Below are 52,759 nucleotides of genomic sequence, written 5' to 3'. Positions count from 1 at the left end.
GGCGACGACGATCGGGATCTCGTTACCGTTCGACCTGATGGTCTTCGCGCTGATCTACACGATGGTCAAGGGACGGGTCCGATTCACGACACCGTTCCTCTTCAGCCTCGGCGCACTCGTCCTGTTTATCCTGGGCGGGATCACCGGGGTGTTCCTGGGTGCCGTCGTGCTCGACTACGAGTTCCGTGGTACCTACTGGGTCGTCGCTCACTTCCACTACGTGATGGTCTCCGGGGTTACTGCCCTGATCGGCGGCCTCTACTACTGGTGGCCGAAAATCACCGGGAAGATGTACTCCGAGGCGCTGGGTAAGCTCAGCTTCGCGGTGTACTTCCTCGGCTTCAACCTGCTGTACTTCCCGATGTTCCTCGCCTGGGAGACGCCGCGACGCGTCTTCCACTTCGCCGAGGGCGTCGAGATCTACCACCAGGTCGCAACCGTCGGTGCGTTCGTCCTCGGCGCGGGTGTGTTGCTCGTCCTCGGGACGCTCGCACACAGCTTCGTCGCCGGTCCACGAGCGCCCGAGAACCCCTGGGAGTTCTCCCGCACGGCCGAGTGGGCTATCCCCTCGCCCCCGCCGCTCGAGAACTGGGATGGCCGTCCCAGCTACGCCTCGGGATCCCTCGAGTTCGTCGAGGACTCGAAGGCCGTCCCCGACGGCGGCGCCGAATACGGAGAGGGTACGGTCGCCAAGACCGAGGGAACCCACGAGGAAGAACACGCCGACCACGCCAGCATCTGGCCGCTGGGCATCGGTGTCGGTCTGTTCACGTTCTTCCTCGGTCTCTCGGGTCTGACGCCGTACATGGTCGAGTTCGCCGAGGGAACCGCCGCTCCGCCCGAGGGTCTCACCGGAACGGCAGCCGAGCCGAACATCATGTATCCCGTGATCACGGCGCTCGGGCTGGCGATCATGGCGTACACGCTGTTCAAGTTCGGCGTCGAACGGTTCGAGGCCCCCGAGATGCAGATCGCCGAGCGCTGGCCGTTCGAGGGCGTCGGTAACACGAAGTTCGGCGTCTGGGTGTTCCTGGCGTCCGACGTCGTCGTCTTCGGTGCCGCGATCGGGGCGTTCATCTTCATGCGCCTTCACACCGGCTGGGGCGACTGGGAGACGATTCCGTTCGCCTCCTGGCCCGGCCTGCTGAACACCTACGTCCTGCTGACCTCGAGCTTCACGGTCATCCTCGCGCTAGTGATGGCCGAACGCAAGAACAAGCGGGGCCTGCTCGCGACGCTGGGGGCAACCCTCGCGCTCGGACTCACGTTCATGGGCGTGAAGGCATACGAGTACGCCTACAAGTTCCAGATCGACGAGTACTGGTGGACCAGCATCGAGCACTCCATCTATTTCGTCACGACCGGGCTGCACGCCCTGCACGTGATCCTTGGACTGCTGATCGCCATCTTCATGATCTACCGCATCTGGTCGATCGACGCCTACCTCGAGGATCACCGTCCGGTGGAGTTCTTCGGGCTCTACTGGCACTTCGTCGACATCGTCTGGGTCATCCTCTTCCCGCTGTTCTACCTGATGTAGCGGTTCGCCGCTACATCGGCCCGTTCGAGAACACGATTCTCTTTTAATCGCTCACCACCCGCGTGAGCTCCGCGATCGCCGGTCGCCTCGTCCACGGACGCTGCTGGGCGATACGTTCGTTCGAGCTCTGCGATACCGGCCGCGGACGCTTCGCTCGAGTCGCCGACTACTTGCGGTGTGGGCCGATCTCAGTTCTCAGACCGGCCGCTATTTTCGATGCAGCATCTTCGGAGAACGGCGTCGCTACAACGGGCTTTCCGGTTCGGCCGTCGAGCCGGGGTAGAACTCGAGATAGCGATCCCTTGGGGTGTCCCACCCCGACTCGTCGGCGTCGACGACTCCGGAGGGAGAAGGTCCCTTGTCAGACCTCATTACCCTCGCGGTGCTTCACGGGCGGAATCGAAGCGCTCACCGTCTCGTTCGTCTCCGACCCGAGATGGACGAATCGGCCGAACGTGATCGCCTCGCTCGCTTCGAGTTCGTCCTCCACCGCCCGCATGAGGAAGGTATAAGTGGTCCACACACTCATTGCTCACCAATGGCCGACGTTCGTACGTACACCCTCATTTACGTCGTACTGCTGGTGTTGGGTACCGGAAAGTTCGTCTTCTTTCAGTTCCCAGAAATATTCCCGGAGGCCGCCGCGATCGGCGGAACGATCATCTTGGCCGTAATCAAGGTGTTGTTGATCGCCGCCTACTACCAGCACCTGATCGAGGAGCCCCGCGCGATCACCTACATGATGGGAATCGCCGTGTTCATGGTCTTCCTGCTGACCATCGCCGCGGGTTACTCGATCCAGTAAGCGATTTCCAAACTTCTCTCTCGACGCTACGCTCGGCCAGCGTCGGCTCCCTCGAACTCGACCGACACCGCCGCGCGGACGGTTCTTGCCGGATCGCCGATCTCTGCCCTGTGTGGTCGTCACAAGCCATCGCACTCCTGCTCGAGTGTGAGCGGCGCGGAACTCGTTTCGATGCCTTTGATAGATCGGCAGTCCGACGAGCAGCCACTCGAGACGCGATTGCTCCTCCAGCTCCGCCCGTGCCGACCTCGAGGGGCAGCTGAGTCTGTACGCTGAACCGCTCCGAGGCCGAGTGAGTCGAGGTGTCGGCAGCGCGCCGTCACCGAGCGAGACCGAGGGGTTCGTGGATCGGCGTCCCATTCAGGTCACGGAAGACCGGGGGTGTCCGAACGACTCGACGCACCCGGCCAGCCTCCGCCTGTAGACGGCGAGGGTCGCGCCTCGTCGCCGTTCGATACGCTCGAGCGTTGGACCTGTTGCTCGGACTGACGTGGCTCACGCGCCCGTCTCGGTGCGACAGCAACTTCTCGCCGAGAAGCGACCGATCCGTCCTTGATCCCGCTTGATGGAGGTGGTGATCCCCTCGAGAGCTCGCAGCCCGGCTCGAGTCACGGCTGTCCCTATATCGTTCCGATCGGAAGACGCTCTCTCGTCGCCTCACTGCAACCGACGGCGGTCGCGTCTCCGACGGAGCCGTCGCTCCCAGATCACGCTCGAGTGTCCGTGAGCGCGCTCTCACGAGTGCTCCGCACCCTGCAACTGATACCGACAGAGCGGAGCCCGACTCCGTACAGGTCTACACGTGAGCCCAAGAGGCGCGTCCGGAGAACGCAACACGTCTCGAGCGATGAGTGTGTCCCGTACTCGAGCGCAGCAAAAAGAACGGAGCTGCTAGTCTTCGCGGCCGAACATCTGGCGCATCATCGGATGCATCTCCATCATCTGCTCCTCGGCGATCTCCTCGTACAGCTTGTACGTGATCGAGACCGCGAGCAGCAGCCCCGTCCCGGTGACGGCGCCGATGGTGCCCAGCATGTTCGCCCAGACGGCGAGCAGTCCGACCAGGGCGCCGCCGATGACGGTCACCTGCGGGATGTACCGCTCCATGACCTTCTCGATGACGCCGACGTTCTGTCGGAACCCGGGGATCTGCATCCCGGAGTTCTGGATCTGTCGGGCCGTCGCGTCGGGGCCCATGTTCGTCGTTTCGACCCAGAAGATGGCGAAGATCGCCCCGCCGATGACCATGAACGTCAGGTCGACGGAGATCCGGATCAACACCATCCACGTCTCTTGGGCCACCTCGCCAGTCCACCACATCCAGTCTTCCGGCGAGTAGATCGGCGCGGTGTAGTAGAAGAACCCGCTGACGGGCTCTCCCTGTGCGTTGTACTGACCGAGGACGGCGGGCATACCGGCCCACGTTCGGTCGAGGATCTGACCCATGAACTGGATGTTCGCCTGCAGCGCCCGAACGAGGATCATTGGCAGGACGCTCGCGTAGATGAGCTTCACGGGGAAGCGACCGCGGGCACCCTTCACACGGGCGTGACTGAGCGGGATCTCGACCCGAACGGACTCGGCGTAGACGACGATCGCGAAGATCAGAATCGTCGTCAGGAGGGCGATGATCTGGCCCTCACCGAGCAACAGCGTGTTCAGCGTGTCCCCGGCGAGATCGACGTCGCCGAAGATGATCTGATACCAGTCGTAGAAGAATCCGCCCTCCGCGGGCTGGATAAATCCGGTGACCAGTCGCTGGCTCACGCCGGCGATGATGAACAGGCCGATCCCGCTGCCGACGCCCCACTTGCTGACGACCTCGTCCATGTACAGGATGAGCACCCCGCCCATGAAGATCTGGAGGAACATCAGCACCTGGAGCTGCGTACTGTCGAACGTGAGCCCGCCGAGCGACAGCGACTGCTGGACCGGGAGGAAGCCGCCGGCGAACACCATCGGCAGCGCGGTTAGCGCCGTCATGATGATGACCAGAAGCTTCTGGAGCCCCTGGTAGAGAACCTGATCCCGCGGGTCGTCGGTATCAAGACCAAGGAGGTTCGCTCCGCCCAGTAACTGCATCACGATGCTCGCCGTGACGATCGGGCCGATACCGACCTGGAGCAGCGAGCCGTGCTCACCCGCAAGGATCGCACGGAACTCCCCGAAGAGGTCAGTCGCGCCCTCGGCCTGCATCCCAAGCAGGGCGATGTTCGTCAGGAAAAAGTACAACACGAGGATGCCGGCCGTCCACGCCAGCTTTCGCTTGAAGGGGACGTGCCCCTCCGGGCGTCGGACCGTCGGCATCCGTGTCAGAACCGGTTCAGCGGCTTCCTTCCATCCCATGCGTTAGTCCTCGACCTGTTCTGACTCGTCGTCGGTGTCGTCCTCGGCCTCAGCTTCGGCCTCGGCTTCCTCCTGGGCTCGCTCGGAGAGCACCGCCTTCCCGCCGGCGTCCTCGAGCTTTGCCTGAGCGGCCGCCGAGAAGGCGTCCGCCGTGACCTCGAGTGTGTTCCGGACCTGGCCGGAGCCAAGTACCTTCACGATATCGACGTCGTGGCCGCTGTCGACGACGTCGCGCGCGTCGAGTCGGTAGCCGTCGTCGGTCTCTTCGGCCTCACCCTCGGCGGCGTAGAGGACCGCGTCCTCGTCGAGCTTCTGGACGTCGATCTCGGCGACGTCGGCCTGAAGCTCGTCCGGTCGGTTGAAGCCGTGTTTGCCCTTCGGTTCGTAGTTGTGGAACTCGTGTTTGCTGCGGCCGGCACGTCCGCGTCCGCCGCGATGGCCGGCTCCTCGGCGGTTCTTGTGGGAGCCGCCGCTGTGCGTCCGGGATCCGCGCTGGCGTCGTTTTTTACTCGTCATGGTTTATCGCATCGATTCTAACAGTTGATTAATCTCCTCGGTTGTATGTTTTCCGAGTTGGCCGCCCTCCGCGGTCGGCTTCTTGATCCCCTCGTGACCGCCACGCGGGGGGTGGAGACGCAGCGTCGGGGAGAGCCCCTCCTCGCGAAGGGTCGTCTCCTCGGCGAGCAGCGCCTCGGCGAGCGCACCGAAGTCGTCGTATGCGGTGTTCTCGGCGAGCCACTCCTCGTCGACGTCTGCCTGTCGTCCCTCGAGCGGTTCCGCCCGCTTGGCGAGTACGGTCTCGAGGACGTCCTGATCGGGTTCGCCGATCGCGACGTAGTCGTTGACCTTGGCGACCATCCCGTCGTACGTGTCCGTCTCGGGGACGAGCGCGCAGTGGTTGACGCTGTGGATATTGAGCATCTCCAGGGTGTCCTGGATGTCGGTCTTGCGGTTGACCTCGCCGCGTACCTGTACGACTGCTCTCATTGGTCAGCCACCTCCGCTTCCTCCTGACCCCGGGAACTCGGGTAGCGCGACTGGGAAGCGTTCTCGAGCGCGTTGAACGTCGCCTTCGCGAGGTTGACCGTCGTTCGCGTGTTGCCGTGGCTCTTCGTCCAGGCGTTCTCGATGCCGGCCAGTTCGAGGACGGCGCGAACCGTGTCGCTGGCGGCCAGCCCCAGCCCCTCGGGGGCGGGGATGAGCTCGACCTCGACGGAGCCGGCCTTGCCGGTCGTCTGTCGGGTCAGCGAGTGTGGGCGGTCCGAGCGGTCCTCCCAGGAGCCCGATCCGCGGGGCACTTTGATGATGTTCAACTTCGCGATACCGATCGCCTTCTGGATGGCGGACCCGACCTGGTCGTCGCGGCCTTCCGCGTAGCCGACGAAACCGTTGCGGTCGCCGACTGCACAGACACAGCGGAACTTCACGCGCCGTCCGGAGTCGGTCATCCGCTGGACCATGTTGATGTCCAGCACTTCGTCGTCCAGTCCGGGGAGGAGCTGGTCGACGATCTCGGGCTCCTTCAGCGGGAGGCCCGAGTTGAGAGCGTCTTCCATCGTGTCGATTTCGCCCTCCTGGACCATTCGGCCGAGACGGGTGACGGGCTCCCATCCACCGTCGTTGTAGTTGTTTCCACTCATTCGAGAATCGCCTCTCGTACCTCGTCGAAGTGTTCTGGTAGCTCTGTCGCGTCGAACTCGCCGCCGTACAGCGGCTCGTCCAGCTGTTCGGCGTACTCGGCGATATGCTCGCCGCGGGTACGCGACCAGTCCGCGAGCACGCTATCGTTGTGCGGGATCTCGAGGCCGGCGTCGATCGCCCCCTCCTGGACGGCGAACACCTTGTTGCCCGGCGTCGCCTTGTTGAGGCCGATGTCGAGGACCGCTTCCTCGAGGCCGGCGTCGACGGCTCGCTTCCCGGCCAGCAGGCCGGTCAGATAGGCCGCGGAAATGTTACTCGTGGGTGCTTCCCAACCGTACTCCTCGAGATCGCTCGAGTGTGCGCTCGCAAGCGTTTCGTCGCCCTGTGGGCCGGGAACGATCAGCTGCGCCGTAGTGTGCTTGTTGCTCTTCCGAGCAACGAGGCGTGGCTTATCCGATTTCAGCAGGCGCAACCTCTGATGGTAGTCCGTCCGGACCTCACGGCGACGGCGCATTGGAACGTTGTATCGTGGTCCTGTCGCCATTACTGGTCACCGTAGTTTTCGTCGATGTAGTTCAACAGATACCGGACGCTACGGAACTCGCCACCGCCAGCCTTCTTGTAGAGCTCGCGGTACTGCGTGGGCGTGATCTCGCCCTTGTCGCGGAGTTCGCGCAGCTTCCGTCGCTGTGCACGAATCTTGTCCTGCCATTCGTCCTTCTCGCTCTGACGGGCGCCCTTCTTGCCCTTGCGCTTGCCCTGGCCCTTGCGGTGGCCGTAGGCGCGTTTCGCGTTGCGCTCGCGGGCGCGGCCTCGGGAGTTGCCGCGGGCGTTTTTGGCCTGAATGCGGCCGTCCTCGACGAGTTCGCGGATCTCGTCGCGGGTGATTGCCTCGGCGATGTCTCCCTGGGCGTCCGGGTCGATCCAGACGCGGTTCTTGCCGACGTCGAGGACGTCGGCTGCCAGTCGCTTCTGTGCGGAGAGATCAGTCATTGGATTCCACCTCGACTTCCTCGTAGGTCGGGTTCAGGACGCGAACGCCCTGCTCCTCGGCCTGCTCCTCGATGCGCTCGCGCTTGCGTGCGCCGACCGAGGAGGAGATGCGGACCGCCTCCGTGTCGCCGTCGACACCCTCGAGGTCGTCCGTGTTCTCGACGTAGACCTCGTCGAATCCGCTCGGGTGTTTGCCACGAACCGCTTCGGGGGTTCGGTAGCCGGCCTGGACCTTCGGGCCCTTGCCTTTGATGCCGCGGCGCTGCTTCGAGAGCTGGCCGCGGGGACGGCGCCAGGATTCGGGCGTCCGCTTTTTCTTGTGGTAGTCCTGTCGATTGAACTGCGGTTTGCCCGCCTGCTTGCGTCGGGTGAGCAGACGCTGCTCGTCCTCGGAGAGCTCGGGCGTCTTCTCGGTTAGCCCGCGGGGCTGCAGTTCGGTCTCGACGTCCGATTCCGGCTCTGTTTCTTCCTCGGCGCCCTCGTCTTCGATCTCGGCCTCGGTCTCCTCGGTTACCTCGAGGTCGCCGACGTCGGCTTTGATTCGGGCGGCGAGTGCGTTCCCGACGCCGTCGGCTTCCGCCAGGTCCTCCTGGTCGGCCTCCTTGACGTCGTCGATCGTCTCGAAGCCGGCGTCGCGGAGCGCGTCGGCTTTGCTCGCGCCGACACCGCTGATGTCCTCGAGATCCTGTGGACCCTCTTCGGCTTCGGCCGTGGCGTCCTCGGTCTCGGTTTCTGGTTCGTCGTCAGCCATCTATCAGGCACCTCCTTTCGCGGGCTTCTCGGTGATGTAAACCCCGTCCTGGAAGACGCGGGTGTCCTTGCCGCTGACTCGGGTCAGCTGCTCGATGTCCGCCGCCGTCTGGCCGACGTCCTCCTTGTTCGGGCCGGAGAGGACGAGCCGTTCGTCGTCGACGGAGACGTCGGTCTCACCGTGGATGGTCGTGCGTCGCGGTGCCTTCTCGCCGAGGAAGTTCTCGATGACGACCTCGTCGCCCTCCACGCGGACCTGCATCGGGAAGTGAGAGTAGAAGACCTCCATCTTGTACTCCCAGCCCTCGGTTACGCCGTGGAAGGCGTTGTTCAGATGGCTCTCGAAGGTGCCGACGGTCGCGTTCGTCTTCGCGTCCTCGGCTGCACTTTCGATGACCACCTGGTCGTCTTCGGCTTCGACGGTCACGTCGGGGTACCAGAGACGCCGGGTCACGGCGCCCTCGGGTCCGTCGACGGTCACGTCGAGATGATCTACCTCGACAGTTACGTTTTCGGGAATTTCCAGTTCGACTCGCATTGTTAGTAGACGTATGCGATCACCTGGCCGCCGATCCCCTGCTCACGAGCCTCGTAATGGCTCATGATGCCGCTGCTCGTCGTGACGACGAGCGCACCGAAGTCTCGAGCCGGGAGGTATCGCTTCTCCCACTTCTCGAAGTCTTCGGCACCGGCGGCGTAGCGGGGCTTGACGGGGCCACACTCGTTGATCGCTCCTTTCAGTTCGACATCGAACTGACCGGCCTTACCGTCGTCGACGAACTCGAAGCCGTCGATGTACCCGCGGTCGTAGAAGACCTCGAGCACGCTGCCGATCTCGTTCGAAGCGGGCGTTACCTCGTGGCTCAGTTTCCCGACGCTCTCGGCGTTGTCGATGCCCGAGAGCGCGTTGCTGAGTGGGTCGTTTCCGGTCATGTTATCGGTACTTCCTGAATCCCATGTTGCGGGCGATCTCTCGGAAACACTGTCGACAGAGGTTGATGTCGTACTTGCCGACGAGTCCCTGTTTGCGGCCACAGCGCTGGCACTCCTCGATCTGGCCGGTGCGCTTTGCCGCGTGCTCGCCCGTCTGGTCGTTTTCTACGTCGCTTTCACTCATCCGTGGACTCCTCTACGTTGACGTCGAAGTTCGCCTCGAGGTACCGAATCGCGTCCTCGGGGGTAAGTCGGTGCTTCGACGGGATCGATCGGGTCACCTTGTCGCGCTTGGCGATGCGATAGCCCGGGCGGACGAGGTTGACGGTCACGTCCATCCCGTAGATCCCGACGTTCGGGTCGTACTCCTGGCTCGGGAACTCGGTGTGTTCCTCGACCCCGAAGCTGAAGTTCCCAGTGTTGTCGAACTGGTTCTCGGCCAGCGTCGCCAGCGGCAGAGCGGTCTCGAGGAACTCGGCCGCGTCCTCGCCGCGAAGGGTAACCTTCGTGCCGATCGGGTCGCCCTGTCGGATGCCGAAGTCGGGTTCGGTCCGCTTAGCCTGGGTCCGGACGCTCTGCTGGTCCGTGACCTCCTCGATGATGTCTTCGGCTTTGCCGAGTTCGCGGCCACCGCGGCCGACGCCCATGTGGACGACGACCTTCTCGACGCGGGGCTCGCGCATCTCGTGGAACTCGCCCTCGGCTTCGCTACTCATCATCATCACCGTCCTCGTTGGTGAAGTTCTCGTCGATCACGACGACGTACTCCTCGACGGTTTCGAACTCGCCGTCGTCAGCGTCGACGGTGACGATGTTCGATCCGCTACCGGGGGTGACGTCGATCTCGGTGACTTCGCCGATCTTTCCGCCGTGGTTGCCGCTAATGGCCGTGACGAGTGCACCCTCCTCGTAGGGGAAGTGTGCGACGACCGACTTGTCGTCGTTGTCGACGACGACCGAGTCGTTCGTGCTGTACTCGCTCTCCTCGGCGAGGATGTTCGTTCCGTCGTGCAGCGTAAGCTGGGTGTCGCCACCCGGAACCTGACGCTTGCCCTCGATCTTGCCAAGGCGGCTGTCGGCGGCGTCGGCGTCGATCTCGGTCAGCGCGAGTCGGCCGCCCTCGTCGGGGAAGACCCGGTAGTACTCCTCGCGACCGGGGAACGCAACGATGTCGAACATGCCGATCGGGCGCTGTTCGTCGTTGATCGGTTCCCCGTTGACGAGGATCGAGTCCTGCGAGAGGGCGTACCGCGCTTCCTTCTTCGAGTCGACGTAGCCGAGCACGTCCCGAAGCAGGACGACGAGCGGAACGCCGTCCTCACCGTGCGGGCCGGAGTCGGCCTTGACCGTGAAGACGTTCGTCTTTCGCTCGACTGGCCAGGACTTCGGCACGGACAGTCGTTTCTGATGTTTCGTCATTCGCTATCACCTTCGGTGCCGTCTTCGTTCGTGTCGCCCTCGAGGCGCGCCTCGCGGCGCTCGTCCTCGAGGTCGAGATCCGTGACTCGGACGTTCGATGGGTCGAGCGGCCGCGGGACCTCCTCGCCGTCGGCCGTCTCGATGGTCACGTCCTCGACGTGGATCGTGCCGTCCTCGAGGATCGCGCGAAGGACCTCGCCGGTCTCGCCGGCGTGGTCGCCGCGCATGACTTCGACGGTGTCGCCCGCGTTGACGCGGGTCCGTCGCGTGTCGTACTCCTCGCGGAGGTCATCCGAGAGCGTCGCGTGAAGCTGCTTCTGTCGCTTGTGCAGCGGTGCACGCTCCGTCTGCGTTCGCTGTTTGTGTGGTTGTTTGCTCATACTCAGACGATCATCGTTGCGGTCGAGGCGATCGCGCCGAAGCGTTCGGCGACTTCGCGAGCGATCGGGCCCTTGATCTCCGTTCCGCGGGGCTCTTCGTTCTCGTCGATGATGACCGCCGCGTTGTCCTCGAACTTCACGCGCGTCCCGTCGGGCCGGCGGATCGACTTCCGCTGGCGGACGATGACGGCTTCGAGGACCTGGCGGCGCATCTCGGGGGTACCCTTCGTGACCGAAACGGTCACCTTGTCACCGAGTCCCGCCTTCGGCTGGCGGTTCTTGGTGCCCTGGTAGCCCGAGACGCTGATGACCTTCAGCTCGCGTGCGCCGGTGTTGTCGGCACACGTGACCAGCGACCCCTTCTTGAGTCCCTGGGTGACGTCGGCTTTCATCGCCTCCATCACTGATCACCCTCGACGGCTTCCTCCTCGGTACCCTCGGTGACGTCGCCGGTCGAAAGCTCACGGTCAGGCTCGGCCTGACGGGTGAGCGCGGCGATGTCCTCCGCGGTTGCCTCTTCGGTTACTTCGACGACCACGTGCGATTTCGTCTTCGACAGTGGTCGGGTCTCTGCGATCTTGACCGTGTCACCGACCGAGAGCGGCTCGAGCACGCCCGGTACGTGGGCCGGGATGCGCGAGCGACGCTTCATCTGGCGGTCGTACTTCGGAACCGCCACGTCGTACTCTCGTTCGACGACCACGGTCTTGTCCATGTCCGTCGAGATGACGGTCCCCTCGAGGATCTGACCTCGAACGGAGAGCTCGCCGTAGAACGGACACTTCTCGTAGTCGTATTCCTCCGGGTTTTCCGGTTCCGGAGGGGTTTCAACGTCTAATCCTATTGCCATGGTGAGTCACCATTCGTTTCCGTGCGTCGGGCGGGTTGTGAGAGCAGTCGCGAGCCATCGACCGTAACGTAGGCCACGTCCTCGCCGGCAGCGTGGCGGCGATTCCGTAAAGAATCGTCGCCACGACAGTCGGCGGCATCGCCGCCGACTCGGTCTGCGAGGACGGACGAATCGTCCGCCCCTGCAGGTTGAGTGTCGGCCAGTTTGGACGCGGTCCCCGACGCCTTCGCGGCGTCGGCGGCGTCATCTGTGATCGCGAACTCGAACGTCGAGCCCGACTTCGGCACCATCACGACCCGAGACGCGCCCTGCTCTCGAACTTCTATCGAGAGGGTGTTGGTCGTCTCGATGACGACCCGTCCCTCGAGGCCGACCCGCGAGGCGTCGTCGCTCTCGACGACGCGGACGGGCAGGCCGTTGAGTTCGTGTCGGGGCAGCGTTTCGGGTGTCAGTGCCATCGTTTGTCTGTTATTCGTCGTCTTCGTCCAAGTCGCCTTCCTCTCGCTGGATCGTCTTGATCCGGGCGATAGTGCGACCCAGTTCGCCGATTCGACCCGGGTTCTCCGGGGCACCACCGGCGGCGAGGACGGACTTCTGGTTGAGCAGCTCGGTCTCGAGCTCCTCGAGTTCGGCCTCGCGTTCGGCGGCGGTCATGTCGCGGATCTCTTCGACGTGGAGGATCGCCATCAGGCGTCACCTCCCTCGTCTTCGTCTTCCTCGTCCATCTCGGCCATCAGCTCCTCAGCCTCGGCCTCGACGTCCTCCTCGAGCTCGTCTAAGTCCTCCTCGATCGGAGCCTCGTCGGGGATGTCGACGTCGTCCTCGGCGGCGTCGACCTCCGCTTCGATGACCTCTTCGATGTCCTCTTCCTCGGGTTCGGGCTCGACGGCGTCCTCGGCGGGGGCTTCGGCGCCTTCCTCGGCGGCCTCGGCCACCTCGGGCTCGCCCTCGAGCAGCTCCTCGACGCCCTCGGCCTCGTTGGCCTCGACGGCATCGGGGACGACCTCTTCGGGGTCCATCTCGTCGTGGACCTGGAAGTCGTCGGGGAGCTCGGCACCCGGCGGGATGATCTTCACGTCGACGCCGATCGTGCCGAGTTTCATGACCGCGACGCCCTGGCCGTGGTCGACGACCTCCTCGGCGGGCTCGCCGTTGTGCTTGATGTAGCCGCGGTTGAACTTCTCGACACGCGAGCGAGCGCCCGTGACCTTTCCGGAGAGGACGATCTCTGCGCCGAGCGCGCCCGAATCCATGATCCGGTCGATCGTCGTGTGTCCGGCCTTCCGGAAGTACCAGCCGCGCTCGAGTGCGTTGGCCAGTCGGTCCGCGACGATCCGTGCGTTGAGGTCGGGTTCGTCGACCTCCTGGACGTCGATCTGGGGGTCCTCGAGGTTGAACTTCTCCTCGAGAGCCGTCGTGACCTTCCGGATGTTCTCGCCGCCCTTGCCGATGACCATCCCTGGCTTCTCGGCCTTGAGAACGATCTGGGTACCCATCGGCGTCTTGGCGACGTCCATACCGCCGTAGCCTGCGCGGCCGAGCTCTTCTTCGAAGAACTCGTCGATCTGAGACCGCTGCAGGCCGTTTTCGATGAACTGGTGTTCGTCAGCCATTAGTTCTCATCCTCCTCGTTCTCGTCGGCTTCCTCGACGACGATCTCAACGTCGACCTCCGGCGTGTTCCAGGCGGTCGCACGCCCCATTGCGCGGGGCTTGCGGCCGACGGACTCGCCGACCTTGTGGGCGGCGACGTGAACGATCTCCATCGAGGCGCCGTCGAAACCCTGGTGATCGGCGTTGGATTCGACGTTCTCGAGCAGATCGAGGAACTCGCCCGAGACCTTCTCGGGGTACTTACCGGCGTCCCAGCCCTCGACGTCCGAGCGGTGACCCGCACCGGAGTTGTGGGACTTAAAGGGTACCGACTGCTCCTCGTCGATTACGTCCTGAAGGTACGCCTGGGCGTCCGCGACGGTTCGGCCCTTGATCTCGCGGGCGACCTCCTTGCTGTGCTTGTGGCTCATGTGACGCTCCCGGAGCATCGCTTTCGCGGTGGAGTCCGGATCCGCGTCGACTGAGTAGTTGATTCCCATACGGTGATCACTTCAGTGGGACGAACTTCGACGATCGAGTTGCGCCGATACCCGCCTGTCCGTGTTCGACGGAGGTGCGGGTCAGCTGGAACTCGCCGAGATAGTGTCCGATCATCTCGGGTTCGACGCGAACGCGCTCGAAGGACTGTCCGTTGTACACGGAGAAGGTCAGTCCGACGAACTCCGGCAGCACCGGCATGTCGCGCAGGTGCGTTCGGATCGGCGCGTTGGCGGTCTCTTCCTCGCCTTTCTCGCGGGCCTTCTCGAGCAGCTTCTCCTGCTCGACGGAAAGTCCGCGCGTGATACTTCGCCGCTTGCGTGCGGGCAGCAGTTCCGCAACCTCGTCGAGCTCCATCTCCTGCAGCTCCTCGAGCGTGTGACCGCGGTAGGTGAACTCACCTTCGCGGCCGGTTCTGTACTCCTGACTCATTTGTTTCCACCTCGGCCGGTACGGCGCGAGGAGATGTCACCGACCTTCCGTCCCGGCGGGGCATCCCGCGAGACGGACTTCGGTTTGCCGGGGTGCTGTCGGCCACCGCCACCGAACGGGTGGTCGATCGCGTTCATTGCAACACCGCGGACGCGGGGCCACTTGGTACCCCGGGCTTTCATCTTGTGATACTTGTTTCCGGCTTTGACCATCGGCTTCTCCGTGCGTCCGCCACCGGCGACGACGCCGATGGTGGCACGACACTGCGGATCGAGGCGCTTGACCTCGCCGCTGGGAAGCTGGATGACCGCGGCGTTTCGGTCGTGGGTGATCAGGTCCGCGTTGACACCCGAGGCGCGGGCGAATCGACCGCCGTCGCCGGGGTTGGCCTCGATGTTGCAGACCGGAACTCCCTCCGGAATCTCGGCCAGCGGCATCGTGTTGCCGGGCTTGATTTCTGCACTGACGCCGACCTGGATCTCCTCGCCGACAGTGATCCCTTCGGGCGCCAGCACGAGGCGCTGGTCGCCGTCCTCGAACTCGATGGCCGCGACGGGCGCCGAGCGAGCGGGGTCGTGTTCGATGTCCACGACGGTCCCGCGGATCACGTCGTCGTCTTCCTCTTTCTTGTGGTCGAGCTTCGCCTTGTATCGGTGCGACGGGGCACGGAACGTCGGGGTCCCGCGACCGCGTCGTTGTCCCTGAATTCGTCGTCCCATTCTCAGAACACCCCGATACGCGAGGCGACTTCCTGGGCGTCGTCGTCCTCGGACAGTTTGACGGTTGCTTTCTTCTTCCCGTTCATCGTCATCTGTGTGTTGACGCTATCGACCGAGACCTCGAAGCGTCGCTCGACTTCCTCTCGGATCTCGGGTTTGGTGGCGTCGGGGTTGGCGACGAACTGGAGCTTGTTCTCGAAGTCCATGTCGTTCATCGCCTTCTCCGTCACGAGCGGGTGGTCGATCGCGCCGCTCATCGGTCGGCCACCTCCTCGAGTGCGCTCTCGGTCCAAACGGTCAGTCGACCGGGCTGGGTGCCCGGTGCGAGATCCTCCGCGTTGACCTCAGCGGCCGTCGTGACGTCCGCGCCGGCGAGGTTCCGGGCCGCACGGGACGGGCCGGACTCACTGGAGGTGACGAAGAGGATCGACTTGGGCTGTTTGTACTTGCGTCCGCGGGTCTTTCCGCGACCCGAGCGCACGCTGCGACCCTCGTCGGCTCGCTCGACGTCGTCGGCGAGACCGGCGGCCTCGAGGAACTCGACGACCTCCTTCGTCTTCTGGAGGTCCTCGAACTCGTCGCTGACGACGATCGGTGCCTCGACGTCCGCGTCGAACTCGTGACCGCGGTCGGCGACGAGCTCGGCGTCGGTCGTCGCGGCGATGGCGCTGCGGACGGCCAGCTTCTTCTCTTTCGTGTTGATCGATTCGGTCCAGTCCTTCTCGGCTTTCGGCGGGTGTCCCTTTCGTCCCTTGACGGTCTGGGGAACGCGTCGGGCGCGTCCGTTCTGTCGGGGGACGTGGGCCATCCCGCGGCCGCTACCGAACGATTCGGCCGGCGTTCGCATGCCGGCGAACTCGTCGGCGCCGTAGTCCTGTTTTCGGTTGGCCTGGGCGGCACGAACGGCACGAGCGATCAGGTCCGGGCGGTACTGGGTTTCGAAGACCGCCGGGAGCTCGATCGTGTCCGCGTCCGAGCCGTCCAGGTTGCGTACTGTTGCGTCCATGTGTTATCCCTGGTTGGATGCGGTGGAGACAAACCGGACCTCGGGATCGAGGCGCGGCTGGTCTCCGGGTCGGATCGCCGGGCGGAAGCGTACGAGACGCTTGTTCGGCCCGGGGAGCGAGCCCTTGATCAACGCGTGCGGTCCGTCGACCTCGCCGTAGTTGACGAAGCCGCCGTCGACCGTCGCGTCGGCGCCGTCGCCGATGTCGACGAGGCGCTTGTTCAGTTCCGTCCGCTGGTGGTAGCCGGTCTGGCCCTGCTGGGGGACCGTCGAGCGGACGCGGGAGGGGTTCCAGGGGCCGAGGTTGCCGATGCGACGGCGCCAGCCCTGCCGGGCGTGTTTGCCCTTGCGTTTCTGGACGCCCCATCGCTTGACGGGACCCTGGGTCCCTTTCCCTTTCGTGACGCCGCTCGCGTCGACGTACTCGCCAGCGCGGAACGTGTCGTTCATGACGTGTTCCCCGCCGTCGGCGATCAGCTCGAGTGCGAAGTCGACGCGCTCGTCGACCGAGCCGCCGCCGACGCGCGTTTCCATCACGTCCGGTTTCTTCTTCGGTACCGATGGTACCGCCGAAGGCACCGTGTGCGTGATGACGCGAACGTCGTCGACGCGGCCATCCTCGAGCAGCTCTCGAAGCTCGTCTTCAGCCGCGTCGGCGTCGTAGTCGTCACCGGGAAGGTCCAGAACGCGGTCGAGTTCGGGAACGAACTCGTCGGTCCAGACCTCGGTGATCGGTTTCTTTCCGTACGGTGTGTCCTCGTACGCACGCAGGGCGACCGCGCGCATCGGCGGCGTCTCCACGATCGTGACGGGGACGGTCTCCTCCATCCCCTCGGTCGGCGAGTTCGCTTCGTCGTCGACCATCACGACGTGGGTCATGCCGGCCTTGTAGCCCGCGAAACCCTGGAGCGTCGGCTGTCCGTCGTCGTCCGGCCACGAGTTAAAGCGCGGAACCTCCGAGGAGGCGCGCTGTCGTGGGCCGAACCCGAGTGAGCCTTTGCGTGGTGAATTTGGTTGTGGCATTCTATCACTCTCTGAGAGTGAGGGAGGCGAGCGTTGCGAACAGAGCCTCTTCCGTTCGCACCACGTCGCTTCCCTGGTCCGGAACCGTATTCAGCCAGAGGTCGAACCCCGGATCGATGGGTTCGACTCCGTCACCGTCGACGCCGTCCCAACGGGACAGCGCGTCGACGGCCTCCTCGTCCATTCCGAGGATGTCCGGCAGCCCTCTCTCGGGTGCCCCGAAGACGACGGTCATCCCGTCGCGCTCGCGGCGTCCGGCCAGCGTCCTCAGCCGCCCGACGGTGAGTTCTGCACCGAATCGAGAGGCTGCAATGCGGACGCCGGCGTCCTCACGGCCGAGTGCTGCCTGGAGGTCCGTCCGCTCGACGTCGAGCCCCGGGAGGGGTTCGTCCTCGAGTTTCGCCCGGACCGGTCGTCGCGAAGAGATCCTGACGGTCACGCGCTCCCCCTCCTCGACCTCCATACCGGGAGGCACGTTGAGGGAGATCGGGTGTTGCAAGCCGCAATTGACCCGCACGCGTTGATCAGGTCCGACCTCGGTCACGATTCCTTGTCTTGACGACCCCGAACCGTTCGATTCGGAGCCGGTCTGTGACACGGCGCGGAGCGGGGGCAGGATGCCCGCGTACTCGAGTTCGTCGCGCATCCCCCAGGCCTCGTTTCGGAGGTAGGGGGGCGTCGTCGCGTACCGCAAGACGGTGTCGACGAACTCGCCGCCGAATCGCCCGCGTTCGCCCTCCCGGTCGGGGAAGACGACGAGCCGATCCGCCCGGAATACGGTCGCCGCGCGGGCGACGTATCCGAGCTTGCGAGTTGCCTCGCGTTTGTCCTCGGCTTCGCGGGTGAGCGACGACGGCACGAGCACGCTGACGGTCATGCCCACGCTTCGGCGCCGCGTCACTAGACTGTAGCGATGTCTTGCCGACAAAGTCTTAAAAGGGTAGCGGATTCGATTCCGGCTGTGAACGGCTCACAGGTGGGAAATCGGCGCATACGGGTCTTCGGGGCACACTGTCACGAGTGACGACCCGTTTTTCGCGCTGGCGCGCCCTTGAGACCGTGAGACGGCCACTACGGGACGGTGAGCGGTCGACGAATGGTACGCCTGGACGAGTCACACATCCCTCGATTCGCAATCCTTATACAGCTACCAGAGATAGGTGAGAGTGCAACAGGGCGCTGGTAGTGTAGTGGTATCACGTGACCTTGCCATGGTCACAACCTGGGTTCAAATCCCAGCCAGCGCATTTCTCCGACTACCACACCGCGAGCACTGCGTAGCAGTGCGAGTATCCGTAGTCGGAGAAATCAGATCTGGATTTGAAGCATACCGAGGTTCTGCGAGCGAAGCGAGCAGGTTCTCGGGAGCGGTTCAAATCCCAGCCAGCGCATTTCTGTCGCGAACAAACCCGTGAGCGACAGAAATCGGACCTGGATCTGAACAAGAGAAGTCGCAGCGCCGAGCGAAGCGAGGTGACCGTCTTCGCGTCGTTCAAATCCCAGCCACCGCACGACACCGACGAACGCCTCGAGTCGCTCGAGCAACTCGAGTGCCTACCAAAGCGATCCAGGTCGCTGTCGATTACCGGGACGGGATCGGGAGGTCCGATCCGGGCTCGAGTCGAGCGATTCGTAACCCTTATCAATTCACTCGAGAGACGTAAAACTGTAACAGAGCGCTGGTAGTGTAGTGGTATCACGTGACCTTGCCATGGTCACAACCTGGGTTCAAATCCCAGCCAGCGCATTTCTCCGACTACAACACCGCGAGCACTGCGTAGCAGTGCGAGTATCCGTAGTCCGAAAAATCGGATCTGGATTTGAATCAGGCCAGTCGCGCGCAGCGCAGCGAGCACGTCTGGCCGTGGTTCAAATCCCAGCCAGCATACCGCTTCCAGAAACGTTTCGAGGACCCCGAGACCTCCTCGAGAACTCCCTGCTTTCACGACCGAGTCTTCCGTTCCGAGCTCCTGGAAACCGTTCGCCCTCGAGTCGCACGGTTCGACGGCGAGTTGCCAACCGTCGATTGGCGCGGGTAACTCGAGATGAACCGCGGTCGCACTCGACGCCGACGTGAAACCACTGGTGGGCTTTAAGTCGGTTCGTGGCGGCATCGAACCCGGGATGATCGGACCAGACGACGAGCGAACGAGAGAGCTGGGTGTCGAGTTCGGACCGCTCGCTCACGAACTCGAGGAGCATCAGTATCCGGCGACGAGCGACGAACTGGTCGAGCGTTACGGCGACGCGGTACTGGGACTCCCGAACGGCGAGCAGACGCTGCGCGAGCTGTTCGAGCTGGTCCCCGACGAGCGCTTCGAGTCCGCGGCGGACGCGCGGGTCGCGATCTTCAACACCGTCGGCGATCGGGCGATCGGACGGAAGGGGTACAGCGACCGAACCCCGCCGGCACTGGGCGAGCGCGAGGAGTGGCCCCACGAGTCGTTCTGACCCGAACTCAGGGCGAGACAAGCGTGGTCGTCGCACGAATCCAACCGCGACGTATCGACGCCGCTCGCCGGAGCGATCAACGCCCACGACTGTCGGTTCCGAGAAGCGTTTCCGACTGCGAGTAGCTTTTATACTCCGGGACGATACCCACCAGCGAACAGCCGAACGAACAGGTTCCCATGCAAACTGAGTCCACATCAAGAGACGAGAGCGGCGAACTCCAGTACGAACAGGGCGACGACCGCTACGTCTTCCACTACGACGACGACGATACGGCGACGCTGACCGCAACGATCGTCCACGCGCTCGCGTCGATCGCGGACACGGACGTCTCCCAGGGGGAGTTCTCGCTGTACGACAGCATCGATCCCGATGCCCTCGATCGGATCTTCCGGCCGAAAGCCGACGGCACCGAGCGCACCGGCGGCCACATCGCCTTCACGGCCCTCGAGCACGAGGTGTACGTCTACGCCAACGGCGACATCGTCATCTACCCGCCCGCCGAAACCCGTCGGCCGGAACCACGTCGATAACCTCTCCTCGAGTTCGTCTGCTGCTTTTCTCGAGCCCGAGAGTGCGTCGGGCGTCGTCTGCAGGGATCGAATTTACGGGCCGCAGTGCGGACAGTGTCGAATATGACTGTCGTCGCACTACTCAGCGTCGCACCGGTAACCGAACAGAGCATGGCAGACGAAGTGGCGAAGGCCGTCGAGGCCCTCGAGGAGTACGACGTCGGCTACGAGACGAACCCGATGGGGACGGTGATCGAGGCCGACTCGACCGACGAGCTGTTCGCGGCCGCCCAGGCGGCCCACGAGGCCGTCGACGGCGATCGGGTGAGCACCGTGTTGAAGATCGATGACAAGCGAATCCGGGACACCGCCGCCTCGGAGAAGGTGGAGGCCGTCGAGGAGGCCCTCGGCCGTTCGGCCTCGAGTGACCGGTAGCCGATCAGGTCGGGGCGACCGTCACCGGGCGCTCCGTCTCGAGTAGCACCGACTGGGCGACGCTCCCGAATACCGCCTTGCCGACGGGCGATCGACGGCGAGCGCCGAGGACGAGGAGGTCCGCACCGAATCGCTCGGCCGCGTCGAGGATTGTCGGCTCGGGACGGCCGGTCGCCGCGTGGACGTCGGTCTCGGTCCCCGCCTCCCGCAATGCCGTAGCGATTCTCGAGACCGTCTCCGGGAGTCCCTCGAGGCAGTTAGCTCCTCCTCGAGCGTACCGACGGCGACATCGTCGATGTCCTCGGCCGAGAAGTCGAGTTCTTCCCGCGCGTGGAGTACGTCGACGGCGATCGATTCGTTCCCGCGGCCAGCTCGCGGACGGCCTCGAGCTGTGCGTCGATCCGGTCGTCGTCGCCGTCGACCGGAACCAGAACCGTGTACATGCTCGAACCGACTGCCGGGACGCATGTCAAACCACGAGTCGGTCTCTGGCACCCAGCCGACCGATGCGGAAGACCGAACTGTCCCGAGTCGCGACCGGGAGTATGGAACAGACGACCATCGACGTACGCGGGATGTCCTGTGTCGGCTGTGAGGAGAACGTCACCGACGCGGTCGAGGCGCTCGAGGGTGTGTCGTCGGCCACCGCGAACCACGAGACCGACGAGGTACGCGTCGAACACGACGAGGGGACGCCCGTCGACGCGATCGGGAGCGCGATCGAGGACGCGGGGTACGAGGCTGACGCCTGAGACGGTCGAGGAAGCGAACTGACAAACTGTTTTACGCCAGACGCTAGAGGGAAGGTATGGAGAGTCTCAACCGGATGGCGATCGAGCTGGTCGACGAAGCCCTCGACTACGCCGAGGAGTTGAACATCGGCGGGTTCGACCTCGAGAACGAGGCGACCGTGCTCGACTTCGGCGTCGAGTTCGACGGCGGGGTCGAGGCGGGACTGCTATTGACGGAGATCCAGACCGCGGGGATGGCGACGCCGAGCCACCTGCTGGGCGAGGTCGACGGCACCTCGATCCCCTACGTCGAGCTGACGACCGACCAGCCCGCGCTCTCGTTGCTGTGTTCACAGAAGGCCGGCTGGGAACTCGCCACCGAGGACTTCGAGGGGCTCGGCAGCGGACCCGCACGCGCGCTCGTCGCGCGCGAAGAGGAGTTTCGACGGGTCGGCTACACCGACGCGTTCGATCTGACCGCGCTGGCCGTCGAGAGCGACGAGCTGCCGCCGGCGTCGGCCGCCGAACAGGTCGCCGAACTCGCGGAGGTCGAACCCAGCAGCGTCTTTCTGCTCGCCTACCGAACGGCGAGTCTGGCGGGAAGCATCACGTCGGCCGCGCGCGCGGCCGAGCTCGCGACCTATCGGTTGACGGAGCTCGGGTACGACCCGAACGATATCGTCTCCGCGACGGGTCGGGCGCCGGTCGCGCCGATCGCGGGCGACGAACAGACCGCGATCGCCCGGACGAACGACGCGCTGGCCTACGGCGGCCGGGCCCACCTGACGGTCCGGAAGGACGACGACGTCTTCGACTCGATTCCCTCGACCGCTGCGGACGCACACGGGCGTCCGTTCGCAGAGGTGTTCGACGATCTCGACTGGCAGTTCGAAGAGGTTCCCGCGGATCTGTTCGCGCCTGCGGCGGTCACCGTCGACGTACTCGGCGGACCGACCTACAGCCACGGCGAAACCGATGAAAAACTCCTCGCGGAGTCGTTCGGCCTGTAAGCCGATCCGAGGGTCACCGGCGATCGACCGCTTTTTCGTCCGATCGCGCCTTCCGACGATCGATGAGCGATTCGATTGACACCGTTCTTTTCGATCTCGACGACACCCTCTGTCGGTATCGCCGCGGCGCTGACGAGGTGCTCGAGGTCGCGTTCGAGCGCTCGGGCGTCGGTCCCGTCTTCGAACCGGCGACCTACTACGCCCGGTACCGAGAGTACCTGGAGCGGGCCGACGGCTTCGCCGACTTCCACGAGCGGTGTTTCGGCGATCTGGCCGTCGAGGCGGGCCACGATCGCGCGGACGGCGTCGCGGTCGCCCGCGAGTTCCGCGAGGAACGCGACCAGCGCAACGTCGAGGTACTACCGGGAGCGGCGACGACGCTGGAGGCGCTGGCCGACGAGTACGCGCTGGGGCTGATCACGAACGGGATGTCAGCGATGCAACAACAGAAACTCGAGGCGACCGGGCTCGAGCGCGCGTTCGAGACGACCGTGTTCGCGGGGGAAGACACCGCGCCGAAGCCCGATCCCGAACCGTTCTCGGTCGCCCTCGACGAACTCGGCTCGAGGCCGGGGCGGGCGGTGTACGTCGGGAACTCCCTCTCATCGGATGTCGCCGGCGCTCGAGCCGCAGGACTCGATTCGGTGTGGGTTCCTCGAGGAACGGAAACGACGAATCCGGACCCACGGCCGAGCTACGTCCTCGAGTCGCTGGCCGAACTACAATCCCCGCCCTGGCGGTAACGCTGGTTGCGACCGGCGTGAGGCCGGCTAATTGGCCGGACGGACATCGGTGACGGTGCCGACGCCCTTGCTTCGGCCCTCTCGGAAGACGAACTTCTGGCCCTCCTCGATCAGGTACGGACGGAACTTGAATCGGACCGTGGTTTCGCCGGTGTCGCCCGGCAGCAGCCGCCCGTTCTCGGGCGAGAAGGAGGCAGCCTCGCCGATCGTCTCGAGGTGGACGACCGGCTCGTAGCCGTCGCCGATCCTGGTGGGGTGGTTTAACACCATCACTTCGGCCTCGAACTCGCGAACCGGATCGGGATCGGCCTCGCGGGGGAGCAACACCATTCCGCGCTCGATCGCGCTCTCTTTGACGCCCTTGAGCGCGATCCCGACGATCCGGCCGGCGCTGGCCTGGTCGACCCGGTGGTAGTGCATCTCGATCGAGCGAACCTCCACCTCCTGGAAGCGCCCGTCGGGCATCGGCCCAAGCAGGAGTTCGTCGCCGGCCTCGACCTCGCCGGACATGACGGTGCCCGACGCCACGGCGCCGACGCCGGTAACGGAGTAGCTCCGGTCGACGTACATCCGGAACTCCCCGGCGTCCTGGGAGGTCTTCGGCAGTCGATCGAATAGCTCGTCGAGCGTGTCGAGCCCGTCCATCGTGATCGCGCTGGTCGTCACGATCGGGACGACGCGCTCGCTGATCTCTTCCACGGCGGCGTCGACGCCGTGGCGCGCGACCCGCAGCGGCGACTTGTCGACATCCCGGAGGAGGCGTTCGACCTCGCGTTCGACCTCCTCGCACCGCTCGTCGGAGACGGCGTCGGTCTTCGTGATCGCGACGATCGTCGGGAGTTCCGTCGCCAGCAGGACGCCGAGGTGTTCGCGGGTCGTCTGGGTCGGTCCGTCGTCCGCGGCGACGACGAGCAGCCCGTAGTCGAGTTTCTGGCCGACGAGCCCGCGGATCGTCGTTCGCAGCCAGGGCTCGTGCCCAACGGTGTCGACGAACGAGACGAGTCGATCGGCCTCCTCGACGACCTTCGCGCGGTCGGCCTTGCGATCGGGATTCCGAACGTGGACGGGACCGTTGTCGTCGAAGCCATAGACGGCGTAGGAGAGATCCGCCGAGAGCCCGCGTTCGACCTCGTGGGGCTGGACGTCGAGGTACGCGCGGGTCGCGCCGTCGCCGTCGTCGGCGGTGCCGGTGACGAGCGATCCGACCAGCGTGCTCTTGCCGTGGTCGACGTGGCCGGCCGTTCCGACGACAAGGTGTTCGTCGTCGGTCTCGAGGATCGATCCGTCCCGGACCTGCGCGACGCCGACGAGCCCATCCTCGACGCCCCAGGTCTGGACGTCATCGATGTGGGCGTCGGCCTCTTCGGCGAGCAGGGAGAGGACGTCCATCGATTCGGAGAAGGTGTCGTGGTCGATGCCGGCGAGCCCGCCGTCGTCGGTGACGCCGACGACGTACGTCGCCTCGCCGTCACCCGACAGCAGGCGATGTCGAAGTTGTGCGGCCAGACTCTCCCGGCGTCCGCCCTCGAGGTGGACGTCCCGGAGGAGCCGTTCCTTGAACTCGACGCTTCCGCCGTCCTGTTCGCCACGGTCCAGGGCCCGTTCGAGGAGGACCCGGTCACGGCTCATGGGTGGGGGTAACTGGCGAGCCGATAAAAACTTCCCGGCGGAGAGACGTGTTAGCACGGCACTCTGTCGGTCGACGGGGAGCGTAGCCGACGGCGAGCCCGTTTCGTCGGTCACAATAGCTGATTAACTCCGCCTGCGAGTCGGTAACAGGTGTCTACTCTCGATCGAGCGTGCGACCCGTTCGGAACAACGACTATCGATCCGGGCGTAGTTAACCGAATAATAGGTATTGCTCGTGAAGCGGTATCGTTCGACACGATGCCCTCAAACAACGACATGTTACGGACGTTCCTCGCGGAGCATCCACGACTGATCGGCGCCCTGTTCGCGACCTGCCTCCTGCTCTCGCAGGTCGGAACGGCCGCGGCGGACGTCGGGATCGCCGGCAACGGCGGCGGCACCTGGTAAGCCGTCCTTACCAGACGAACCGATCGTCCGTCGACCAGTACCATTCTTCCCCCCAGCGGACCGGAATCTCCGCCAGCCTGAGGAACCGCGAGAGTGCTCCGCCGGAGACGTCGATTGGCGGGAGTTCGGTGCCCGCGAGGAAGTGCCGATCGACGCCGTCGATGTAGGGGACGTACTGGGCGCCGGGTCCGCTATCGACGTGGTGAAGCTCAAGTCGCAGCCGGCGCTCGCCGTCGCCGATCGGTTCGATCCGGGCGGTGTTCGGGACTCCGCTACCGGCCTGGCCGACAGTAATGCTTCCGTCTCCGACGACGGTGTACTGGTTGCCGACGAGGCGCTGACTGCGGGCGATCGAGGTCGCGTCCCGGATCGAGAACCCGTTGTTCAACAGCCGTGCGACGAGGCGGCCGACGGCGATCGCGTCCCGGTTACCGACATCGCTGAGCGTGACGACGCCGCCGACGCCGCCCCGTTCGATCACACGAACGCCGACGTCGTACGATCGACAGCCGTTGATCAGAAACGCGTCGACGCCGACGTCGGCCAGCGCTCGCGCCTCGAGCACTCCATTCGAGCAAACGAAGGCGCTGTTCTCGACGTGGCCGACGTAGTGGAGGAAGTCGAGGTCGGCCGCGAACAGCTCCCGGAGCTCCTCGGCGGAGACGGATCTGTGTACCGTCACCTCGAACGGGAGCTTCTCGCGCTCCCCGTAGAGGGTGCCGTCGGTCGTATCGAACTCCGCGGCCATCTCGGGGTCGTTGCAGACGATCGCTACCTCGACGGCGTCGCCCGAGGATGAGCGCTCGAGTCCGTTCTCGAAGGCGCTTCGCAGGAGCTTGGTCGCGCCGATCGGGACGCCCTCGCCCAGCCATGCCTGGCCGAAGGCGTCGGTCGGCGGCGGGGAGACGTACGAAAACTCCGCCCCCCGGTCGACTCCCGCGCGAGAACGCGTGAACTCGTCTATCGCGAGCGCGGTGGGCGGGGTCGGGTCGGTCCCGGACCGATCTTCGGGTGCCGGTCGTACGATCGACAGCTCGTCGGCGAGGTAGGGAAGCACGGTCGCGTTCTCCGGTTCGGCTGTCGCGTGCGTAACGAGGTTCCACCGCGGCAGGAGGTCCGCGATCGAGTCGTACGGAATCGAGAGGACGGGTTCGAGCCGGTCGGCGAGCTCGGCCTCGTACAGGTCGTCGAGCGCGAGATCGAATCGCTCCTCGAACCGATCACGCTCGTGGAGATCGACCCGGTAGAGCCCCTCCGTCCGGGCCACGCAGTCGACGAAGAACACCTGCTCGAGCACGCGTTCGATCGATCTGACGACGGCGTTGGTCGTGTCTCCGAGCGAATGGACGAATCCGTCCTCGGTTTCGATCCGCGGGTCCGGCCCGGTCTCGACCGTCGCCGCGAGGTAGTACGCAAGCGGGCTAGCGGCGTAGATCGCCGACCGGTCCGGGGGGACGACGAGGCGGACGCCCGAGTCGGGCGTTTCGACTGCCGACGGAATTCGAACCGCCGACCCCAGCTCCAGTCGGGGCGGGTGGCCCCGAAGCGACGGTAGCGAGCGATCACAGCTGTGGGTCTTCAACGCCGAGCCGAACGTCGAGACGGCACGTGCCAGGTCCGCCGGCTCGGCCGTCGTCGTAACCATGGCGGCGGGGCGTTCGTGTCGCGACCGCGCCCCGAGACCCACCGTCGTCGACTCGCCGAAGTCGAACGCCAGCCGGTCGTCGGCCGACGCGATCGTCACCGGGCTCCGAACGCGAACGTAGAGCTGGATCGGGGCCATCAGCTCGAGGACGTACTCTCCCTCGGGGAGCCGTTCGTAGGCACAGGAGTCGGTCTCGAGCAACATCTCGCCGGTCGGGTCGCGGACGTACACGGGGACGACGTACGGAAAGACCAGTTCGGAAGCCGTCAGCTCGACGGCGCCGTCGACGGGGCGGGAGAATCCAGAGGGTTCGATCGACCGGGGCGAGACCGGGTCGTCGGTTCGGAACGGACACTGCCTGTTTTCGATCGGATCGACGACGGTGAGTCCGGCGCCGTCGTCGAACGGCTGGAACCTCGGATCGGCGGTCATCGTTCGTCGGATCGGGCGAGTCCGATCCAGGCGGTCGTATACCCGCTCTCGTGGAGGTGCCAGCGCTGCTGGGGACCGCAGTCGCCGACGCGAAGTTCGACGGTCGCGTCGAACAGCGACTCGAGAGCGTCGACGAGGGGCTCGTCGCGGTCGACCGGCAACACGTAGTGGCCGAGTCCCGAGACGTCCCGGACCGCCTCGCAGATCGGCTCGAGGAGGGCGACGGTGCCGTCGGTCCCGCGCTCGTCGAGCATCGGCCGCAGCGAGTCGATACAGAGCCGGAGGTCTCCGGGTTCGGAGAGGCGTGTTTCGGTTCCGAACGCGCGGATCCGTGCATCGACGGTCCTCTCGAGTTCGTCGAGATCGGTGGGTTCGTCGACGACAGCGACCGCGTCGGCGACGGGCGCTCCCGCCGACGCGACCGAACGTGCGGTCATCGCGTAGTCGACGATCTGTGCCGATGCGACGTCGGTCGGCGCCAGTCGATCGGAGACGACCCGTCGGTCGCGATCGAGCAGCGCGAGGAGGTGACGGCGGTTTCGGTCGGGATCGCCGAGGAGGTTCGCGCTGGCGAGGTCGACGAGGTCGTCGGGGACGCCGCCGGCGATCAGCACGTTCCCGCCCGTTCGCTTCAGCCGTCCGAGCGTGGAGCCAACGCTGACCGTCCCACCGGGGTCGACGACGACGTCGTGGCCGAGCACCGAGAATAAGACCGTCGCGCCGGGGCGCGAGATCCCGTTCTCCCGCTGCTGGCTGAGGCGGGCCAGTGCGTCCGGATCGATCACGTCTTCGATCGCCGTCCGTACTCGGTCCCGATTCCAACCGGATCGACTCGCGATGGCCGACGCGATGCGTACTGCGACGGCTCGCTCGTCGGGTTCCGCGACGATCGAGACGTGAGTCCACTCGTCGATGGCGGAGACGTCGGTCTCATCCGGGTTCGTGAGCTCGATCACTCCGTCGGCGGTCGCCCGAACCCGGCGGTTCGCGTACCGGAAGACGACGGTCGGCCACGGACTGTCCGGATCGTCGGCTTCAAGCAGTCGGTCGAGCGCGTCGACGTCTACCGTCTCGTTTAACGGCGGCAACTCGAGGGGGGACCGATCGGTTCCGTCCGCGACCCGTTCGACGATCGAGATACTCGGACGAGACCGGATCCCGGGGGCTGTTCCGTCTCTCTCGTCGACTCCGGCCTCGTTCCGGGATCGGTCGTTCGTCATCCGTCACCGGGTACGACGGTCGCTTAGGAAAAGCTCGCGGATGTTATGCAACTTCTGAGAATAATACTAAGTCAGAAATAAGCAAATTTATTTAATTTTCCAGGCTAGTTTTTGTATTGATTTCGTACGTTCCAGCGTAACAGCTCTCTAGCAAGTTTATTAACGTCGGTCGAGTTCGGACAGATATATGGTCGACTATCGCTCGGAAGACCGAGAGGACCACGCTACGACGGCCGAATCGGATGTCGAACTACCCGCCGTCGGTGGGCAGCGATCGTCGGTGGACGAGTCCCTCTCGCTTCTCAGTAGCCGGCGACGACGCGACGTACTCTACTGCCTTTCCGAAACGGAGGTCGCGAGCATCGAGTCGCTGGCAACGTCGATCGCCGCTCGCGAGGTATCAGTCCCTGCCGAACGGGTTTCCCCCGACGATCGGGAGCGGCTACTGATCGACCTCTATCACACCCACCTCCCGAAACTGGCGGATCGGGGACTGATCGAGTACGACCAGCGGAGCGGAACCGTCAGATGGTCCACGGTCGGCGACGAACTCGAGACGCTGCTCGAGCGCTGTTACGAACTCGAGGCCGCGAGCCCGTAACCTCGTCTCCACCCTGATGGTCGACCCGTTCGAACGGTCGTGCCGGGCCCCCTTTCAAGCCACTCGGGTCCGTACGATCTATCATGAGCATCAGTGGCCTCTGCCAGATCTGTGAGTCGGAGCCGGCTCAGGAGCGGTGTGCCAACTGCGGGACGCTCACGTGTGAACAACACTACGAGCCGGGACCGGGGCTGTGTACCGACTGCGTGGCCCAGGGCCAGCCCGACCGTCAGTCCGACGACGTCGACGTCCACCGGTTCTGAGATGGCAGGTACCCGCCGATGACGTCGATCCGCGACCTGCTGGGCGACTCCCTTGCCGTCGGCAAGCGGTTCCGCCTCGAACTCGAGCAGCGAGACGAAATCCTCGTCGCCGCCCACCCTCACGACGCCAGTCCGATGGACGTCGCCGTCGTCGAAGGGCTCGAGAAACTCGAGGAACAGCCGCCTCGAGAGCCGGTTGAGGTCGAGATCGTCGGCCGGGTCGTCGACGGCATGATCGCGGGACGGGTCGTCTCGACGGCTTGCGGGGGCGCCGACACCGACGCTCGAACCGAGTAGGATCGACGCGAACGGTCAGGCGTCGCGGTACCGGTTCAGTCGTTTCTTGAGCCGTTTTGCCGCCTGGCCGCTAGCGTTCGCGAACGCCTCCCCCCTGTCCTCGCCCGCGAAGATGATCCCCCTCGAGGAGTTGACCAGCCCGACCCCGTCCGCGAGTCCGTACTCGACGGCGGCCTCGGCGTCGCCACCCTGGGCGCCGATCCCAGGGACGAGGAAGGGGAGTTCGGGTACCTGTTCGCGCAGGTCCTCGAGTTCCTCGGGTTTCGTCGCGCCGACCACGAGCCCGACGTTGTCGTTCTCGTTCCAGAGATCCGCGAGCGCGGCCACGCGCTCATAAACGGCCTCGCCGCTCGCGAGCTCGAGGTCCTGGAGGTCCTCCCCGCCCGGGTTCGATGTGCGACAGAGGACGAACACCCCCGCCTCCTCCTCGGCCAGAAACGGCTGAAGCGAGTCCCGACCCATGTAAGGGTTGACCGTGATCGCGTCCGCACGCTCGAGCAATTCGGCGTACTGCCGAGTCGTGTTTCCGATGTCGGCCCGCTTGGCGTCGAGCAGGACGGGAACGCCCTTTCCGTGTGCGTAGGCGATCGTCTCCTCTAAAGCTCGCCAGCCGTCGGGGTCCTCGTAGAACGCCGCGTTCGGTTTGAACACGGCCGCGTGGTCGTGCGTGGCGTCGATGATTCGCCGGTTGAACGCCCACCGCGGGAGGTCGTGTTCGGCGAGATGGTCGGGGATCCTCGAGGGGTCCGGATCGAGTCCGACCGAGACGACGCTGTCGACCGTTCGAATGCGGTCGCGAAGGCGATCGAAGAAGTTCATGCTCGACCGTGGTCCGGGCCGGTCGAAAAGATTGCCATCCTTGCGGGCGACCCCGACTGAGGATGGTCGGACGGAAAACAACTCTAAACCTTTGGTTGATTTCTCCGGCCGCGAAAATCGAGTTCCCTGTATCGGACGGTGGGTGGCCAACGGTAAACTGTAACGGTGACCAACAATGTCTACAACAACTCGAAACCGGCTCGAGAGCCGATACGGGGGGATCGACCTCCTCGGCGAACCCCACGCGCTCAGCGCGTGGTTCGTCGTCGCCCTGCGGTTCGTGATGGGCGGAATGATGCTGCTCGCCGGGCTGGGGAAGTTCGCGTTCGTCGGCGGTGAGGCGTTCGATGCAAGCGGCTTCCTGGTCCACGGCGTCGACCCCACCAGCCCCGTCAGCGGGCTGTACGCCGCGATGGCGGGTAACGCGATGGTGCTCGAGGTCATCAACGTCGTCGTTCCGGTTACGCAGGTGCTGATCGGTGTGGCGCTGATCGCGGGCGCGTTCGTCCGGCTGGCCGCCCTGGGGGGAGCCATCCAGATGAGCATGTTCTACCTCGGCGGCTGGGAGGGCGCCTGGCTCGCGGCGTTCGACTACACGCTGATCTACGCCGTCGTTTTCCTGGCGCTGGCGGCGTTCGGCGCGGGCCGGATCCTCGGGCTGGACCGCTACATCGCGCGGATCCAGGTCGGCGGCGAGGCGCTCGTCGAGCGCTTCCCGAAGCTCCGGTTCCTGCTGAGCTAAGCTCCTCTTTACGTTACGTTTCCAGTACTTCGACGAGGTTCCCCTCCGGATCCCGGAGAAAGCAGATCGACGTCCCGCTCGCGGTCGTCCGGGGCTCGCTGATCGTCGGCACGTCCTCGGGCAGGTCGGCGTAGAACCCCTCGAGGTCCGCGACCGCGAGACCGACGTGGGTCGCGCCCGGCTCGTCGAGTTCCGGTGTCGATCGGGGGTTGGCTTCGGAGTCGTACTCGACGAGCTCGAGGCGGACGCCGTTCGCATCGAGGTGGACGAAGTCGGCGCCCGCGCCGTCGACGCCGACGGCGTCGGCAAAGGCCTTACCCTCGACCGAGAACCGGTCGAGCACCTCGAGTCCGAGGACGTCGCGGTAGAACGGGAGCGTCTCCTCGAGATCGTCGACGGTGACACCGACGTGGTGTGCACTGAGTTCCGTCATGGTGTCGTTCGTACGATCGACTCCCAAAAGCGCTTCCGTTCTCCGGTTCGGCCAGCGTTATGGTTCCCTGTGACAATACCGGCCTATGACACGCGTCGCACTCATCGCCCACGACGAGAAGAAATCGGACCTGATCGAATTCGCACAGAACCACGAGGACCAGCTCCAGGAGTACGAGCTGATCGCGACCGGAACCACCGGAAAGCGACTGATGGAGGAGGCCGACCTCGAGATCGATCGCAAGCAGTCGGGTCCGCTCGGCGGCGACCTGATGATCGGCTCGGAGGTCGCCGAGGGCAGGCTCGACGGAATCGTCTTTCTACGGGATCCGCTTCGTGCCCAGCCTCACGAGCCCGACATCTCGGCGCTGTTGCGGATCTGTGACGTCCACGACACGGCGATCGCGACGAATCTCGCCTCGGCGGAGTTCCTCATCGAGGGACTCGCCGGGTAGCCGCGGTCGATTCCGGTCGTCCAGGATCGATCGTCTGCGGACTGGATCGCCCGCAGGCTGGTTGCACGATCGGAACACAATACATAAAACCGGACTGTGCAAACACGGAGACGACGTGGCCCGAAATGAGTGAGATCGCGCTCGCCGCCGACTTCGCTATCATCATCGTCGTCGCCACAGCCGTCGGACTGATCGCCCGGCAGACGGGCCAGCCGACGATCATCGCCTACATTCTGACCGGAATCATCCTCGGTCCGGTGATGTTCGACGTCGTCACCGACGAGGGGCTCGTCGACCTGATGGCCGAACTCGGGCTCGGCTTTCTGCTGTTCTTGCTGGGGATGAAGATGCGCTTCGAGGACATCCGGGAGATCCTCCGTCCGATCACGAACGTCGCGATCGGACAGACGGTGCTCCAGACCGCGCTCGCGTTCCTGGTCGCGCTCGTCCTCGGCTTCGGCACGACCGAGGTGCTCGTCATTGCGCTGGCGACCGTCTTCGGCGCGACGCCGATCATCGTCAAGGTGCTCACCGACAAGGACGAGATCACGTCGCTGCCCGGGAAGATCGACGTCGGGGTGCTCATCGTTCAGGACATCTACCTCGTGGTCGTACTGGCGCTTTTCAGCGCCGACTCGCTCGACAACGCGGGCGAGATCGCCACGACGCTCGCCGTGATCTTCGTCATGATGGGCTTCATCGGCCTCTTCTCGATCGCTTCCTCGCGCTACCTCCTGCCGCGGGTCTTCCGGCGGATCGCCAACAACAAGGACGTCTTCCTGATCGTCGCGATCGCCTGGGCGTTTCTCTTTATCGCGATCGCGGAAGGGTTCGATCTCTCCGTCGAGGTCGGCGCGTTCCTGGCGGGGATCAGCCTCGCACAGCTCCCCTACAGCAAGGAACTCGAGGATCGGATCACGCCGATTACCGACTTCTTCATCCTCGTGTTCTTCGCGAGCATCGGGCTCCAGATCGAGGGCGTCAGCGCTCTGCTGGCCTACTGGCAGGAGGCGATCATCGCCTCGCTGGTGTTGATGGTCGGCAACTTCTGGATCATGTTCTACCTCATCGACCGGGAGGGCTTCAGCGTCGAGACCTCGTTCCTGGGCTCGATCAACATGGTCCAGGTCAGCGAGTTCTCCCTGGTCGTCGGCGCGCTTGCCTTTGCACAGGGGTACATCGACTCCGACGTGCTGGGCTACCTGAGCCTGATGGCGCTGCTGACGATGAGCGTCTCCACGTACATCATCTCGTACAACCACACGATCTACCGCTGGGTGAAGCCGTGGTTCAGTCGGTTCGAGTCCGAGGAGAAGATCGACACCGACCTTGCGGAGTACAAGAACCACGCCATCGCGATCGGATACGACGAGGTCACCGAGCGAGCGCTTCCGGTCCTCGAGGAGCGGTACGGGACCGTTGTCGTCATCGACCGCAAGACCGAACATATCGACGAGATCGAACGCGAGGGACGCTACGACCACATCTTCGGGGACTTCCGCCACGGCGAGGTCCGAAAGGCGGCGAACTTGAAGAACGCGAGCTTCGTCCTGAGCTCGAGCGTTCAGGTCGACGTCAACAAGGCTGTCCTGGACGAAGCTCCGGACGACGCGACGGTGTTCGTCGAGGCCGAGCGGATCGACGATGCTCGCGAGCTCTACGATCGCGGCGCGGCGTACGTCATCATGAGCACGTACCTGACCGCCGAAAAGCTGAGCGAGTTCCTCGAGCAGTACGTCACCGACCGAGCAGCCTTCATGGACGCCATCGAGCAAGATATCGAGCGGATTCGACGCGAGGGGCGTATCGAAGCGGACGAACTGCAACCGGAATCGGCGCGAGCCGAGAGCAGAGGTGAGACCGATGGCTGAGCTGGTCATCGCCCTCTCGGTCGTCTTCGTTACCGCCGGGATCCTGTTGCTGTTCGCGAACCACTTCGGACTCTCGCCGATCCCGTTTTACATCATCGCGGGCCTGATCGTCGGCTTCGCTGGCGAGATGGGAGTGGTCACGATCGAGCAGACCGATCTCGTCGAACTCGCCCAGTGGGGAATCGCCTTCCTGGTGTTCGTCTTCGGTATCCGCGTCGAGTTCGACGCGCTCCGATCCGTTATCAGGGACGGCGAGGGGGCGGCGATCACGCTGTTGGTTGTCGTCGCGCCGATCGCGTTCGTCATCGGCTACCTCTTCGGCGAGTGGTCCGGCTTCGCCGATCCCGTCAGAAACGCGATCTACTTCAGCGCCGCGGCGACCCTGAGCTCGACGATCGTCGGCGCCGGACTGCTCGAGACGGAGATCCGCGACAACCTCGTCCACGGACGGCTCGCCAACTCGATCCACTTCTTCGACGACCTCGTCGCGATCGGGCTCATCCTGATCCTCTCGGCCGAGGCGTTTACCGCGGACGTCGTTACGTCACAGATCGGGTACGGCGTCCTGTTTCTGATCGCGGCGCTGCTCATCTATCGCCACGGGTTCCCGCTCCTGATTCGGCTGGCCGATGGCGTCGAGGAACTCGTCCTGATGGGGAGCATCTCGATTCTCATCGGCTTCATCGCCGCCGCGGAGTATGTCGGTATCTCGATCGTCGTCGGCGCGTTCGCGGCCGGGATCGCCGTCCGCAGCGAGGGCGCCGAGTCGCTCGGCGTTCGAAACGGGATCAGCTCGATCAGGGACTTCTTCGTCGCCATTTTCTTCGTCACCGTGGGCGCGCTCGTCCAGTTTCCCACCGTCGAGATGGCGACCATCGCGCTCGCGCTCGTCGGTCTCGTGCTCGTCGTCAATCCGATCGTCCTCATGCTCGCCTTCACGTACGAAGGGTACGACGCCCGCACGGGCTATCTCGCCAGCTCGAGCCTGAACCAGGTCAGCGAGCTTTCACTCGTCATCGCGATTCAGGCGCTGCTTCTCGGAACCATCGCCCCGACCCTGTTCGACGCGATCATCCTCGCCGCGGCGGTCACGATGATCCTCACCTCGGTCGCCAGACGCTACGAGGACGCCGTGTACGAGCGGGTCGTCAACCGGTTCGTCGGCAGGCGCCAGACCAGAAAGATCGACGAGCGCAGCTACGTCAGAGACGGGCTCGAGGATCACATCGTTCTGGTCGGCTACGGACGCCAGGGCCGGTGGCTCGTCGAGACGTTCGAACGGATCGACGCGGAGTACGTCGTCATCGAGAACGACCCGGTCATCTGGGACGACCTCCGCGCCGAGTGTCGCAACTACGTGCTCGGTGACGCGATGGCTCGGTACCCCTGGCAGAAAGCGAACGTCGACGCGGCGTCGCTCGTCGTCTCGACCGTCGAGCACCGACCCGTCTCGGATGCGATCCTCGAGCAGGCGGACTGCGATACGATCCTCCGGGCCGAAACCTCGCGGGAGGGTCGCGAACTGCTCGACGAGGGAGCGACGTTCGTCAACGTTCCGAACGTCCTCGCGGCGGATCAGCTCGTCGAGACCGTCGAGACGGTGGTCGCGGACGAGCGCTCGCGGGAGACGCTCCGAGAAGAACACCGGGACACCCTCGCCACGCTCGAGCGCTACGGGTTCGCCACGCGGTTCAGCGACGGCTGAGACGGTTTACTGGAACTAGTTATTAGGGCGACCACGCGACTGGTTGCGCTCGCTTTCGGAAACGTCGTACAGGAGTTCGTTCGAGTCCTCAGACGGGACCCCCGAGGTACTCGTGGACGACGACGACGAGCGCGAGCCCGCCGACGAACAGCACCATCGCGAGGAGTCCGGACAGTTCTATCGCGTCGGCGAGCGCGAGCGCTCCGAACACGGCGAGTCCGACCCCAACGGCGTAAATTCCGAGGTTTCGAACGAGATCGGCGGCGGCGACTGAGTCGAGCATAGTCGTCGATACGGCGGACCCGCTAGTAAATCCGGCCTTTCGCGCCGCCCGGCGGGCTCCGACCGAACGGTAGCTTCAAACGAGTCGAACCCCTTCGGTCGGATATGTTACAGGCGGTCGTCTTCGACCTCGATTACACGCTCGCGGTTCCCCAGCGGGATCGGACGACGATCCTCGAGGCGGCGACCGACGCCGCCGGCGCACCCGAACTGTCCCGAGCCGACTACCTCGAGGCCCATCGCCGGAACCTCACGCAGGAAACCCGGGAACCGATCTTCACCGAGCTGCTCGAGGACCGGGAGACCGAGGCCGAGCCGGCCGAGGTCGCCGCGGCCTACCGCGAGGAGATCGCCGCCGACCTCGAGCCCCTGCCGGGCGTCGAGTCCATGCTCGCGACGCTACACGAGCGCTACCGAATCGGACTGTTGACAAACGGTCCCGTCCGCGCCCAGCGGGATAAACTCGAGACGCTGGGCTGGGAGGACGCCTTCGACGCGGCGCTCGTCACGGGTGAACTCGAGGCCGGCAAGCCCGACGTCCGCGCCTTCGAGGCGATCGCGGACGAACTCGCCGTCGATCCCGAACGAACGGTGTACGTCGGCGACGAGGTCGAGGCCGACGTCGAGGGTGCGACCGGAGCCGGGATGACCGCGATCCAGATCCTGCTTGAGGACGGCCCCGAGCCCGACCCGCGTGCGGCCGCCCACGTCGAACAGGAGGCCGTCGCGACGGCGGTCCCCGAGGCGGTCGCCGCGCTCGAGGGGACGAACTCGACGAGCGGATCGTAGCGCTCAGGGTCAGGCGTCGGCGTCGACGACGGCGTCGACGACGTCGGTCGCTCGTTTTACCGCAGCGCCGCTCTCGACGAACACCAGCGTTTTCGGGGGTTGTGACGCCTTCGGTCGGACGCGCAACTCGAGGTTCGTCGCCGTCTCGGCCGCGAGCTCCTGCCCGCGCTCGAACTCGAGTCGGAGTCGATCCGGGTGGACGAACACCCGGGCGATTCGGTCGGCTTCCGTTCCGGCGACGAGGTCGTACGCCCGCGCGCCGTCGGCCGACGGCTCGACGTTCCGGTCTGCGTCCGTGACCGAAACGCTCTCCAGTGCCCCGTCCTCGCGCCCGTCGAGCTCCGAGGCGAGCAGTTCGGCGATCCGTCGGCCGTCGGTGGTTCGTTCCTCGACCATGGCCGAGGTCGGTCGTCGGCAACCTAACGCTCTTCGATCAGCGCCGAGCGAGCGACCGGGACGAGTTCGGAGACGTCGATCCCCCGGCGGCGAGCGTAGACGACGGCCGCAGTTTCAATCGTCACCCCCAGCTCTCCCTGCAGACCGTTTATCGCGCCGACTGCCTCGTGTTTCTCGACGCCCTCGGCGACGAGACCGTCGAGAACCCGCTCGAACGCCGACCGTTCCCGAAGCAGGTCCTCGTCGGGGACGAACTCCTCGGGGATCCGAACGTCGGTCGGATCGAAGGCGGCGACGAGGTCGCCGTCCTCGTGGTCGAGCAGCCCCTCCTGGGTCGCGACGTCGATCAGCCGCTTCGCCTGATCGGGCGAGAACCAGTCGCGATCCAGCGAGAGCGCGACGACGACGGCGTGTTCCTGCAGGCGGTCGGTTCCGTGCTGGATGAAGGGGGCTGCGACGGCGACGCGAAGACTCATCGAGGACGACTCTCTCGAGGGACGGAAAAACGGTGGCGGTTCCGGCCGGGCTCATACGGATTGCTGCAACGATGTCCCGGCGCAACCGCCGCACGGGTCGCGGTTGCGCCGGTACTGACGTACAGTAAACCGTATCAGTCCGAGGCGCGACCTCCCCCGTTGCGGTCGGCGCGGGAGGGTGGCGGGAACTCGGCCGGTGCGGTCGCCTCCGGCGGTTCGGGGAGAACACAGCGGTCGGGTTCGCGGTTGACGTGCTGGTACTGTGCCGGCGCGTTCGCGAGCGGATGAGCGGGGTTCTGATCGCTGTCGATCCGTGCGGCGCGGATCTCAGCGAATCCGTTGAGTCGTGCCTGAATCCCGCGCCAGTGATACCGTGTCGCCGTCGGTACCGAGATCGGCTGTGGCGGCTTCCGATCGGGGTGACCGATGGCGAGGACGGTGTTGTTGACGTTGCTGGCGAGGGCGTCGTGATCGATGAGAACGCCAACTCGAGCGTCCGCCGGGGCTCGAGCCGCCAGTACGTCGAGACCGAGATGTAGCGCTCGGTACTCGGCGACGTTGTTGTCCGGCGGCGCGTCCGCGGTCGCGATCCGAGCGACGCGGGTGCCGTCGCGCGTTTCGATGACGGCGCCCAGGCCACCACCCGACTCGCGGAACGACCCATCGGTAGCGACGTAGAAGTCGCGGTGGTGGGTTCGTGGAGGGTGGGCGATGTGGGGCGTGGGCGACTCGTCGAACAGGTCCCGCAGGGCAGACCGGCCGTGAGCGGCCATACTGGATGTAGGTTATCTAGCTCACTTAAGCTTGCGGCCGGTATCAGCCGGAGCAGTCGAACGATGGTTGCAAACTCGAGCTCCGTTGTAAATAGTTGTGCAGTATCGCTTTCTGCTGTCGATACCTGAACGGATCTGGCCCAAAACCGCGTAACAAACAACCAACCTTTATATTGCATACACCTATTTCATAGGGTATGAAGGGTGCTGACAACCTGTACTCCGGTCGGCGATCCGTGCTGAAGGCCACCGGCGTAATCGGTGCAACGGCCGGTCTGGGCGCCATCGCGGGCTGTCTCGACGACCCCGAGGGCGACGACGACGACGACCTAGACGAGATCGTGATCACGCAGGGGGAGATCATCGAGAACCCGGATCCCAACGACCATATCACGGGACCGTACTTCAACGTCCTCGATCCGGTCTACGAACCGCTGTTCAACGTGACGCCGGAGTTCGAGTTCGAACCCCGTGTCGTCGAGGAGTGGGAGGACACCGACGAGGGCGCCGAGCTTACGCTTCGGGACGACGTCGTCTTCCACAACGGCGACGAGATGACCGCCGAGGACGTTGCCTACACGTTCAACCGGATGATCGACCCCGATCTCGGCATCGAGAGCGACCAGGCAGCCGGGCTGGGCGCGATCGACAACGCGGAGGCGCTCGACGACACGACCGTTCTCCTGGAACACGAGGTCGCGCCGTCGCTGGCGGAGTTCGAGTACGCCAACTACGGCCGCGTCGTCAACCAGGAGTGGATCGAGGATCAGGAACAGCCCGTCGCCGGCGACGACGAGGAGGCGTTCAACGGCACCGGTCCCTACGAGGTCGTCGAGTACGAGCCGGACGTCCAGGTCGTCCTCGAGCCGTTCGAGGACTACTGGGGTGACGAAGCGACCCTCGAACGGGTCGTCTTCAACCAGGACGGCGAGTCCAGCGGTCGCGCGAACGCGCTGGAAACCGGCGAGAGCGACATCGTCGACAACATCATTCCCGAGGACGTGCCGGGCGTCGACGATGCCGACGGCGTCGAGATTCGCGAAGAGACCAGCCTCCGGAACGTCTTCCTCGTGATGAAATCGGGCGTCGAGCCGTTCGACAGCACCGAGTTCCGCCAGGCGATGAACTACGCCGTCGACAACGAGGGAATCATCTCCGACGCGCTGGGCGGGTACGGCGAGGCGATGACCCAGCCGATTCCCGATGGTGTGTTCGGCCACAACCCGGACCTCGACACCTACGAGCAGGACTTAGAGCAGGCCGAGGAGCTGGTCGAGGAGAGCGGCTACGCGGGCGAGGAGATCACGCTGTACTCCCCGGAGGGCCGGTACCTCAACGACGCCGACGTCGCCCAGATGGCTGCCGACCAGATCGACCAGCTCGACAACGTCGACTGTAGCTTCGACACCGCACCGTTTCCGGACATCTCCGACGCCAACAGCGCCGGCTACGACGACGAGGAGATGCCGTTCTTCCTGATCGGCTGGGGCGTCATCACGGGCGACTCCGACTACGGGCTCGCACCGTTCTTCGTCGAGGAGGCACCACAGGAGACGCTTCGCAACGAGGAGATCTCCGAGGCGATCCTCGAGAGCCAGACGATCGAGGACGAGGACGAACGCGAACAGCAGCTCCAGGAGATCAACGAGGAGCTCCGGGAGGAGGCGCCGTGGGTGTTCCTCCACTCCCAGGACAGCGTCTACGGGGTCCGCGAGGACCTCGACTGGGAGCCCCGGACCGACGAGAGCATCTACCTCTGGGAGCTCGATAGCTGAGACTCCGAAGGGAGGGGTAGAAACGTTTCAGATCGCTGTTCCGGAAGAACCACATACTCCTGGCAAAAAATTCGGCTACCGATACGTCTAACGGCGTTCGATCGACATACCAATGGCTTTTGGAAAATTCTTGCTCAAGCGGACCTTGCAGGGGATCCTCGTCGTCTGGGGGGTCGTGACAGTGTTGTTCGGGCTCCGGGCAGTGACGCCCGGCGACCCGGTCAACCTGATCGTCGACCCGGCCGTCGACCAGGCAACCCGTGAACGGATCCGACAGGAACTGGGACTGGATCAACCGATCTACGTACAGTACGCCGACTACTTGCAGGACCTACTAGTTGGAGACCTGGGCTACTCCTACCAGGCGAGCCGCCCGGTCTCAACGATGGTCATAGAGCGCGTTCCCGCGACGCTAGAGCTTGCGATCGCAGCGACGATCGTCGCACTCGTGATCGCGATCCCGCTCGGGGTCATCAGCGGAACCCGTCGCAACGAGCCCGCCGACTACGGTGCGACGTCGTTCTCGCTCCTGGGGATCAGTACGCCGAACTTCTGGCTGGGGATCATGTTGATCCTGCTGCTGGCCGTTCAGCTGGACGTGTTCCCGACGGGCCGTCGCCCGGTGGCGTTCCACGACGCCTTGTGGACGTTCCTGACGACGTTTTACGTCGGCGATCTGCTCACCTGGCTCCACCACATCATCCTCCCGGCGGTCACCCTGGGAACGTACTTCACCGCGTTGATCACCCGACTGACCAGAAGCGGTATGCTCGACGAGTACGGGAAGCCGTACGTGACCGCGACCGAGGCCAAGGGGATTCCCGAGACGCTGGTCCGGTACAAACACGTCCTCCGGAACACGATGATTCCGATCATCACGGTGCTGGGACTGCAGCTTGGCACCTTGATCGGCGGCGCGGTCGTCACGGAGACCGTCTTCTCCTGGCCCGGCCTCGGGCTGCGGCTCATCAGCGCGATACACAACCTGGACTGGCCGCTCATTCAGGGCATCATTATCTTCATCGGTGTTAGCTACGTGATCATCAATATCGGCGTCGACGCGATCTACGCGAAGCTCAACCCGCGGGTGCTAGACGAATGATTTCGGACCGAATCAAATCTAACCTCAGACAGGAGTTCCGGCGAAACCTGCTTCCGAAACTCGGGCTCGCGATCCTCGTCGTTGTCGTGTTGATGGCGCTTTTCGCTCCCGTCCTCGCGACGCACAACCCCAACACGACGGGCCACTTCGACGACGGCAACTCCTACCCACCGATAGGGACCAGTTACGACTCCTACGAGGTCGTCGACGGCGAGCGCGAGCCCTACTCGGTCGAGTACTCGACCGACCACTACCTCGGCACGAACAACGTCGGACAGGACGTCTTCTCGCGGCTACTGTACGGCGCCCGCACCTCCCTACTCGTGGGGATACTCGGAACCGGGCTCGCGGTGGTGATGGGCGTCCCGTTCGGGCTGGTGTCCGGCTACTATGGGGGCCGGGTCGACGACGCAATGATGCGCGTCGCGGACGTCATGCTCGCGTTCCCGTCGCTCGTGCTGGCGCTGGCGCTGATCGGCGTGTTCGGCTCGATGTCGATACCCGTCCCCGACCCGATCGTGACGGCCGGCTTCGCCGAGGGGATGCCCTCGGCGACGATATTGCCCGGGACGATAACCGTCGTGGTCGGGCTCGTCACGTGGGTGTGGTTCGCCCGGGTCGCCCGCGGGGAGGCGATGGCGATCCGCAACGAGGAGTATGTCAAGGCCGCGCGTAGCCTCGGCGCGAGCAACGCAACGATCCTGCTCAAACACGTGCTGCCGAACAGCCTGACGCCGGTGATCGTGCTCGCGACGATTCAGGTCGCCGCGATCATTCTCCTCGAGAGTTCGCTGTCGTACCTGGGCTTTTCGGGGACGACCCTCTCGTGGGGGTACGAGATCCAGCAGGGCCAGGACTACCTCCGAACGGCCTGGTGGGTCTCGACGGTCCCCGGAATCGGGATCGTGCTGTCGGTGATCAGTATCAACCTCCTCGGTGACTGGCTCCGGGACTCGCTAGATCCGAACATCGAGGGCGAAGGAGGGGGTGCCTAACATGACAGAGGATATTCTCCGCGTAAACGGACTATCGACGCGATTCTTCACGGAACAGGGACAGGTAAACGCGGTCTCGGACCTCGACCTCCGGATCGAACGGGGCGAGGTGGTCGGGATCGTCGGCGAGAGTGGCAGCGGGAAGAGCGTCACGGCCCGATCGGTGATCGACCTCATCGAGTCGCCGGGCGAGATCACCGATGGCGAGATCTGGTTCAACGAACCCGACCTCGCCGAGGCGGTCGCCGGCGACCACCCCGAGGCCGTCGACGGCTCGTTCGTGAACTTGCTCGAGGTGCCAAAGCGGGTCCGGCGGTCGCTTCGGGGCTCGTCGTTCAGCATGATCTTCCAAGATCCCGAAAGCAGCTTCAACCCGAGCCTCACCGTCGGCGAACAGATCGCCGAGGCCGTCGAAGTCCAACAGCGGGCGAGCGCGAACCCCCGGTCGACACGGGCGAAGACCCAGGAGTACTCGCTTGGCACGCTCATGCTCTCGACGGTGTTACCCTCGAAGAAGTACGTCAGCGAGGCCAGCCGCGAGCGGGCGATCGAACTGCTCGAGCTAGTCGGCATCCCCGACCCCGTCGAGCGGGCCGACGAGTACCCCCACGAGTACTCCGGGGGGATGCTCCAGCGGGCGATGATCGCTCAGGCGTTGGCCGGCGAGCCCGACATCCTGGTCGCCGACGAGCCCACGACGGCTCTGGACGTAACGATCCAGGCCCAGGTGCTCGACCTGCTCGACGACTTACAGGACGAGACCGGCATGACGATCCTGCTGATCACGCACAACCTGGGCGTCGTCGCCCGGATGTGCAACCGCGTCGGCGTCATGTACGCCGGCGAGATTGTCGAGCGGGGCACGCTCGAAGACGTCTTCGACGACCACGTCCACCCTTACACTGAGGGGTTGCTCGGGTCGATTCCTGACCTTGAGAGTGCAGGGGATCGACTCGAGCCGATTCCGGGCAACGTGCCGAGCCTGCTCGACCACGAGATGCCGGATCAGTGTTACTTCGCGGATCGCTGTCCGAAGGCGATGGAGGACTGCCTCTCTCATCCTCCGGAGTACGAGGGGAGGGGTACCGACGAACACGAGGTGCGCTGTGTCCTCGCAACCCAGGAGTACTCCGAGGCGCGCGCACTGTCGGCCGACTACTTCGGGAAGGACGACCGGACGGCGGTCGACAAACACGCCGACCCCGACGGGTTCGAGGACGACGTCCAGCCCGAGCGGGCAGAGTCGACCGTCGAGAGCTCGGGGGGTGAGCGGCGATGAGCGCCGACAACCCTCTCGTCCGGGTCGACGGGCTCCAGAAGTACTTCTGGGAGAACGACTCCGTCCTCGATCGACTGCTTGGCGACGATCCAGTCCCCGTCCGGGCCGTCGACGGTGTGAGTTTCGACATCCAACCCGGCGAAACGCTCGGGCTCGTCGGCGAGTCCGGCTGCGGGAAGTCGACGACGGGCGAGACGGTCCTTCGCCTCCAGGAGCCGACCGACGGCGACGTCGCCTTCGACGGAAAGAGCGTCTACGACCTCGAGGGCAAGTCGCTGACCGAGTTCCGACGGGATGCCCAGGTCGTCTTCCAGGACCCGTTCTCGAGTCTGGATCCCCGGATGACGATCGGCGGGATCGTCACCCAGCCACTCGAGATCCACGACTGGCCCTGGACCGACGCCGACGTCGAGAGCCGCGCCGAGTTGCGAACCGACGGCATCTCCGCGGATATCGTCTCGGTGACCGTCGACGACGACGTCGACAAGCTCGTTTCGCCGGTCGACGGGGTCGCGACGGTCCACGTCACCGTCCGCTCGAGCGACGTCGCGGGCGACGTCGACCCCAACGAACGGGGCGTCGCCGAAGCCGAGGGCGCCGTCGCGGAGGTCGCCGAGGATCTCTCGATCGACGTCGAGCGCGGCGACGGGATCGAAGTCCACGTTTCGGTCGGCCGTTCGACGAAACAGCTCCGGCTCGACCGCGCACGGGACCTCCTCGAGCGGGTCGGGCTCTCGGTCGACCAGCTCGATCGCTACCCTCACGAGTTCTCGGGCGGCCAGCGCCAGCGCATCGGCATCGCCCGGGCGCTCGCGCTCGAGCCGGAGTTCATGGTGCTCGACGAGCCGACCTCGGCGCTGGACGTCTCGGTCCAGGCGCAGGTGCTCAATCTGCTCAACGATCTGCAGACGGAGTTCGATCTCACCTACCTGCTGATCAGCCACGACCTCTCGGTGATCCGCCACGTCTGTGACCGGGTCGCCGTGATGTACCTCGGCGAGATCGTCGAGATCGGGCCCGTCGATGAGCTGTTCGAGGACCCGAAACACCCCTACACGCGGGCGTTGCTCGACAGCGTGCCGCGAGCCTCGACAGACGAGCGCGACCGCGAGCGCGAAACTCTCTCGGGGGACGTTCCCTCGCCGCGGGATCCGCCAAGCGGCTGTCGATTCCGGACCCGATGTCCAAAGGTGATCCCACCTGCGGACCTCGAGATCGACCAAGATACCTTCCGTAAGCTGATGACGCTTCGTGAGCGCGTCGAGAGTCGCGATATCTCCCTCGAGACCGTCGGCGACGAGGACGAGTTCGATCTCGAGGACGGGACCGTCGCCGCGGCCGACGCCGACGCGTTCGCGATAGCGCTGAAGGGGCGGCTGCTCGAGACCGAGCTTCCGCCGCGACACGACGGGGTCGTCGAGGACGCGCTGGCGTCGGTCGCAGTCGGCGACTGGGATGAGGCAGCCGAGCGACTCCGCGAGGAGTACGAAAGCGTCTGCGAGCGGCAAAACCCGGCTCTCGAGGCCGACGACCACCCCGTCGCTTGCCACCTCTACGACGCGGAGGCCGGGCGACGCGAGGCGCCCGCACCGGAACGGTAGTCGGCCGTCCACTTTTTTTCGAGCAGCCGAATGCGAGAGTATCACTCGCTCGGCCCAAACCGTTTTGGCAGCAGGTGTAATTACAAATGGCGGCTTCCCTCAGATATGACGCAGACCCCATCTCGTATGGAAGCTGCCTGTTCGCTGCTGGCCGAGTCCGAGCGTCGGTACCTCCTCTACCAGCTAGCCGAGACGCGGCGGGGAAACCTCGAGGACGTCGTCTCCGAGATCGCCGCCTGGGAGCGCAGCGAGGACGGCTCGATCGACTCGGAGGACAGACAGCGCGTATACGTCTCGCTGATCCACAACCACCTCCCACGACTGGCCGATTACGGTATCGTCGACTACGACCTCCGAAGCGGCGATATCGTCCTGACGGAGGGGTTTGACGACATCCGACCGCTGCTCGAGCAGTTCAAGCAGACCGAATCGGAGCCGGAGATCCGCGAGAAGCCGCTGCTGTAGATCCGAAACGCATAGCAGGTCGCCCGCGAAACGGCGACCGTGAGCCGCTACCGAAATCTCGCTCTCTTCTTGGTTCTTGCCGCCGCCTGGGGTAGTTCGTTCGTCGCGATCAGTGCGGGGCTCGATCACTTTCCACCGGTGTTGTTCGCGGCGCTTCGCTACGACATCGCGGGCGTCGTGATGCTCGGGTACGCGATCTATGCCGTCGATCACTGGCGACCCACCGGGCGCGAGGAGTGGGCGACCGTCACGGTCGGCGCGGCGCTGTTGATCGGTGCCTACCACGTCTTTCTCTTCGTCGGCCAGCAACACACGACCGCCGCCGCCGCGGCGGTGCTGGTGAGCCTCTCCCCGGTGTTGACGACCGGGTTCGCGCGGGCGCTCGTTCCGTCGGATGCGCTGTCGGCCGTCGGCGTCGCCGGCGTCTGCGTCGGCCTCGTCGGGGTCGGCGTCGTCGTCCAGCCCGACCCGTCGAACCTGTTCGCGACCGACGCCGTCGCGAAGCTGCTGGTGTTCTGTGCGGCCGCGGCGTTCGCGCTCGGCAGCGTCCTCACGAGGCGACTCGAGGCCGATCTGCCGATCGAGACGATGGAGGCCTGGTCGATGCTCGGCGGGGCCGCCCTGATGCACCTCGTGAGCCTCGGCCTCCGCGAACCGATCGAGCCGGCCGCCTGGGCCGATCTCGAGGCGATCGGCGCGCTCGCGTACCTCTCGCTCGTCGCGAGCGCGCTCGGCTTTCTGCTGTACTTCGATCTGCTCGAGCGACTCGGCGCCGTCGAGATCAACATGGTCTCTTATGTCGCCCCGGTGTTCACGGCGATCGTCGGCTGGCTGTACCTCGGCGAGGTGATCGACGCGGCGACGGTCGCCGGGTTCGCGCTGATCGCCTGCGGGTTCGTCCTCGTAAAGCGTCGCGCGATCGGTCAGGAGGTCGCCGCGGTCAGGCGGTGGGGATCGAGCTGACGGCGCGTCCTACCGACCGTACGCGTGGCCGACGTAGAGTGCGGCGAGGTTGAGCCCGAGCAGGGCCAGAAACGTGGCGGTCTCGGTCGCCGTCGACAGGCCGGTCGCCAGAAGCGGGACGTACAGAAAGGGGAGCACGATCGCCGACCAGAAGCCGGCCTTCCGAACGGAGTCGGCGACGTGGGGGGCGAGTCGCTCGAGGAGCCGATCACCGTCCGGTCCCTCGGTACTCTCGGGGCGGGAGTCGTGGGTCGTTGAAGAGTTAGCCATCGAAACACCTGACCACGTCTCGCGTTCCCACCCGGCGCCACATATATCGGCGCGACCGTTTCGACCGGTTGTATACGGTTCATCCGAATAAGGGTCGAACTGAACCGAACCGAACGCGGACTCGCGGTCGGTGAGAGCGGTTGCGCTCGCAGCGCGTCCTCAGAGCCACGGATCGAGAATATGACTGTGTAGCTAAAGGTTCCGACTGTTCAGTCGAGCGAACGACCGATCGAACCACCGGAAACGAACGTCGAACCGTTCGAACCGACCGACGGCGCGGCGTCGTCGCGGAAACGAAACCGTTCGGAAACCGGGTCGGTAGCGATCGAACGGAGCGTAAACCGAACCCTATCGTCAGCAAAACGGGGTCGAGTCGCTACTGGAACCCGATCCGGCTGCCGCGGCGACCGGTCGGATCCGGGCCGCTCGAGCCGCCCTGGAACTCCTCTTCGATCCGCTCGTAGTAGTCGAGGATGTCGTCGGTGATCGTCGGCCGAACGTTCTCCATGGCCTGGCGGAAGTGGCGCATCTCGACGGTGTCGGCCTCGTGGTCCTCGCGCAGTGCCTCGATGGCGGCCTCGCGGGCGATCGACTCGAGGTCGCTGCCGACGTAGCCGTCGGTGATCTCGGCGATCTCCTGGAGGTTGACGTCCGCGGCCAGCGGCGTCCCCTGGGTGTGGATGTCGAGGATCCGCTCGCGACCCTCGACGTCGGGTTCGCCGATCATCACCAGTCGGTCGAACCGCCCCGACCGCAACAGGGCGGGGTCGATCATGTCGGGTCGGTTGGTCGCGCCGATGACCATCACGTTCTCCATCTCCTCTAACCCGTCGAGTTCGGTCAGCAGCTGGTTGACGACCCGCTCGGAGACGTTCGAACCGGTCTCGCCGCCCCGCCCGGGCGCCAGCGCGTCGAGTTCGTCGAAGAAGATCACCGTCGGCGACACCTGTCGGGCCTTGCGGAACGTCTGGCGGATCGCCTTCTCGGATTCGCCGACCCACTTGCTGAGCAGCTGTGGACCCCGAACCGAGATGAAGTTGGCGTTCGTCTCGTTGGCGACGGCTTTCGCCATCAGCGTCTTCCCCGTCCCGGGCGGCCCGTACAGCAAGACGCCAGCCGGCGGATCGATCCCCAGCCGCTCGAACCGATCGGGATTGTTCAGTGGCCACTCGACGGACTCCTGGACCTGCTCCTGGGCGTCGTGGAGGCCCCCGACGTCGTCCCAGGAGATCTTCGGCAGCTCGACGAGCACCTCCCGCATCGCCGAGGGTTCGACCTCGTTCAGGGCGCCACGGAAGTCCTGGCGCTTGACGATCATCCGGTCGATCAGGCTCGGCGGGATGTCCTCCTCGTCCAAATCGATCTCCGGCAGGTATCGGCGCAGGGCCTTCATCGCGGCCTCCTTCGTCAGACTCTCGATGTCGGCGCCGACGAAGCCGTGGGTTTCGTCGGCCATGTGGGCCAGATCCACGTCGTCCGACAGCGGCATTCCGCGCGTGTGGATCTGGAGGATCTCCTCGCGACCCACCTCGTCGGGGACACCGATCTCGATCTCGCGGTCGAACCGACCCGGCCGACGCAGGGCGGGGTCGACGCTGTCGACCCGGTTGGTCGCGGCGATGACGATCACCTGGCCTCGAGCCTCGAGGCCGTCCATCATCGTCAGCAGCTGGGCGACGACCCGGCGTTCGACCTCGCCGGTGACGTCCTCACGCTTGGGCGCGATGGAGTCGAGTTCGTCGATGAAGATGATCGCGGGCGACTCCTCGCTTGCGTCCTCGAAGATCTCCCTGAGTTGCTGTTCGCTTTCCCCGTAGTACTTCGAGATGATCTCCGGTCCGGCGATGGAGAAGAAACTCGCCGAGGTCTCGTTGGCCACCGCCTTGGCGAGCAGGGTCTTCCCGGTGCCGGGCGGGCCGTGCAACAGGACGCCCTGTGGCGGCTCGATCCCCAGTTTCTTGAAGATCTGGGGATGTTTCATCGGCAGCTCGACCATCTCGCGGACCCGCTGGATCTCGTCTTGTAGGCCCCCGATGTCCTCGTAGGTGATCCCGCCGCCGGTCTTTTCGAAACCGCTGATGGGTTCCTCGCGGAGTTCGACGTCGGTGTCCTCAGTGATCAAAACCACGCCCTCGGGCTCGGTTTCGACGGCGATCAGCGGGATCGCCTGCCCCGGCGAGCGCATGAAGGGGTGGTTCGTCGAACTCATCACGGGGACGATGTCGCGGCCGACGACCGGGCGCTTGAGGATCTGGCGTTTGACCATGCCAGCGGCGTCGGAACCGAACTGGACCGACGCCTCCTCGGGGGGTGCGAGGACGAGCTCGTCGGCCTTCGTCGCCTCGGCCTTCCGGATCGTCACTCGCTCGCCGATACCGACGTCGGCGTTCTGTCGGGTGAAGCCGTCGATCCGGACGGTGTCCGTGTTCCAGTCCTGTCGATCCGCACGCCACACCTTCGCGGCGGTCGTATCCGCGCCTTCGATCTCGATGATGTCGCCCGGACTCAGCTTTAGATGTAACAGCGTGTCCGGGTCGAGTCGGGCGATACCGCGACCCGAGTCGTTCGGGTACGCTTTCGCAACCTCCAGTTGGACTTCGTTCATGATTCGGGATGGACGGCGATGTCAGTGATTCCGATTCGGTACCGGATAGGCTTTTTGCTACCGTGAACCCACACCGTGCTAGTTGTCACCATATCTAACTGAGGTGGCAAGACACATAGAGGTACCGCCTTCGGCCGCGGGCACCTCTCGCCCGCAAGAGGCGTGGCTTTTTGCCCACACCAGTCGCCCCTACGAGTATGCACACGCTCGCGTTCGACGGCCGACTGGGTGCCAGTGGCGACATGCTCCTCGCCACGTTGCTCGACGCCGGCGCCGATCCGGCCGCCCTCGAGCCCGTCACGAACGAACTCGACCTCGAGTACCGGATCGACGACACCGTCAAATGCGGGATCGCGGCGACCACCGTCGACGTCGTTCTGACCGATGCCGACGAGGACTCCGACTCGAGCCACGGTCATGTCCACGATCACGATCGAGGGGACCCGGAGTCCCACGGCCACGGTCACATCCACGACCACGACGATCCGGATCAGCATGGCCACGGTCACGTCCACGATCACGACGCCTCGAGCGACGCGGTTCCAGCCGAGGGCCACGGCCCCCACCGCAGCTACCTCGAGGTCTGCGAGATCGTCGAAGGGATGGGTCTCGACGAAGCGATCGAACGCGACGCCCTCGCGATCTTCGAGCTGCTCGGTGAGGCCGAGGCGAGCGTCCATGGCGAATCCCTCGAGGAGATCCACTTCCACGAGGTCGGCGCCGACGACGCCATCGCCGATGTCGTCGGCGCGGTCGCGCTCGTCCACGATCTCGGGGCTGAGCGGATCGTTACCACCCCGTTGGCGACCGGCGGCGGCAGCGTCGGCATGAGCCACGGCGAGTACCCCGTCCCCACCCCTGCCGTCATCGAGATCGCCGAGCGCGCCGACTGGTCGCTGCGGGGCGGTCCCGTCGACGTCGAACTGCTGACGCCGACCGGGGCGGCGATCCTGGGCCACCTCGCCGACGGCGTCGAGTCACTGCCCGCACTGGAGCTCGAGGCCTCGGGCTACGGCGCCGGCGGCTACGATCTCGATCCCCATCCGAACGTGCTCCGAGTGCTGGTTGGTGACGGCGGCAGCGAACTCGTCCGAGACGACATCGCCGTCCTCGAGACGAACCTCGACGACGCGACGCCGGAGGTGCTCGGCGGCCTTCAGGAAACGCTCGCGGACGCGGGCGCGCGCGACGTTACGATCATCCCGGCAACGATGAAGAAGTCTCGACCCGGCCACCTCGTGAAGGTGATCTGCAAACCCGAAGACAGGAAGCGGGTCGCGCGAACGCTGGCCGAAGAGACCGGCACGCTCGGCGTCAGGGAGGCCGGCGCGACCCACCGCTGGATCGCCGATCGGGAGTTTGAGACCGTCGAGCTCGACCTCGAGGGCGATCACCACGAGATCACGGTCAAGATCGCGAGCGACGCCGACGGTGAGGTGTACGACGTCAGCGCGGAGTACGACGATGCCGCGCGGGTGGCTCGAGCGATCGACCTCCCGGTTCGGGAGATCGCTCGCCGCGCCGAAGCCATCGTTCTAGACGAAGAGACTGACCGGTGACGAGGAGGTCACCGAGTGTCGACGGGACAGTGTCGGTCGACGGCGGCCGGCCGATTCGTTCGCGGTCGACCGGTTCGAGCGCCTTCGATAGCAGCTTTCTCGGGACCCTCGAGGAGCGAACGACGGCGATCGTGAGCGAGTAGGGTAGGGTCGTTCACTCGTCCTCGTCGCCGGTGTCGTCGATCGGGATCGAGGTCGAATCGTCCCAGTCGTCCCCGGACGACGTGGTCGAAGACTGCGAGACGTTCGTCGACTGTGAGACACTCGAAGACTGCGAGAGCTTCGAAGATCGTGAGACGTTCGTCGAACGGGAGACCGACGTGCTGCTGCTGGTCGATCGGGAGACGGCGGTGCTTTCGTCGCCCGGGAACCGATCACCGAAATCGTCGGTCTGAACGATCGACCTCGAGGTCGACTCGGCGCCGCCGGAAATCGTGGTCACCGAGAGATCGATGTCGTCTTCGGCGTCGACGATCACCCTGACGTCGGTTACGCCGGCGTCAGGATCGCTCTCGTAAGTCACTGCCCCCCACTGGAACGTCTCCATCTCGGCGTCCCGATTGCCGTCGGTCGGGTCGTCCCCATCGAAGAAGTCTGTCCTCGCGTCTGGAGCCGCGATCGTCTCGACGGAGACGCTGTTTTCGGACTCGACGGTTATCTCGACGGTTGTTTCTCCTGTTTTCGACTCGGTCCCGTGGATTACCGTTCCCCAGGGAAATTCGGTTTCGATCATTGTAGAGCCTCTGACGGCTGGTCTTTCGCGTCTCTCGGACGGGCTACGAGTGGTTCTGTTCCTCCGGAACGGCAACAGTGAACGCTGCGCCGAGGAGGACGACGCTCACTTTCCGCCGAGTCGTGTCGGTTCCGTCTACATCGAGCGCTCTCGATCGGAACCTCGCTGGTTCGTCGGTCGACCCGATTCGGTTTGAACAGCGGAAATCGTTTCACCGGTAGTCGCCAGTTGAACGCTCAAACGAACCGCCGAATTCGGGTAGGCGGGTACAACTCGCTCCCGATCGGTGAGGGACGTGGGAAATACCGGAACTCGTGAAATACCCACGAGTAGCTAGTCGTGCATCTTCGGACACGAGCGAGAGCGCTCGGCGAGACAGTACCGGTGGTGTAGTGCTCGCCTCGAGACGAATTTCCACAGCGCTCACGGTTTGGCCTTCAGATCCGCAGTCCTCGCTTTCTGGATGGGTCTCGAGGGCTACCGTTCCTTACAAATCGTCTCGCGACCTCGAGGATCCGCTTCAGTGGATCTGCCGTAGGCCACCGCTCGTCTTACTTGGCGGTGCCTCTTCGGTGATACCGACGACTGATCCAGACGTATCTGTACCGGATCGCTTCAAAAATACGGGTGGACGGAACGAATAGTACGTCCATCACCCAGTCGAGAGGCCGATTCCGTCTCGGCTGCTCGCGCTAGCTCTGGCTCTGCGAGTTCGAGTTGTACTGTTCGTTGTTTCCGTAGGCCCTAGCGGTTCCGTACTTTCCTGCCGTCGCCTTGGCGTTACCGCTGTTGTACGCCTTGTTCGACTGGTACACGTTCTGGTGCTGTTTCTGGCCGCCTCTTCGCCAGCGACCGCCGTGCTGGCGCTGTGCGTTCCAGTTCGCCTGGACGTTGGATCCCTGGGCGTGGGCGTGTCCCCCCTTACCCGCGCGCGCTTTAGCGTTACCGCTGTTGTACGCCTTGTTGGACTGGTACACGTTCTGGCTCTGCTGCTGACCACCGTGTCGGTCTTTTTTCCGATCGTGGTCCTTTTTGTCTTTCTTATCTTTCTTATGGCTGTCAGCTGCAGCGGTCCCGGCGGAGCCGGTGAAGAGCAGTCCTGCTGCGAGTGCCGTAACGCCTCGTCGTGAGTAGGTTTTCTCGTCGCTCATTTTTTGTTCTCCGAGCACGTACGGGTCGGTGGCGTCGCCACTGGCTTCGACTCTCGGTGGCGCCCCGTAGTATTAGGGCGTGTCCACCACCTCCCCGTGAGTGCTCGTTTTGGCCGTCCATGGAACCCGTATTAAACCACGACCATCGTTTCGACGGTGGCCGATCGTACTGTCCGACAAGCCTCCCTTTGAGGGGCGGAAACGGTCTTGCTTTCTA

66 protein-coding genes and 2 tRNA genes (1 of these 68 cut by a window edge) are annotated in these 52,759 nt (G+C 64.9%); 27 read left to right on the top strand and 41 right to left on the bottom strand.

Annotated elements, in window-relative coordinates; all coding sequences use genetic code 11:
* On the top strand, positions 1–1,540 hold the 3' portion of the coding sequence (locus QA600_RS16105; RefSeq protein WP_278292966.1) for a cbb3-type cytochrome c oxidase subunit I. 944 nt of this gene lie to the left of the window's left edge; the window shows 1,540 of its 2,484 coding nt (coding positions 945–2,484); its start codon lies beyond the left edge, outside the window; it ends in the stop codon at positions 1,538–1,540.
* A gap of 361 nt (positions 1,541–1,901) precedes the next feature.
* Here the strand turns inward: QA600_RS16105 and QA600_RS16100 are convergent, their stop codons facing one another.
* Entirely contained in the window at positions 1,902–2,069 is a 168-nt protein-coding gene (locus tag QA600_RS16100) for a hypothetical protein (protein WP_278292965.1), read from the bottom strand.
* A gap of 9 nt (positions 2,070–2,078) precedes the next feature.
* On the opposite strand from QA600_RS16100, the gene QA600_RS16095 reads away from it, so the two are divergent.
* Positions 2,079–2,345 carry a cytochrome C oxidase subunit IV family protein gene (locus tag QA600_RS16095; protein ID WP_278292964.1) on the top strand — a complete coding sequence of 89 codons (267 nt, stop codon included), beginning with the start codon at positions 2,079–2,081 and terminating at the stop codon, positions 2,343–2,345.
* 891 nt (positions 2,346–3,236) lie between these two features.
* Here QA600_RS16095 and secY read toward each other — a convergent pair.
* From secY to QA600_RS15970, 25 genes are read right to left on the bottom strand one after another with little or no spacing between them, the layout of a single operon-like run.
* Positions 3,237–4,691 carry a preprotein translocase subunit SecY gene (gene secY / locus QA600_RS16090; protein ID WP_278292963.1) on the bottom strand — a complete coding sequence of 485 codons (1,455 nt, stop codon included), beginning with the start codon at positions 4,689–4,691 and terminating at the stop codon, positions 3,237–3,239.
* A gap of 3 nt (positions 4,692–4,694) precedes the next feature.
* Entirely contained in the window at positions 4,695–5,207 is a 513-nt protein-coding gene (locus tag QA600_RS16085) for an uL15m family ribosomal protein (RefSeq protein WP_278292962.1), read from the bottom strand.
* A 3-nt stretch (positions 5,208–5,210) separates the two neighbouring features.
* Positions 5,211–5,678, bottom strand: a complete 468-nt coding sequence (gene rpmD, locus QA600_RS16080) for a 50S ribosomal protein L30 (RefSeq protein ID WP_278292961.1) — start codon at positions 5,676–5,678, stop codon at positions 5,211–5,213.
* Complete coding sequence (locus tag QA600_RS16075; RefSeq protein WP_278292960.1) at positions 5,675–6,331, bottom strand: 30S ribosomal protein S5; 657 nt, start codon at positions 6,329–6,331, stop codon at positions 5,675–5,677. Before QA600_RS16075 ends, rpmD begins: the two co-directional genes overlap by 4 nt.
* Positions 6,328–6,876, bottom strand: coding sequence for a 50S ribosomal protein L18 (locus QA600_RS16070; protein ID WP_005559238.1), 549 nt, complete (start codon positions 6,874–6,876; stop codon positions 6,328–6,330). Before QA600_RS16070 ends, QA600_RS16075 begins: the two co-directional genes overlap by 4 nt.
* Positions 6,876–7,325, bottom strand: coding sequence for a 50S ribosomal protein L19e (locus QA600_RS16065; RefSeq protein ID WP_278292959.1), 450 nt, complete (start codon positions 7,323–7,325; stop codon positions 6,876–6,878). Before QA600_RS16065 ends, QA600_RS16070 begins: the two co-directional genes overlap by 1 nt.
* Positions 7,318–8,076 (bottom strand): 50S ribosomal protein L32e, encoded by a 759-nt coding sequence (locus tag QA600_RS16060; protein WP_278292958.1) that lies wholly within the window; start codon positions 8,074–8,076, stop codon positions 7,318–7,320. The genes QA600_RS16065 and QA600_RS16060 overlap by 8 nt, the downstream gene beginning before the upstream one ends.
* Before the next feature lie 3 nt (positions 8,077–8,079).
* Positions 8,080–8,613: a 50S ribosomal protein L6 gene (locus QA600_RS16055; RefSeq protein WP_278292957.1), complete on the bottom strand. Its 534-nt coding sequence runs from the start codon at positions 8,611–8,613 to the stop codon at positions 8,080–8,082.
* A 2-nt stretch (positions 8,614–8,615) separates the two neighbouring features.
* The gene (locus QA600_RS16050; RefSeq protein ID WP_005559246.1) at positions 8,616–9,008 is read right to left on the bottom strand and encodes a 30S ribosomal protein S8; all 393 of its coding nucleotides are present in this window, start codon (positions 9,006–9,008) and stop codon (positions 8,616–8,618) included.
* Between the two features lies 1 nt (position 9,009).
* Positions 9,010–9,192 (bottom strand): 30S ribosomal protein S14, encoded by a 183-nt coding sequence (locus QA600_RS16045; RefSeq protein WP_278292956.1) that lies wholly within the window; start codon positions 9,190–9,192, stop codon positions 9,010–9,012.
* On the bottom strand, positions 9,185–9,724 hold the full coding sequence (locus QA600_RS16040; protein ID WP_278292955.1) for a 50S ribosomal protein L5: 540 nt from the start codon (positions 9,722–9,724) through the stop codon (positions 9,185–9,187). Before QA600_RS16040 ends, QA600_RS16045 begins: the two co-directional genes overlap by 8 nt.
* Positions 9,717–10,427, bottom strand: coding sequence for a 30S ribosomal protein S4e (locus QA600_RS16035; protein ID WP_278292954.1), 711 nt, complete (start codon positions 10,425–10,427; stop codon positions 9,717–9,719). The genes QA600_RS16040 and QA600_RS16035 overlap by 8 nt, the downstream gene beginning before the upstream one ends.
* Positions 10,424–10,807 carry a 50S ribosomal protein L24 gene (gene rplX, locus QA600_RS16030; RefSeq protein WP_278292953.1) on the bottom strand — a complete coding sequence of 128 codons (384 nt, stop codon included), beginning with the start codon at positions 10,805–10,807 and terminating at the stop codon, positions 10,424–10,426. The genes QA600_RS16035 and rplX overlap by 4 nt, the downstream gene beginning before the upstream one ends.
* Positions 10,808–10,809: 2 nt before the next feature.
* Entirely contained in the window at positions 10,810–11,208 is a 399-nt protein-coding gene (locus QA600_RS16025) for a 50S ribosomal protein L14 (RefSeq protein WP_005559258.1), read from the bottom strand.
* Complete coding sequence (locus tag QA600_RS16020) at positions 11,208–11,657, bottom strand: 30S ribosomal protein S17 (protein WP_278292952.1); 450 nt, start codon at positions 11,655–11,657, stop codon at positions 11,208–11,210. Before QA600_RS16020 ends, QA600_RS16025 begins: the two co-directional genes overlap by 1 nt.
* Complete coding sequence (locus QA600_RS16015; protein ID WP_278292951.1) at positions 11,648–12,115, bottom strand: ribonuclease P protein component 1; 468 nt, start codon at positions 12,113–12,115, stop codon at positions 11,648–11,650. Before QA600_RS16015 ends, QA600_RS16020 begins: the two co-directional genes overlap by 10 nt.
* 10 nt (positions 12,116–12,125) lie before the next feature.
* Complete coding sequence (gene rpmC / locus QA600_RS16010; protein WP_278292950.1) at positions 12,126–12,344, bottom strand: 50S ribosomal protein L29; 219 nt, start codon at positions 12,342–12,344, stop codon at positions 12,126–12,128.
* Positions 12,344–13,270, bottom strand: coding sequence for a 30S ribosomal protein S3 (locus QA600_RS16005; protein WP_278292949.1), 927 nt, complete (start codon positions 13,268–13,270; stop codon positions 12,344–12,346). Before QA600_RS16005 ends, rpmC begins: the two co-directional genes overlap by 1 nt.
* On the bottom strand, positions 13,270–13,749 hold the full coding sequence (locus tag QA600_RS16000) for a 50S ribosomal protein L22 (protein WP_278292948.1): 480 nt from the start codon (positions 13,747–13,749) through the stop codon (positions 13,270–13,272). Before QA600_RS16000 ends, QA600_RS16005 begins: the two co-directional genes overlap by 1 nt.
* Positions 13,750–13,756: 7 nt before the next feature.
* Complete coding sequence (locus QA600_RS15995) at positions 13,757–14,179, bottom strand: 30S ribosomal protein S19 (protein WP_278292947.1); 423 nt, start codon at positions 14,177–14,179, stop codon at positions 13,757–13,759.
* Entirely contained in the window at positions 14,176–14,898 is a 723-nt protein-coding gene (locus QA600_RS15990; protein WP_005559265.1) for a 50S ribosomal protein L2, read from the bottom strand. Before QA600_RS15990 ends, QA600_RS15995 begins: the two co-directional genes overlap by 4 nt.
* 2 nt (positions 14,899–14,900) lie before the next feature.
* On the bottom strand, positions 14,901–15,155 hold the full coding sequence (locus tag QA600_RS15985; protein ID WP_005559266.1) for a 50S ribosomal protein L23: 255 nt from the start codon (positions 15,153–15,155) through the stop codon (positions 14,901–14,903).
* The gene (rpl4p, locus tag QA600_RS15980) at positions 15,152–15,904 is read right to left on the bottom strand and encodes a 50S ribosomal protein L4 (RefSeq protein WP_278292946.1); all 753 of its coding nucleotides are present in this window, start codon (positions 15,902–15,904) and stop codon (positions 15,152–15,154) included. Before rpl4p ends, QA600_RS15985 begins: the two co-directional genes overlap by 4 nt.
* Positions 15,905–15,907: 3 nt before the next feature.
* Entirely contained in the window at positions 15,908–16,927 is a 1,020-nt protein-coding gene (locus tag QA600_RS15975; protein ID WP_278292945.1) for a 50S ribosomal protein L3, read from the bottom strand.
* A 4-nt stretch (positions 16,928–16,931) separates the two neighbouring features.
* Entirely contained in the window at positions 16,932–17,804 is an 873-nt protein-coding gene (locus tag QA600_RS15970; RefSeq protein ID WP_278292944.1) for an RNA methyltransferase, read from the bottom strand.
* Positions 17,805–18,103: 299 nt separating this feature from the next.
* Between QA600_RS15970 and QA600_RS15965 the strand changes: the two genes are divergently transcribed.
* The 5 genes from QA600_RS15965 to QA600_RS15945 all read left to right on the top strand — a co-directional run bounded on the left by QA600_RS15965 (position 18,104) and on the right by QA600_RS15945 (position 20,325).
* Positions 18,104–18,174 (top strand) — tRNA-Gly (locus QA600_RS15965).
* 429 nt (positions 18,175–18,603) lie between these two features.
* Positions 18,604–18,674 (top strand) — tRNA-Gly (locus QA600_RS15960).
* 377 nt (positions 18,675–19,051) lie between these two features.
* Positions 19,052–19,378 (top strand): hypothetical protein, encoded by a 327-nt coding sequence (locus QA600_RS15955; protein ID WP_278293029.1) that lies wholly within the window; start codon positions 19,052–19,054, stop codon positions 19,376–19,378.
* A 179-nt stretch (positions 19,379–19,557) separates the two neighbouring features.
* Positions 19,558–19,911, top strand: a complete 354-nt coding sequence (locus QA600_RS15950; RefSeq protein ID WP_278292943.1) for a HalOD1 output domain-containing protein — start codon at positions 19,558–19,560, stop codon at positions 19,909–19,911.
* Between the two features lie 102 nt (positions 19,912–20,013).
* Complete coding sequence (locus QA600_RS15945; protein ID WP_278292942.1) at positions 20,014–20,325, top strand: MTH1187 family thiamine-binding protein; 312 nt, start codon at positions 20,014–20,016, stop codon at positions 20,323–20,325.
* 4 nt (positions 20,326–20,329) lie between these two features.
* Here the strand turns inward: QA600_RS15945 and QA600_RS22825 are convergent, their stop codons facing one another.
* Together QA600_RS22825 and QA600_RS22820 are read right to left on the bottom strand one after the other, a co-directional pair.
* A complete protein-coding gene (locus QA600_RS22825; RefSeq protein WP_345782034.1) occupies positions 20,330–20,536 on the bottom strand; it encodes a universal stress protein in 207 nt (68 codons plus the stop codon).
* Positions 20,537–20,582: 46 nt separating this feature from the next.
* Positions 20,583–20,768: a hypothetical protein gene (locus QA600_RS22820; protein WP_345782033.1), complete on the bottom strand. Its 186-nt coding sequence runs from the start codon at positions 20,766–20,768 to the stop codon at positions 20,583–20,585.
* A 102-nt stretch (positions 20,769–20,870) separates the two neighbouring features.
* Here QA600_RS22820 and QA600_RS15935 point away from each other — a divergent pair, with 102 nt between their 5' ends.
* The 3 genes from QA600_RS15935 to QA600_RS15925 all read left to right on the top strand — a co-directional run bounded on the left by QA600_RS15935 (position 20,871) and on the right by QA600_RS15925 (position 22,809).
* Positions 20,871–21,077, top strand: a complete 207-nt coding sequence (locus QA600_RS15935; protein ID WP_278292941.1) for a heavy metal-associated domain-containing protein — start codon at positions 20,871–20,873, stop codon at positions 21,075–21,077.
* Between the two features lie 56 nt (positions 21,078–21,133).
* Positions 21,134–22,066, top strand: a complete 933-nt coding sequence (gene mch, locus QA600_RS15930; protein ID WP_278292940.1) for a methenyltetrahydromethanopterin cyclohydrolase — start codon at positions 21,134–21,136, stop codon at positions 22,064–22,066.
* A 62-nt stretch (positions 22,067–22,128) separates the two neighbouring features.
* The gene (locus QA600_RS15925; protein ID WP_278292939.1) at positions 22,129–22,809 is read left to right on the top strand and encodes an HAD family hydrolase; all 681 of its coding nucleotides are present in this window, start codon (positions 22,129–22,131) and stop codon (positions 22,807–22,809) included.
* 27 nt (positions 22,810–22,836) lie between these two features.
* On the opposite strand, the gene QA600_RS15920 is transcribed toward QA600_RS15925, so the two are convergent.
* On the bottom strand, positions 22,837–24,438 hold the full coding sequence (locus QA600_RS15920) for a GTP-binding protein (protein ID WP_278292938.1): 1,602 nt from the start codon (positions 24,436–24,438) through the stop codon (positions 22,837–22,839).
* Positions 24,439–24,696: 258 nt separating this feature from the next.
* Here QA600_RS15920 and QA600_RS15915 point away from each other — a divergent pair, with 258 nt between their 5' ends.
* The gene (locus QA600_RS15915) at positions 24,697–24,846 is read left to right on the top strand and encodes a hypothetical protein (protein ID WP_278292937.1); all 150 of its coding nucleotides are present in this window, start codon (positions 24,697–24,699) and stop codon (positions 24,844–24,846) included.
* Between the two features lie 7 nt (positions 24,847–24,853).
* Here the strand turns inward: QA600_RS15915 and QA600_RS15910 are convergent, their stop codons facing one another.
* Together QA600_RS15910 and QA600_RS15905 are read right to left on the bottom strand one after the other, a co-directional pair.
* Positions 24,854–26,923, bottom strand: a complete 2,070-nt coding sequence (locus tag QA600_RS15910; protein ID WP_278292936.1) for a hypothetical protein — start codon at positions 26,921–26,923, stop codon at positions 24,854–24,856.
* Positions 26,920–28,143, bottom strand: coding sequence for a HalOD1 output domain-containing protein (locus QA600_RS15905; RefSeq protein ID WP_278292935.1), 1,224 nt, complete (start codon positions 28,141–28,143; stop codon positions 26,920–26,922). The genes QA600_RS15910 and QA600_RS15905 overlap by 4 nt, the downstream gene beginning before the upstream one ends.
* A 187-nt stretch (positions 28,144–28,330) precedes the next feature.
* On the opposite strand from QA600_RS15905, the gene QA600_RS15900 reads away from it, so the two are divergent.
* The 3 genes from QA600_RS15900 to QA600_RS15890 all read left to right on the top strand — a co-directional run bounded on the left by QA600_RS15900 (position 28,331) and on the right by QA600_RS15890 (position 29,304).
* Entirely contained in the window at positions 28,331–28,744 is a 414-nt protein-coding gene (locus QA600_RS15900) for a hypothetical protein (RefSeq protein ID WP_278292934.1), read from the top strand.
* An 83-nt stretch (positions 28,745–28,827) separates the two neighbouring features.
* Positions 28,828–29,007 (top strand): hypothetical protein, encoded by a 180-nt coding sequence (locus QA600_RS15895; protein ID WP_278292933.1) that lies wholly within the window; start codon positions 28,828–28,830, stop codon positions 29,005–29,007.
* Positions 29,008–29,025: 18 nt separating this feature from the next.
* Complete coding sequence (locus QA600_RS15890) at positions 29,026–29,304, top strand: hypothetical protein (RefSeq protein WP_278292932.1); 279 nt, start codon at positions 29,026–29,028, stop codon at positions 29,302–29,304.
* Positions 29,305–29,319: 15 nt separating this feature from the next.
* Here QA600_RS15890 and pyrF read toward each other — a convergent pair whose 3' ends face one another.
* Positions 29,320–30,123 carry an orotidine-5'-phosphate decarboxylase gene (pyrF, locus tag QA600_RS15885; protein WP_278292931.1) on the bottom strand — a complete coding sequence of 268 codons (804 nt, stop codon included), beginning with the start codon at positions 30,121–30,123 and terminating at the stop codon, positions 29,320–29,322.
* Positions 30,124–30,298: 175 nt separating this feature from the next.
* On the opposite strand from pyrF, the gene QA600_RS15880 reads away from it, so the two are divergent.
* Positions 30,299–30,865, top strand: a complete 567-nt coding sequence (locus QA600_RS15880; RefSeq protein ID WP_278292930.1) for a DoxX family protein — start codon at positions 30,299–30,301, stop codon at positions 30,863–30,865.
* Positions 30,866–30,878: 13 nt separating this feature from the next.
* Here QA600_RS15880 and QA600_RS15875 read toward each other — a convergent pair whose 3' ends face one another.
* Complete coding sequence (locus tag QA600_RS15875; RefSeq protein WP_278292929.1) at positions 30,879–31,298, bottom strand: VOC family protein; 420 nt, start codon at positions 31,296–31,298, stop codon at positions 30,879–30,881.
* Positions 31,299–31,383: 85 nt separating this feature from the next.
* Between QA600_RS15875 and QA600_RS15870 the strand changes: the two genes are divergently transcribed.
* The 3 genes from QA600_RS15870 to QA600_RS15860 all read left to right on the top strand — a co-directional run bounded on the left by QA600_RS15870 (position 31,384) and on the right by QA600_RS15860 (position 35,328).
* A complete protein-coding gene (locus QA600_RS15870; RefSeq protein ID WP_278292928.1) occupies positions 31,384–31,752 on the top strand; it encodes a methylglyoxal synthase in 369 nt (122 codons plus the stop codon).
* 125 nt (positions 31,753–31,877) lie between these two features.
* A complete protein-coding gene (locus QA600_RS15865) occupies positions 31,878–33,623 on the top strand; it encodes a cation:proton antiporter (RefSeq protein WP_278292927.1) in 1,746 nt (581 codons plus the stop codon).
* Positions 33,616–35,328 (top strand): cation:proton antiporter, encoded by a 1,713-nt coding sequence (locus QA600_RS15860; RefSeq protein ID WP_278292926.1) that lies wholly within the window; start codon positions 33,616–33,618, stop codon positions 35,326–35,328. Before QA600_RS15865 ends, QA600_RS15860 begins: the two co-directional genes overlap by 8 nt.
* 88 nt (positions 35,329–35,416) lie before the next feature.
* Here the strand turns inward: QA600_RS15860 and QA600_RS15855 are convergent, their stop codons facing one another.
* Positions 35,417–35,611: a hypothetical protein gene (locus tag QA600_RS15855; RefSeq protein WP_278292925.1), complete on the bottom strand. Its 195-nt coding sequence runs from the start codon at positions 35,609–35,611 to the stop codon at positions 35,417–35,419.
* Positions 35,612–35,715: 104 nt separating this feature from the next.
* On the opposite strand from QA600_RS15855, the gene QA600_RS15850 reads away from it, so the two are divergent.
* A complete protein-coding gene (locus tag QA600_RS15850) occupies positions 35,716–36,399 on the top strand; it encodes an HAD family hydrolase (protein ID WP_278292924.1) in 684 nt (227 codons plus the stop codon).
* Positions 36,400–36,408: 9 nt separating this feature from the next.
* Here the strand turns inward: QA600_RS15850 and QA600_RS15845 are convergent, their stop codons facing one another.
* The 3 genes from QA600_RS15845 to QA600_RS15835 form a co-directional block, all read right to left on the bottom strand.
* A complete protein-coding gene (locus QA600_RS15845; RefSeq protein WP_278292923.1) occupies positions 36,409–36,795 on the bottom strand; it encodes a hypothetical protein in 387 nt (128 codons plus the stop codon).
* Positions 36,796–36,818: 23 nt separating this feature from the next.
* Complete coding sequence (locus QA600_RS15840) at positions 36,819–37,271, bottom strand: DUF2240 family protein (RefSeq protein WP_005559297.1); 453 nt, start codon at positions 37,269–37,271, stop codon at positions 36,819–36,821.
* A gap of 134 nt (positions 37,272–37,405) precedes the next feature.
* On the bottom strand, positions 37,406–38,044 hold the full coding sequence (locus QA600_RS15835; RefSeq protein WP_278292921.1) for a ribonuclease H: 639 nt from the start codon (positions 38,042–38,044) through the stop codon (positions 37,406–37,408).
* A gap of 197 nt (positions 38,045–38,241) precedes the next feature.
* On the opposite strand from QA600_RS15835, the gene QA600_RS15830 reads away from it, so the two are divergent.
* The 7 genes from QA600_RS15830 (at position 38,242) to QA600_RS15800 (ending at position 46,224) form a co-directional block, all read left to right on the top strand.
* Positions 38,242–39,819, top strand: a complete 1,578-nt coding sequence (locus QA600_RS15830; RefSeq protein ID WP_278292920.1) for an ABC transporter substrate-binding protein — start codon at positions 38,242–38,244, stop codon at positions 39,817–39,819.
* A 112-nt stretch (positions 39,820–39,931) separates the two neighbouring features.
* Entirely contained in the window at positions 39,932–40,921 is a 990-nt protein-coding gene (locus QA600_RS15825; RefSeq protein WP_278292919.1) for an ABC transporter permease, read from the top strand.
* Entirely contained in the window at positions 40,918–41,916 is a 999-nt protein-coding gene (locus QA600_RS15820) for an ABC transporter permease (RefSeq protein ID WP_278292918.1), read from the top strand. Before QA600_RS15825 ends, QA600_RS15820 begins: the two co-directional genes overlap by 4 nt.
* Before the next feature lies 1 nt (position 41,917).
* Positions 41,918–43,195: an ABC transporter ATP-binding protein gene (locus tag QA600_RS15815; RefSeq protein ID WP_278292917.1), complete on the top strand. Its 1,278-nt coding sequence runs from the start codon at positions 41,918–41,920 to the stop codon at positions 43,193–43,195.
* Positions 43,192–44,796, top strand: a complete 1,605-nt coding sequence (locus QA600_RS15810; RefSeq protein ID WP_278292916.1) for an ABC transporter ATP-binding protein — start codon at positions 43,192–43,194, stop codon at positions 44,794–44,796. Before QA600_RS15815 ends, QA600_RS15810 begins: the two co-directional genes overlap by 4 nt.
* Positions 44,797–44,901: 105 nt before the next feature.
* The gene (locus QA600_RS15805; RefSeq protein WP_278292915.1) at positions 44,902–45,261 is read left to right on the top strand and encodes a hypothetical protein; all 360 of its coding nucleotides are present in this window, start codon (positions 44,902–44,904) and stop codon (positions 45,259–45,261) included.
* Between the two features lie 39 nt (positions 45,262–45,300).
* Positions 45,301–46,224, top strand: coding sequence for a DMT family transporter (locus tag QA600_RS15800; protein WP_278292914.1), 924 nt, complete (start codon positions 45,301–45,303; stop codon positions 46,222–46,224).
* 9 nt (positions 46,225–46,233) lie between these two features.
* On the opposite strand, the gene QA600_RS15795 is transcribed toward QA600_RS15800, so the two are convergent.
* Together QA600_RS15795 and QA600_RS15790 are read right to left on the bottom strand one after the other, a co-directional pair.
* Positions 46,234–46,494, bottom strand: a complete 261-nt coding sequence (locus QA600_RS15795; protein ID WP_278292913.1) for a hypothetical protein — start codon at positions 46,492–46,494, stop codon at positions 46,234–46,236.
* Between the two features lie 376 nt (positions 46,495–46,870).
* Positions 46,871–49,099, bottom strand: a complete 2,229-nt coding sequence (locus QA600_RS15790) for a CDC48 family AAA ATPase (protein ID WP_278292912.1) — start codon at positions 49,097–49,099, stop codon at positions 46,871–46,873.
* A gap of 197 nt (positions 49,100–49,296) precedes the next feature.
* On the opposite strand from QA600_RS15790, the gene larC reads away from it, so the two are divergent.
* A complete protein-coding gene (gene larC / locus QA600_RS15785; RefSeq protein WP_278292911.1) occupies positions 49,297–50,658 on the top strand; it encodes a nickel pincer cofactor biosynthesis protein LarC in 1,362 nt (453 codons plus the stop codon).
* 154 nt (positions 50,659–50,812) lie between these two features.
* Here larC and QA600_RS15780 read toward each other — a convergent pair whose 3' ends face one another.
* Together QA600_RS15780 and QA600_RS15775 are read right to left on the bottom strand one after the other, a co-directional pair.
* Positions 50,813–51,391: a hypothetical protein gene (locus QA600_RS15780; RefSeq protein ID WP_278292910.1), complete on the bottom strand. Its 579-nt coding sequence runs from the start codon at positions 51,389–51,391 to the stop codon at positions 50,813–50,815.
* Between the two features lie 692 nt (positions 51,392–52,083).
* Positions 52,084–52,542, bottom strand: a complete 459-nt coding sequence (locus QA600_RS15775) for a hypothetical protein (protein WP_278292909.1) — start codon at positions 52,540–52,542, stop codon at positions 52,084–52,086.
* Positions 52,543–52,759: the final 217 nt, after the last annotated feature.

Source organism: Natronococcus sp. A-GB1, assembly GCF_029688845.1.
In the GTDB taxonomy this organism is placed as follows: Archaea; Halobacteriota; Halobacteria; order Halobacteriales; family Natrialbaceae; genus Natronococcus.
This window is presented reverse-complemented; position numbering and strand designations above follow the sequence as displayed.

Excerpts from the sequence above, each read along its gene's own strand:
- QA600_RS15920 (WP_278292938.1), bottom strand. The coding sequence starts at position 24,438 with ATGAGCCGTGACCGGGTCCTCCTCGAACGGGCCCTGGACCGTGGCGAA.
- rpmC (WP_278292950.1), bottom strand. The coding sequence starts at position 12,344 with ATGGCGATCCTCCACGTCGAAGAGATCCGCGACATGACCGCCGCCGAA.
- QA600_RS15970 (WP_278292944.1), bottom strand. The coding sequence starts at position 17,804 with ATGACCGTCAGCGTGCTCGTGCCGTCGTCGCTCACCCGCGAAGCCGAG.
- QA600_RS15815 (WP_278292917.1), top strand. The coding sequence starts at position 41,918 with ATGACAGAGGATATTCTCCGCGTAAACGGACTATCGACGCGATTCTTC.
- larC (WP_278292911.1), top strand. The coding sequence starts at position 49,297 with ATGCACACGCTCGCGTTCGACGGCCGACTGGGTGCCAGTGGCGACATG.
- QA600_RS15895 (WP_278292933.1), top strand. The coding sequence starts at position 28,828 with ATGAGCATCAGTGGCCTCTGCCAGATCTGTGAGTCGGAGCCGGCTCAG.
- rpl4p (WP_278292946.1), bottom strand. The coding sequence starts at position 15,904 with ATGGACGCAACAGTACGCAACCTGGACGGCTCGGACGCGGACACGATC.
- QA600_RS15810 (WP_278292916.1), top strand. The coding sequence starts at position 43,192 with ATGAGCGCCGACAACCCTCTCGTCCGGGTCGACGGGCTCCAGAAGTAC.
- QA600_RS15910 (WP_278292936.1), bottom strand. The coding sequence starts at position 26,923 with ATGACCGCCGATCCGAGGTTCCAGCCGTTCGACGACGGCGCCGGACTC.
- QA600_RS15860 (WP_278292926.1), top strand. The coding sequence starts at position 33,616 with ATGGCTGAGCTGGTCATCGCCCTCTCGGTCGTCTTCGTTACCGCCGGG.
- QA600_RS15990 (WP_005559265.1), bottom strand. The coding sequence starts at position 14,898 with ATGGGACGACGAATTCAGGGACAACGACGCGGTCGCGGGACCCCGACG.
- QA600_RS16065 (WP_278292959.1), bottom strand. The coding sequence starts at position 7,325 with ATGACTGATCTCTCCGCACAGAAGCGACTGGCAGCCGACGTCCTCGAC.
- QA600_RS15950 (WP_278292943.1), top strand. The coding sequence starts at position 19,558 with ATGCAAACTGAGTCCACATCAAGAGACGAGAGCGGCGAACTCCAGTAC.
- pyrF (WP_278292931.1), bottom strand. The coding sequence starts at position 30,123 with ATGAACTTCTTCGATCGCCTTCGCGACCGCATTCGAACGGTCGACAGC.
- QA600_RS16000 (WP_278292948.1), bottom strand. The coding sequence starts at position 13,749 with ATGGGAATCAACTACTCAGTCGACGCGGATCCGGACTCCACCGCGAAA.
- rplX (WP_278292953.1), bottom strand. The coding sequence starts at position 10,807 with ATGAGCAAACAACCACACAAACAGCGAACGCAGACGGAGCGTGCACCG.
- QA600_RS15995 (WP_278292947.1), bottom strand. The coding sequence starts at position 14,179 with ATGAGTCAGGAGTACAGAACCGGCCGCGAAGGTGAGTTCACCTACCGC.
- QA600_RS16015 (WP_278292951.1), bottom strand. The coding sequence starts at position 12,115 with ATGGCACTGACACCCGAAACGCTGCCCCGACACGAACTCAACGGCCTG.
- QA600_RS15900 (WP_278292934.1), top strand. The coding sequence starts at position 28,331 with ATGGTCGACTATCGCTCGGAAGACCGAGAGGACCACGCTACGACGGCC.
- QA600_RS15865 (WP_278292927.1), top strand. The coding sequence starts at position 31,878 with ATGAGTGAGATCGCGCTCGCCGCCGACTTCGCTATCATCATCGTCGTC.
- QA600_RS16060 (WP_278292958.1), bottom strand. The coding sequence starts at position 8,076 with ATGGCTGACGACGAACCAGAAACCGAGACCGAGGACGCCACGGCCGAA.
- QA600_RS16025 (WP_005559258.1), bottom strand. The coding sequence starts at position 11,208 with ATGGAGGCGATGAAAGCCGACGTCACCCAGGGACTCAAGAAGGGGTCG.
- QA600_RS15855 (WP_278292925.1), bottom strand. The coding sequence starts at position 35,611 with ATGCTCGACTCAGTCGCCGCCGCCGATCTCGTTCGAAACCTCGGAATT.
- QA600_RS15840 (WP_005559297.1), bottom strand. The coding sequence starts at position 37,271 with ATGAGTCTTCGCGTCGCCGTCGCAGCCCCCTTCATCCAGCACGGAACC.
- QA600_RS15925 (WP_278292939.1), top strand. The coding sequence starts at position 22,129 with ATGAGCGATTCGATTGACACCGTTCTTTTCGATCTCGACGACACCCTC.
- QA600_RS15890 (WP_278292932.1), top strand. The coding sequence starts at position 29,026 with ATGACGTCGATCCGCGACCTGCTGGGCGACTCCCTTGCCGTCGGCAAG.
- QA600_RS16075 (WP_278292960.1), bottom strand. The coding sequence starts at position 6,331 with ATGAGTGGAAACAACTACAACGACGGTGGATGGGAGCCCGTCACCCGT.
- QA600_RS16095 (WP_278292964.1), top strand. The coding sequence starts at position 2,079 with ATGGCCGACGTTCGTACGTACACCCTCATTTACGTCGTACTGCTGGTG.
- QA600_RS15850 (WP_278292924.1), top strand. The coding sequence starts at position 35,716 with ATGTTACAGGCGGTCGTCTTCGACCTCGATTACACGCTCGCGGTTCCC.
- QA600_RS15985 (WP_005559266.1), bottom strand. The coding sequence starts at position 15,155 with ATGAGCGGCGCGATCGACCACCCGCTCGTGACGGAGAAGGCGATGAAC.
- QA600_RS15775 (WP_278292909.1), bottom strand. The coding sequence starts at position 52,542 with ATGAGCGACGAGAAAACCTACTCACGACGAGGCGTTACGGCACTCGCA.
- QA600_RS16050 (WP_005559246.1), bottom strand. The coding sequence starts at position 9,008 with ATGACCGGAAACGACCCACTCAGCAACGCGCTCTCGGGCATCGACAAC.
- QA600_RS15835 (WP_278292921.1), bottom strand. The coding sequence starts at position 38,044 with ATGGCCGCTCACGGCCGGTCTGCCCTGCGGGACCTGTTCGACGAGTCG.
- QA600_RS15945 (WP_278292942.1), top strand. The coding sequence starts at position 20,014 with ATGACTGTCGTCGCACTACTCAGCGTCGCACCGGTAACCGAACAGAGC.
- QA600_RS16005 (WP_278292949.1), bottom strand. The coding sequence starts at position 13,270 with ATGGCTGACGAACACCAGTTCATCGAAAACGGCCTGCAGCGGTCTCAG.
- QA600_RS15870 (WP_278292928.1), top strand. The coding sequence starts at position 31,384 with ATGACACGCGTCGCACTCATCGCCCACGACGAGAAGAAATCGGACCTG.
- mch (WP_278292940.1), top strand. The coding sequence starts at position 21,134 with ATGGAGAGTCTCAACCGGATGGCGATCGAGCTGGTCGACGAAGCCCTC.
- QA600_RS15820 (WP_278292918.1), top strand. The coding sequence starts at position 40,918 with ATGATTTCGGACCGAATCAAATCTAACCTCAGACAGGAGTTCCGGCGA.
- QA600_RS16020 (WP_278292952.1), bottom strand. The coding sequence starts at position 11,657 with ATGGCAATAGGATTAGACGTTGAAACCCCTCCGGAACCGGAAAACCCG.
- QA600_RS16100 (WP_278292965.1), bottom strand. The coding sequence starts at position 2,069 with ATGAGTGTGTGGACCACTTATACCTTCCTCATGCGGGCGGTGGAGGAC.
- QA600_RS16040 (WP_278292955.1), bottom strand. The coding sequence starts at position 9,724 with ATGAGTAGCGAAGCCGAGGGCGAGTTCCACGAGATGCGCGAGCCCCGC.
- QA600_RS22820 (WP_345782033.1), bottom strand. The coding sequence starts at position 20,768 with ATGTACACGGTTCTGGTTCCGGTCGACGGCGACGACGACCGGATCGAC.
- QA600_RS15955 (WP_278293029.1), top strand. The coding sequence starts at position 19,052 with ATGATCGGACCAGACGACGAGCGAACGAGAGAGCTGGGTGTCGAGTTC.
- QA600_RS16045 (WP_278292956.1), bottom strand. The coding sequence starts at position 9,192 with ATGAGTGAAAGCGACGTAGAAAACGACCAGACGGGCGAGCACGCGGCA.
- QA600_RS15905 (WP_278292935.1), bottom strand. The coding sequence starts at position 28,143 with ATGACGAACGACCGATCCCGGAACGAGGCCGGAGTCGACGAGAGAGAC.
- secY (WP_278292963.1), bottom strand. The coding sequence starts at position 4,691 with ATGGGATGGAAGGAAGCCGCTGAACCGGTTCTGACACGGATGCCGACG.
- QA600_RS15790 (WP_278292912.1), bottom strand. The coding sequence starts at position 49,099 with ATGAACGAAGTCCAACTGGAGGTTGCGAAAGCGTACCCGAACGACTCG.
- QA600_RS16055 (WP_278292957.1), bottom strand. The coding sequence starts at position 8,613 with ATGCGAGTCGAACTGGAAATTCCCGAAAACGTAACTGTCGAGGTAGAT.
- QA600_RS15935 (WP_278292941.1), top strand. The coding sequence starts at position 20,871 with ATGGAACAGACGACCATCGACGTACGCGGGATGTCCTGTGTCGGCTGT.
- QA600_RS15875 (WP_278292929.1), bottom strand. The coding sequence starts at position 31,298 with ATGACGGAACTCAGTGCACACCACGTCGGTGTCACCGTCGACGATCTC.
- QA600_RS15805 (WP_278292915.1), top strand. The coding sequence starts at position 44,902 with ATGACGCAGACCCCATCTCGTATGGAAGCTGCCTGTTCGCTGCTGGCC.
- QA600_RS15825 (WP_278292919.1), top strand. The coding sequence starts at position 39,932 with ATGGCTTTTGGAAAATTCTTGCTCAAGCGGACCTTGCAGGGGATCCTC.
- QA600_RS15845 (WP_278292923.1), bottom strand. The coding sequence starts at position 36,795 with ATGGTCGAGGAACGAACCACCGACGGCCGACGGATCGCCGAACTGCTC.
- QA600_RS16085 (WP_278292962.1), bottom strand. The coding sequence starts at position 5,207 with ATGACGAGTAAAAAACGACGCCAGCGCGGATCCCGGACGCACAGCGGC.
- QA600_RS16035 (WP_278292954.1), bottom strand. The coding sequence starts at position 10,427 with ATGACGAAACATCAGAAACGACTGTCCGTGCCGAAGTCCTGGCCAGTC.
- QA600_RS15975 (WP_278292945.1), bottom strand. The coding sequence starts at position 16,927 with ATGCCACAACCAAATTCACCACGCAAAGGCTCACTCGGGTTCGGCCCA.
- QA600_RS15915 (WP_278292937.1), top strand. The coding sequence starts at position 24,697 with ATGCCCTCAAACAACGACATGTTACGGACGTTCCTCGCGGAGCATCCA.
- QA600_RS16070 (WP_005559238.1), bottom strand. The coding sequence starts at position 6,876 with ATGGCGACAGGACCACGATACAACGTTCCAATGCGCCGTCGCCGTGAG.
- QA600_RS15780 (WP_278292910.1), bottom strand. The coding sequence starts at position 51,391 with ATGATCGAAACCGAATTTCCCTGGGGAACGGTAATCCACGGGACCGAG.
- QA600_RS15830 (WP_278292920.1), top strand. The coding sequence starts at position 38,242 with ATGAAGGGTGCTGACAACCTGTACTCCGGTCGGCGATCCGTGCTGAAG.
- rpmD (WP_278292961.1), bottom strand. The coding sequence starts at position 5,678 with ATGAGAGCAGTCGTACAGGTACGCGGCGAGGTCAACCGCAAGACCGAC.
- QA600_RS15795 (WP_278292913.1), bottom strand. The coding sequence starts at position 46,494 with ATGGCTAACTCTTCAACGACCCACGACTCCCGCCCCGAGAGTACCGAG.
- QA600_RS15880 (WP_278292930.1), top strand. The coding sequence starts at position 30,299 with ATGTCTACAACAACTCGAAACCGGCTCGAGAGCCGATACGGGGGGATC.